This is a genomic window from Streptomyces sp. NPDC093546 (assembly GCF_044765045.1).
In the GTDB taxonomy this organism is placed as follows: domain Bacteria; phylum Actinomycetota; class Actinomycetes; order Streptomycetales; family Streptomycetaceae; genus Streptomyces.
In genome coordinates, this window is the sequence record NZ_JBIWJG010000001.1 from 571613 (window position 1) to 628803 (window position 57191).

Annotated in this window: 48 protein-coding genes, 4 pseudogenes and 1 riboswitch (2 of these 53 running past the window's edge); of the genes and pseudogenes, 30 read left to right on the forward strand and 22 right to left on the reverse strand. The window is 72.1% G+C overall.

The annotated features are described in order from the left end of the window. Nucleotides 1–305: the 3' portion of a TetR/AcrR family transcriptional regulator gene (locus tag ACIRNI_RS02510; RefSeq protein ID WP_403547798.1), read on the forward strand. It extends 265 nt beyond the left edge of the window; 305 of the gene's 570 nt are visible here — the last part of the coding sequence; its start codon lies beyond the left edge, outside the window; it ends in the stop codon at nt 303–305. A 23-nt stretch (nt 306–328) separates the two neighbouring features. On the opposite strand, the gene ACIRNI_RS02515 is transcribed toward ACIRNI_RS02510, so the two are convergent. Beyond that, nucleotides 329–799: a murein hydrolase activator EnvC family protein gene (locus ACIRNI_RS02515; protein WP_403547597.1), complete on the reverse strand. Its 471-nt coding sequence runs from the start codon at nt 797–799 to the stop codon at nt 329–331. A 242-nt stretch (nt 800–1041) separates the two neighbouring features. Here ACIRNI_RS02515 and rpsB point away from each other — a divergent pair, with 242 nt between their 5' ends. From rpsB to ACIRNI_RS02565, 10 genes are all read left to right on the forward strand, one after another. Continuing rightward, nucleotides 1042–1947: a 30S ribosomal protein S2 gene (gene rpsB / locus ACIRNI_RS02520; protein WP_355356229.1), complete on the forward strand. Its 906-nt coding sequence runs from the start codon at nt 1042–1044 to the stop codon at nt 1945–1947. A gap of 99 nt (nt 1948–2046) precedes the next feature. Continuing rightward, nucleotides 2047–2883, forward strand: coding sequence for a translation elongation factor Ts (tsf, locus tag ACIRNI_RS02525; RefSeq protein WP_403547599.1), 837 nt, complete (start codon nt 2047–2049; stop codon nt 2881–2883). A gap of 160 nt (nt 2884–3043) precedes the next feature. Further along, nucleotides 3044–3808 carry a UMP kinase gene (gene pyrH / locus ACIRNI_RS02530; RefSeq protein WP_403547601.1) on the forward strand — a complete coding sequence of 255 codons (765 nt, stop codon included), beginning with the start codon at nt 3044–3046 and terminating at the stop codon, nt 3806–3808. A gap of 105 nt (nt 3809–3913) precedes the next feature. After that, the gene (gene frr, locus ACIRNI_RS02535) at nt 3914–4471 is read left to right on the forward strand and encodes a ribosome recycling factor (protein WP_355356223.1); all 558 of its coding nucleotides are present in this window, start codon (nt 3914–3916) and stop codon (nt 4469–4471) included. Then, on the forward strand, nt 4471–5640 hold the full coding sequence (locus tag ACIRNI_RS02540) for a phosphatidate cytidylyltransferase (protein WP_403547603.1): 1170 nt from the start codon (nt 4471–4473) through the stop codon (nt 5638–5640). Before frr ends, ACIRNI_RS02540 begins: the two co-directional genes overlap by 1 nt. 155 nt (nt 5641–5795) lie before the next feature. Then, nucleotides 5796–6908, forward strand: a complete 1113-nt coding sequence (gene rlmN, locus ACIRNI_RS02545) for a 23S rRNA (adenine(2503)-C(2))-methyltransferase RlmN (protein WP_355356219.1) — start codon at nt 5796–5798, stop codon at nt 6906–6908. Between the two features lie 29 nt (nt 6909–6937). Then, nucleotides 6938–7049, forward strand: a riboswitch (TPP riboswitch). A gap of 76 nt (nt 7050–7125) precedes the next feature. Next, nucleotides 7126–8223: a thiamine ABC transporter substrate binding subunit gene (locus ACIRNI_RS02550; protein WP_403547605.1), complete on the forward strand. Its 1098-nt coding sequence runs from the start codon at nt 7126–7128 to the stop codon at nt 8221–8223. A gap of 32 nt (nt 8224–8255) precedes the next feature. Further along, a complete protein-coding gene (locus ACIRNI_RS02555) occupies nt 8256–9875 on the forward strand; it encodes an ABC transporter permease (RefSeq protein WP_403547800.1) in 1620 nt (539 codons plus the stop codon). Between the two features lie 2 nt (nt 9876–9877). Then, a complete protein-coding gene (locus ACIRNI_RS02560; RefSeq protein WP_403547607.1) occupies nt 9878–10894 on the forward strand; it encodes an ABC transporter ATP-binding protein in 1017 nt (338 codons plus the stop codon). A gap of 87 nt (nt 10895–10981) precedes the next feature. Beyond that, complete coding sequence (locus ACIRNI_RS02565; RefSeq protein ID WP_403547609.1) at nt 10982–12121, forward strand: glutamate--cysteine ligase; 1140 nt, start codon at nt 10982–10984, stop codon at nt 12119–12121. 416 nt (nt 12122–12537) lie between these two features. Here the strand turns inward: ACIRNI_RS02565 and fusA are convergent, their stop codons facing one another. The 11 genes from fusA to ACIRNI_RS02620 form a co-directional block, all read right to left on the reverse strand. After that, a complete protein-coding gene (gene fusA / locus ACIRNI_RS02570) occupies nt 12538–14580 on the reverse strand; it encodes an elongation factor G (RefSeq protein ID WP_403547610.1) in 2043 nt (680 codons plus the stop codon). A 347-nt stretch (nt 14581–14927) separates the two neighbouring features. Beyond that, a complete protein-coding gene (locus tag ACIRNI_RS02575; RefSeq protein ID WP_403547612.1) occupies nt 14928–15512 on the reverse strand; it encodes a restriction endonuclease in 585 nt (194 codons plus the stop codon). Between the two features lie 133 nt (nt 15513–15645). Next, the gene (locus ACIRNI_RS02580) at nt 15646–16101 is read right to left on the reverse strand and encodes a hypothetical protein (RefSeq protein ID WP_403547613.1); all 456 of its coding nucleotides are present in this window, start codon (nt 16099–16101) and stop codon (nt 15646–15648) included. Further along, on the reverse strand, nt 16101–16760 hold the full coding sequence (locus tag ACIRNI_RS02585; protein WP_403547615.1) for a hypothetical protein: 660 nt from the start codon (nt 16758–16760) through the stop codon (nt 16101–16103). The genes ACIRNI_RS02580 and ACIRNI_RS02585 overlap by 1 nt, the downstream gene beginning before the upstream one ends. A gap of 83 nt (nt 16761–16843) precedes the next feature. Next, entirely contained in the window at nt 16844–18136 is a 1293-nt protein-coding gene (locus ACIRNI_RS02590) for a PP2C family protein-serine/threonine phosphatase (protein WP_403547617.1), read from the reverse strand. Nucleotides 18137–18315: 179 nt separating this feature from the next. Next, a complete protein-coding gene (locus ACIRNI_RS02595; protein ID WP_403547619.1) occupies nt 18316–19437 on the reverse strand; it encodes an LOG family protein in 1122 nt (373 codons plus the stop codon). Nucleotides 19438–19465: 28 nt separating this feature from the next. Next, nucleotides 19466–20632: an alpha/beta hydrolase family protein gene (locus tag ACIRNI_RS02600; protein ID WP_403547620.1), complete on the reverse strand. Its 1167-nt coding sequence runs from the start codon at nt 20630–20632 to the stop codon at nt 19466–19468. A 154-nt stretch (nt 20633–20786) separates the two neighbouring features. Further along, complete coding sequence (locus ACIRNI_RS02605) at nt 20787–21947, reverse strand: hypothetical protein (protein WP_403547622.1); 1161 nt, start codon at nt 21945–21947, stop codon at nt 20787–20789. Continuing rightward, complete coding sequence (locus ACIRNI_RS02610; protein ID WP_403547624.1) at nt 21929–22663, reverse strand: ABC transporter ATP-binding protein; 735 nt, start codon at nt 22661–22663, stop codon at nt 21929–21931. Before ACIRNI_RS02610 ends, ACIRNI_RS02605 begins: the two co-directional genes overlap by 19 nt. 221 nt (nt 22664–22884) lie before the next feature. Beyond that, on the reverse strand, nt 22885–24264 hold the full coding sequence (locus ACIRNI_RS02615) for an aspartate aminotransferase family protein (RefSeq protein ID WP_403547626.1): 1380 nt from the start codon (nt 24262–24264) through the stop codon (nt 22885–22887). Next, complete coding sequence (locus ACIRNI_RS02620; protein WP_355356189.1) at nt 24249–24755, reverse strand: Lrp/AsnC family transcriptional regulator; 507 nt, start codon at nt 24753–24755, stop codon at nt 24249–24251. Before ACIRNI_RS02620 ends, ACIRNI_RS02615 begins: the two co-directional genes overlap by 16 nt. Before the next feature lie 193 nt (nt 24756–24948). On the opposite strand from ACIRNI_RS02620, the gene ACIRNI_RS02625 reads away from it, so the two are divergent. Further along, complete coding sequence (locus ACIRNI_RS02625) at nt 24949–26385, forward strand: gamma-aminobutyraldehyde dehydrogenase (protein ID WP_355356187.1); 1437 nt, start codon at nt 24949–24951, stop codon at nt 26383–26385. A gap of 98 nt (nt 26386–26483) precedes the next feature. After that, complete coding sequence (locus tag ACIRNI_RS02630) at nt 26484–26705, forward strand: hypothetical protein (RefSeq protein WP_403547628.1); 222 nt, start codon at nt 26484–26486, stop codon at nt 26703–26705. 81 nt (nt 26706–26786) lie between these two features. On the opposite strand, the gene ACIRNI_RS02635 is transcribed toward ACIRNI_RS02630, so the two are convergent. Further along, the gene (locus ACIRNI_RS02635; RefSeq protein WP_403547630.1) at nt 26787–28742 is read right to left on the reverse strand and encodes a protein kinase; all 1956 of its coding nucleotides are present in this window, start codon (nt 28740–28742) and stop codon (nt 26787–26789) included. 116 nt (nt 28743–28858) lie between these two features. Between ACIRNI_RS02635 and ACIRNI_RS02640 the strand changes: the two genes are divergently transcribed. Further along, the gene (locus ACIRNI_RS02640) at nt 28859–29395 is read left to right on the forward strand and encodes a hypothetical protein (protein ID WP_403547632.1); all 537 of its coding nucleotides are present in this window, start codon (nt 28859–28861) and stop codon (nt 29393–29395) included. A gap of 16 nt (nt 29396–29411) precedes the next feature. On the opposite strand, the gene ACIRNI_RS02645 is transcribed toward ACIRNI_RS02640, so the two are convergent. Together ACIRNI_RS02645 and ACIRNI_RS02650 are read right to left on the reverse strand one after the other, a co-directional pair. Next, complete coding sequence (locus ACIRNI_RS02645; protein WP_403547634.1) at nt 29412–30122, reverse strand: glycerophosphodiester phosphodiesterase; 711 nt, start codon at nt 30120–30122, stop codon at nt 29412–29414. Beyond that, a complete protein-coding gene (locus ACIRNI_RS02650; protein WP_403547636.1) occupies nt 30107–31132 on the reverse strand; it encodes an adenosine deaminase in 1026 nt (341 codons plus the stop codon). The genes ACIRNI_RS02645 and ACIRNI_RS02650 overlap by 16 nt, the downstream gene beginning before the upstream one ends. 84 nt (nt 31133–31216) lie before the next feature. Here ACIRNI_RS02650 and ACIRNI_RS02655 point away from each other — a divergent pair, with 84 nt between their 5' ends. Further along, nucleotides 31217–31849 (forward strand): DUF4190 domain-containing protein, encoded by a 633-nt coding sequence (locus tag ACIRNI_RS02655; protein ID WP_403547637.1) that lies wholly within the window; start codon nt 31217–31219, stop codon nt 31847–31849. Nucleotides 31850–31914: 65 nt separating this feature from the next. On the opposite strand, the gene ACIRNI_RS02660 is transcribed toward ACIRNI_RS02655, so the two are convergent. Further along, nucleotides 31915–32457: an NADAR family protein gene (locus tag ACIRNI_RS02660; RefSeq protein WP_403547639.1), complete on the reverse strand. Its 543-nt coding sequence runs from the start codon at nt 32455–32457 to the stop codon at nt 31915–31917. A 175-nt stretch (nt 32458–32632) separates the two neighbouring features. Here ACIRNI_RS02660 and ACIRNI_RS02665 point away from each other — a divergent pair, with 175 nt between their 5' ends. The 9 genes and pseudogenes from ACIRNI_RS02665 to ACIRNI_RS02705 all read left to right on the forward strand — a co-directional run bounded on the left by ACIRNI_RS02665 (nt 32633) and on the right by ACIRNI_RS02705 (nt 41863). Beyond that, nucleotides 32633–34147, forward strand: coding sequence for a gamma-aminobutyraldehyde dehydrogenase (locus tag ACIRNI_RS02665; protein ID WP_403547640.1), 1515 nt, complete (start codon nt 32633–32635; stop codon nt 34145–34147). Nucleotides 34148–34180: 33 nt separating this feature from the next. Continuing rightward, entirely contained in the window at nt 34181–35428 is a 1248-nt protein-coding gene (locus ACIRNI_RS02670; RefSeq protein WP_355356169.1) for a spermidine/putrescine ABC transporter substrate-binding protein, read from the forward strand. A gap of 41 nt (nt 35429–35469) precedes the next feature. Next, on the forward strand, nt 35470–36639 hold the full coding sequence (locus ACIRNI_RS02675; RefSeq protein ID WP_403547642.1) for an ABC transporter ATP-binding protein: 1170 nt from the start codon (nt 35470–35472) through the stop codon (nt 36637–36639). Next, the gene (locus ACIRNI_RS02680) at nt 36636–37562 is read left to right on the forward strand and encodes an ABC transporter permease (protein WP_403547643.1); all 927 of its coding nucleotides are present in this window, start codon (nt 36636–36638) and stop codon (nt 37560–37562) included. Before ACIRNI_RS02675 ends, ACIRNI_RS02680 begins: the two co-directional genes overlap by 4 nt. Next, on the forward strand, nt 37562–38356 hold the full coding sequence (locus ACIRNI_RS02685) for an ABC transporter permease (protein ID WP_403547645.1): 795 nt from the start codon (nt 37562–37564) through the stop codon (nt 38354–38356). Before ACIRNI_RS02680 ends, ACIRNI_RS02685 begins: the two co-directional genes overlap by 1 nt. Nucleotides 38357–38377: 21 nt before the next feature. Continuing rightward, nucleotides 38378–39796, forward strand: a complete 1419-nt coding sequence (locus ACIRNI_RS02690) for an NAD(P)/FAD-dependent oxidoreductase (RefSeq protein WP_403547647.1) — start codon at nt 38378–38380, stop codon at nt 39794–39796. Between the two features lie 125 nt (nt 39797–39921). Next, nucleotides 39922–40407 carry a hypothetical protein gene (locus ACIRNI_RS02695; protein ID WP_403547649.1) on the forward strand — a complete coding sequence of 162 codons (486 nt, stop codon included), beginning with the start codon at nt 39922–39924 and terminating at the stop codon, nt 40405–40407. Between the two features lie 148 nt (nt 40408–40555). Beyond that, a pseudogene (locus tag ACIRNI_RS02700) lies at nt 40556–41159 on the forward strand (HD domain-containing protein); the annotation flags it as partial. Between the two features lie 9 nt (nt 41160–41168). Continuing rightward, a pseudogene (locus ACIRNI_RS02705) lies at nt 41169–41863 on the forward strand (aminoglycoside N(3)-acetyltransferase). A gap of 55 nt (nt 41864–41918) precedes the next feature. On the opposite strand, the gene ACIRNI_RS02710 reads toward ACIRNI_RS02705, so the two are convergent. From ACIRNI_RS02710 to gabT, 5 genes and pseudogenes are all read right to left on the reverse strand, one after another. After that, nucleotides 41919–42458 (reverse strand): phosphatase PAP2 family protein, encoded by a 540-nt coding sequence (locus ACIRNI_RS02710; RefSeq protein ID WP_403547651.1) that lies wholly within the window; start codon nt 42456–42458, stop codon nt 41919–41921. A gap of 133 nt (nt 42459–42591) precedes the next feature. After that, the gene (locus tag ACIRNI_RS02715) at nt 42592–44376 is read right to left on the reverse strand and encodes a DUF262 domain-containing protein (RefSeq protein WP_403547653.1); all 1785 of its coding nucleotides are present in this window, start codon (nt 44374–44376) and stop codon (nt 42592–42594) included. 234 nt (nt 44377–44610) lie between these two features. Beyond that, nucleotides 44611–44830: pseudogene (locus ACIRNI_RS02720) on the reverse strand (IS5/IS1182 family transposase); the annotation flags it as partial. A gap of 72 nt (nt 44831–44902) precedes the next feature. Then, nucleotides 44903–45166 (reverse strand): annotated as a pseudogene (locus ACIRNI_RS02725) (phosphoesterase); the annotation flags it as partial. A 102-nt stretch (nt 45167–45268) separates the two neighbouring features. Further along, nucleotides 45269–46603, reverse strand: a complete 1335-nt coding sequence (gene gabT / locus ACIRNI_RS02730; RefSeq protein ID WP_403547654.1) for a 4-aminobutyrate--2-oxoglutarate transaminase — start codon at nt 46601–46603, stop codon at nt 45269–45271. 272 nt (nt 46604–46875) lie between these two features. Between gabT and ACIRNI_RS02735 the strand changes: the two genes are divergently transcribed. Beyond that, a complete protein-coding gene (locus ACIRNI_RS02735) occupies nt 46876–48984 on the forward strand; it encodes an ATP-binding protein (RefSeq protein ID WP_403547801.1) in 2109 nt (702 codons plus the stop codon). 109 nt (nt 48985–49093) lie between these two features. Further along, complete coding sequence (locus tag ACIRNI_RS02740; RefSeq protein WP_403547656.1) at nt 49094–50656, forward strand: PucR family transcriptional regulator; 1563 nt, start codon at nt 49094–49096, stop codon at nt 50654–50656. A 4-nt stretch (nt 50657–50660) separates the two neighbouring features. Here ACIRNI_RS02740 and ACIRNI_RS02745 read toward each other — a convergent pair whose 3' ends face one another. Next, a complete protein-coding gene (locus ACIRNI_RS02745; protein WP_403547658.1) occupies nt 50661–52127 on the reverse strand; it encodes an MFS transporter in 1467 nt (488 codons plus the stop codon). A gap of 134 nt (nt 52128–52261) precedes the next feature. On the opposite strand from ACIRNI_RS02745, the gene ACIRNI_RS02750 reads away from it, so the two are divergent. The 4 genes from ACIRNI_RS02750 to ACIRNI_RS02765 all read left to right on the forward strand — a co-directional run. After that, nucleotides 52262–53239, forward strand: coding sequence for a LysR family transcriptional regulator (locus ACIRNI_RS02750; protein WP_403547660.1), 978 nt, complete (start codon nt 52262–52264; stop codon nt 53237–53239). Between the two features lie 10 nt (nt 53240–53249). Further along, entirely contained in the window at nt 53250–54296 is a 1047-nt protein-coding gene (locus ACIRNI_RS02755) for an EamA family transporter (protein WP_403547662.1), read from the forward strand. Nucleotides 54297–54412: 116 nt separating this feature from the next. Continuing rightward, nucleotides 54413–55855 carry an aldehyde dehydrogenase family protein gene (locus tag ACIRNI_RS02760; RefSeq protein WP_403547664.1) on the forward strand — a complete coding sequence of 481 codons (1443 nt, stop codon included), beginning with the start codon at nt 54413–54415 and terminating at the stop codon, nt 55853–55855. A 152-nt stretch (nt 55856–56007) separates the two neighbouring features. After that, nucleotides 56008–57191 carry the 5' portion of an acyl-CoA dehydrogenase family protein gene (locus ACIRNI_RS02765; protein ID WP_403547665.1) on the forward strand. Its footprint extends 754 nt past the window's final position, so the window shows 1184 of its 1938 coding nt (coding positions 1–1184); its start codon is at nt 56008–56010; its stop codon lies beyond the right edge, outside the window.

Sequence of the window (57191 nt, forward strand, 5' to 3'; positions counted from 1 at the left end):
GCAAGCAGCTGGAGCTGGTCGGGGACCGCCGCCACCGGGCGGTCGTCGCGATCTCGGCCGGCGAGCTGGACGACGGCGCGCGCGAGAAGATCCGCGCCGCGCACGGCGGGCTCATCGCCATGATCGTCGAGGCGCTCGCGGAGCTGGGCCAGGAGCATCCCCGGCTGACGGCGATGCTGCTGCAGGGCATGGTCGACGCGGCGGTCCGCCGCATCGAGCTCGGTGCGGCGGAGGAGCCCTCGTCCATCGCGAATGCGGCGGTGGCGCTGGCGCTGCGGGGTGTGCGCGGCCTCGCCGCGGGCTGACCGCTCCGACCCCTCCGACCCCCTCACGGGCCGTTCAGTGGCAGCAGCCGGGACGGCCGGCGCGGCAGCAGCGCCAGGGGGTTGAGGTAGGTGTCGCCCCGGCGCAGGCTCCAGTGGAGGCAGGTCGGGGCGCAGTGGGGGCGCGCGCCGGTCAGGACCGCCACCACCTGGCCCTCCGCGACCTCGGCGCCCGCGCGCACCAGGGGCCGGACCGGTTCGTACGACGTCCGCAGGGGCGGGCCCGTGCTCGGACTCGGGTGGGTGATCGTCAGGACGCCCCGGCCCGCCACCGGGCCCGCGAACGTGACCCGGCCCGCGGCCGCCGCGCGGACCGGGGTGCCCGGCGCGGCCGCCAGGTCCACTCCCCGGTGCCCCGGGCCGTACGGGGAGGCGGGCGGCTCCCAGCCGCGGACGACCGGGGGCCGCGGCGGCCCCACCGGCCAGGTGCCGGTCAGGGCGGTCGCGAGCGTGAGCAGCAGGGTGATCAGGCGCATGGGGCCAATGTGGGGCATTGGGGCAGCGCGCGTCGGGGGCTGTGGATTGACGAGCTCTTGTGGACAGCGCCGTCACCCGGCGGCGCCCGGGTCCCGTACACTTCTTCTGGCGACCCGGGCCACCGGGTCGACTTCGCACGCCCCGCCACCGCCCTCAAAAGTCGTGGTAGCGCTCTTCGGTCCCTTGTGGCAGCAGCGCGTCGGGGCGTCAGGACACAACCGAGATCCAAGGAGATACGGCCATGGCCGTCGTCACGATGCGGGAGCTGCTGGAGAGCGGCGTCCACTTCGGTCACCAGACCCGTCGCTGGAACCCGAAGATGAAGCGCTTCATCTTCACCGAGCGCAACGGCATCTACATCATCGACCTGCTCCAGTCGCTGTCGTACATCGACCGCGCCTACGAGTTCGTCAAGGAGACCGTCGCGCACGGCGGCTCCATCATGTTCGTGGGTACCAAGAAGCAGGCCCAGGAGGCCATCGCCGAGCAGGCGACCCGCGTCGGCATGCCGTACGTCAACCAGCGTTGGCTCGGTGGCATGCTCACCAACTTCTCCACCGTCTACAAGCGCCTTCAGCGTCTGAAGGAGCTCGAGGCGATTGACTTCGAGGACGTCGCCGCGTCCGGTCTGACCAAGAAGGAGCTTCTCGTGCTGTCGCGCGAGAAGGCCAAGCTGGAGAAGACCCTCGGCGGTATCCGCGAGATGCAGAAGGTGCCGAGCGCCGTCTGGATCGTCGACACCAAGAAGGAGCACATCGCCGTCGGTGAGGCGCGCAAGCTCCACATCCCGGTCGTCGCGATCCTCGACACCAACTGCGACCCCGACGAGGTCGACTACAAGATCCCGGGCAACGACGACGCGATCCGCTCCGTCACCCTGCTCACCCGCGTGATCGCCGACGCCGTCGCCGAGGGCCTCATCGCCCGCTCCGGCGCCGCCACCGGCGACCAGAAGCCGGGCGACAAGGCCGCCGGCGAGCCGCTGGCCGAGTGGGAGCGCGACCTGCTCGAGGGCGAGAAGAAGGAAGCCTCCGACGAGGCTCCCGAGGCCGCCGAGAAGCCGGCCGAGGCTGCCGCCGAGGCTCCGGCCGCCGAGGCCCCCGAGGCCGCTGCCGAGGCTCCGGCCGCGGACGCCGAGCAGGCCTGACCTTTCAAGGTTCGGATGACGGCGGGGGCCCACAAAGCCCCCGCCGTCCACCCGTAGATCTTCGTAGATCTTCCAGACTTCGAGAGAGATTCACAGATCATGGCGAACTACACCGCCGCTGACGTCAAGAAGCTCCGCGAGCTCACCGGCGCCGGCATGATGGACTGCAAGAAGGCGCTGGACGAGTCCGACGGCAACGTCGACAAGGCCGTCGAGGCCCTGCGCATCAAGGGCCAGAAGGGCGTCGCCAAGCGCGAGGGCCGCTCCGCCGAGAACGGCGCCGTCGTCTCCCTCATCGCCGACGACAACACCTCCGGTGTCCTCGTCGAGCTGAAGTGCGAGACGGACTTCGTCGCCAAGGGTGACAAGTTCCAGGCCGTCGCCCACGCCATCGCCGAGCACATCGCCAAGACCTCCCCGGCCGACATCGAGGCGCTCCTCGCGTCCGAGATCGAGGCCGGCAAGACCGTCCAGGCGTACGTCGACGAGGCCAACGCCAACCTCGGCGAGAAGATCGTCCTGGACCGCTTCGCGCAGTTCAGCGACGGCTTCGTCACCGCGTACATGCACCGCACCATGCCCGACCTGCCCCCGCAGATCGGCGTCCTCGTCGAGCTCGACAAGGAGAACGCCGCGGTCGCGAAGGGTGTCGCGCAGCACATCGCCGCGTTCGCCCCGAAGTACCTCTCCAAGGACGACGTCCCGGCCGAGGTCGTCGAGGCCGAGCGCCGCGTCGCCGAGGAGACCACCCGCGCCGAGGGCAAGCCGGAGGCCGCGCTCCCGAAGATCGTCGAGGGTCGCCTCAACGGCTTCTTCAAGGACGCCACCCTCCTGGGCCAGCCGTACGCGCTGGACAACAAGAAGTCCGTCCAGCAGATCCTGGACGAGGCCGGTGTCACCCTGAAGCGCTTCACCCGCATCAAGGTCGGCATCTGAGCCGGTACGCGATCGACCGGGCAGCCCAGTAGGGTGGCCCACGTGGACGTCGGCGCGTAAGCGCACCGGACGCCCGCAGATCTGACGAGGAGGCCATTGCCGCTAGGGAGAGCAGTTACCCCGGCAATGGCCTTCTTCGTATGTGCACGAGGAGATCTCCATGAATCAGGGCGCCGCACAAGGCGACGACAACCACGGCAAAAAGGCCGGACGCTTCATGCTGAAGCTGTCCGGTGAGGCGTTCGCCGGCGGGGGCGGCCTCGGCGTCGACCCCGACGTCGTACACGCCATCGCACGCGAGATCGCCGCGGTCGTACGCGACGGCGCGGAGATCGCCGTAGTGATCGGCGGCGGCAACTTCTTCCGCGGTGCCGAGCTCCAGCAGCGCGGCATGGACCGGGCCCGCTCCGACTACATGGGCATGCTCGGTACGGTCATGAACTGCCTCGCCCTCCAGGACTTCCTGGAGAAGGAGGGCATCGACTCCCGCGTCCAGACCGCCATCACCATGGGCCAGGTCGCGGAGCCGTACATCCCGCTCCGCGCCGTCCGCCACCTGGAGAAGGGCCGCGTCGTCATCTTCGGCGCCGGTATGGGCATGCCCTACTTCTCCACCGACACCACCGCCGCGCAGCGCGCCCTGGAGATCGACGCCGAGGCGCTCCTCATGGGCAAGAACGGCGTGGACGGCGTCTACGACTCCGACCCGAAGACCAACCGGGACGCGGTGAAGTTCGACGCGCTGGAGTACGGCGAGGTGCTCTCGCGCGACCTGAAGGTCGCCGACGCCACCGCCATCACCCTCTGCCGCGACAACAACCTCCCGATCCTGGTCTTCGAACTGCTCGCGGCGGGCAATATCGCCCGTGCCGTGAAGGGTGAGAAGATCGGCACTCTCGTGAGCGACCAGGGCACCAGGAACTGACCCACCCTCCCCGGTGCCCTGATCCCGGGGATGGACAAAGCCCTGCCGGTCGGACACCGTGCAGAGCGTAAAGACGCGCCTACTCAAGACACGCAGGAGCAAGTGGTGATCGAAGAGACCCTCCTCGAGGCAGAGGAGAAGATGGAGAAGGCCGTCCTGGTCGCCAAGGATGACTTCGCCGCGATCCGTACCGGCCGCGCGCACCCCGCCATGTTCAACAAGATCGTGGCCGACTACTACGGTGCCCTCACGCCGATCAACCAGCTGGCGTCGTTCTCCGTGCCGGAGGCGCGCATGGCCGTGGTGACGCCGTTCGACAAGAGCGCGCTGCGCAACATCGAGCAGGCCATCCGCGACTCGGACCTCGGCGTCAACCCGAGCAACGACGGCAACATCATCCGGGTGGTGTTCCCCGAGCTCACCGAGGACCGCCGCCGCGAGTACATCAAGGTCGCCAAGACCAAGGCCGAGGACTCGAAGGTGTCGATCCGCTCCGTGCGCCGCAAGGCCAAGGACGCCTTCGACAAGGCGGTCAAGGACGGCGACATCGGTGAGGACGAGGGCCGTCGCGCCGAGAAGGACCTCGAGGACCTCACCCACAAGTACGTCGCGCAGGTGGACGAGCTGCTCAAGCACAAGGAAGCCGAGCTGCTCGAGGTCTGATGAACGACTCTTCCTGGGGGACCCCGCCGAAAGGCGGCCACTGGGGTCCGCCCGACCAGGGGTACGCTCCGGGGGCACACGCCCCGGGGACCCCGGCGGGCCCCGCATATGAGGGGCATGAAGCGGGCCGGACGCGCCCCATGCCCGTCGTACCCGCCGATGTTCCCCCTGGCGGACACGCCGGAGGACACGTCGGCGGAGACCAGGACGACGACCACCGTGACCGGGGGACCGCTCGGCTGAGCGGTCCCCTGTTCCGTGACGAGATGCCGCAGGAGCCCATGCCCACGCCGCCGTCGGGAGCGACGCAGCCTCCGGAGCAGCCGGGTCCGCCCCACCGGCCCCAGCAGAAGAAGCGGGCCGGGCGCGACCTGAGGGCCGCCATAGGGGTCGGCGTCGGCCTCGGCGCGGTCATCATCGCGTCGCTCTTCATCCTCAAGGACGTGTTCGTCGGCGTCATCGCGGTCGCCGTCGTGGTCGGGCTGTGGGAGCTGACCTCGCGCCTTCAGGAGCGCAAGTCCATCAAGGCCCCGCTCGTGCCGCTCGCGCTGGGCGGCGTGGCGATGGTCGTCGCCGGGTACGTACGCGGCGCCGAGGGCGCGTGGGTGGCGATGGCGCTCACCGCGCTCGCCGTGCTGGTGTGGCGGATGACGGAACCGCCCGAGGGCTACCTCAAGGACGTCACGGCCGGCCTCTTCGCCGCCTTCTACGTGCCGTTCCTGGCGACCTTCGTGGCGCTGATGCTCACCGCCGACGACGGGTCGTGGCGGGTGCTGACCTTCCTGCTGCTCACCGTGGTCAGTGACACCGGCGCGTACGCGGTCGGCTGGCGCTTCGGCAGGCGGAAGCTCGCGCCGCGCATCAGCCCCGGCAAGACGCGCGAGGGCCTGGTCGGCGCGGTGGCGTTCGCCATGGCGGCGGGCGCCCTGTGCATGGAGTTCGCCATCGACGGCGGCACCTGGTGGCAGGGCCTGCTGCTGGGCCTCGCGGTCGCGGTGAGCGCCACGCTCGGCGACCTCGGCGAGTCGATGATCAAGCGGGACCTGGGCATCAAGGACATGGGCACCCTGCTCCCGGGCCACGGCGGCATCATGGACCGGCTGGACTCGCTGCTGCCGACGGCGCCGGTGGTGTGGCTGCTGCTGGTGCTGTTCGTCGGCGCCGGCTGACAGGAACAGGCCGAACCGCCGTCCGGTTACCCTGGAAGGGCTCGTCGCATCGAGGCGGCGGGCCCTTTCGGCCCCGTACCCACAGGCGGGGATCATCCGGTGAGGTCCCCCGGCTCAGCTCCCGCGGCCTCGTCTTTACTGAGGAGTACCAGGTCATGCCACGCCCCGCCCCGGGAGAGCTCACCTTCGTCGCGCCCCGCGGAGCCGTGAAGCCGCCGCGGCACCTCGCCGACCTCACGCCCGCCGAGCGCAAGGAAGCGGTGGCCGCGATCGGCGAGAAGCCGTTCCGCGCCAAGCAGCTGTCCCAGCACTACTTCGCGCGGTACGCGCACGACCCCGCCGAGTGGACCGACATCCCGGCCGCCTCGCGCGAGAAGCTCGCCGCCGAGCTGCTGCCGGACCTCATGAGCGTCGTACGGCACATCTCGTGCGACGACGACACCACCCGCAAGACCCTGTGGCGGCTGCACGACGGCACGCTCGTCGAGTCGGTCCTCATGCGCTACCCGGACCGCGTGACGATGTGTATCTCGTCGCAGGCGGGCTGCGGCATGAACTGCCCGTTCTGCGCCACCGGCCAGGCCGGCCTCGACCGGAACCTGTCGACCGCCGAGATCGTGCACCAGATCGTCGACGGCATGCGGGCGCTCAGGGACGGCGAGGTGCCGGGAGGCCCCGCCCGCCTCTCCAACATCGTCTTCATGGGCATGGGTGAGCCGCTCGCCAACTACAAGCGGGTCGTGGGCGCCATCCGGCGGCTGACCGACCCCGAGCCCGACGGCCTCGGACTGTCGCAGCGCGGCATCACCGTCTCCACCGTCGGCCTCGTGCCCGCGATGCTGCGCTTCGCCGACGAGGGCTTCAAGTGCCGCCTCGCCGTCTCGCTGCACGCCCCCGACGACGAGCTGCGCGACACCCTGGTCCCCGTCAACACCCGCTGGAAGGTCCGCGAGGTGCTGGACGCCGCCTGGGAGTACGCCGAGAAGTCCGGCCGCCGCGTCTCCATCGAGTACGCCCTCATCCGCGACATCAACGACCAGGCCTGGCGCGGCGACCTGCTGGGCCGCCTCCTCAAGGGCAAGCGCGTCCACGTCAACCTCATCCCGCTGAACCCGACCCCCGGCTCGAAGTGGACCGCCTCGCGCCCCGAGGACGAGAAGGCGTTCGTCGAGGCGATCGCCGCCCACGGCGTACCGGTCACCGTCCGTGACACCCGCGGGCAGGAGATCGACGGCGCCTGTGGACAGCTCGCGGCCGCCGAACGCTGAGCTTGTACTCTGAGCTCGAACACACCTGCATATTCCGACAGGGGAGCGCCACAGCGCTGAGAGTGCGGCAGCCGTCCAGGCCGCAGACCCTCTGAACCTCGCCCAGGTCATTCTGGGTAGGAAGTTCGGTCGTTACTCGAGCTGTTGCGCCCTGCCCATCCCTCCGAGGGGTGGGCGGGGCCGCGTCTCTTCCTGGACACCCCCAGGAGGAATCTCAGTGAGCACCACCAAGAAGATCACGGTCGGCGCCCTCGCCGCCGCGCTGGGCGTCACGACGCTCACCGCCTGCGGCGACGGCGGCTCGGACAAGGCGTCCGACGGCGGCGGTACGAAGTCGAAGACCGTGACGCTCGTCAGCCACGACTCCTTCAACGCCTCCAAGGAGGTCCTGAAGGAGTTCACCAAGGAGACCGGCTACACCGTCAAGGTGCTGAAGAGCGGCGACGCCGGCGAGGCCGTCAACAAGGCGATCCTCACCAAGGGCGCCCCGCAGGGCGACGTCTTCTTCGGCGTCGACAACACCCTGCTGTCGCGCGCCCTCGACAACGGCCTCTTCGAGCCGTACGAGGCCAAGGGCCTGGACCGGGTCCCCGCAGACGTACAGCTCGACAAGGACAAGCACCGCGTCACGCCCGTCGACACCGGCGACATCTGCGTCAACTACGACAAGAAGTACTTCGCGGACAAGAAGCTCGCGCCGCCGCAGACCTTCGACGACCTCGCCAGGCCGCAGTACAAGGACCTCCTCGTGGTCGAGAACCCGGAGCGCTCCTCGCCCGGCCTCGGCTTCCTGCTCGGCACGGCCGCCCAGTACGGCGACGAGGGCTGGCAGGACTACTGGAAGAAGCTGAAGGCCAACGGCGTCAAGGTCGTCGACAGCTGGGAGCTCGCCTACAACCAGGAGTTCTCCGGCTCGGCCGGCGGCAAGCAGGCCAAGGGCGACCGGCCGCTCGTCGTGTCGTACGCCTCCAGCCCGCCGGTCGAGGTGCTCTACGCCGACCCGCAGCCGGCCGAGGCGCCGACCGGGGTCTCCACCGGCACCTGCTTCCGCCAGACCGAGTTCGTCGGCCTGCTGACGGGCGCGAAGAACCCGGAGGGCGGCAAGGCCCTGATCGACTTCATGATCGGCAAGAAGTTCCAGGACGACATGCCGCTCCAGATGTTCGTGAACCCGGTCGCCAAGGACGCGGCGCTGCCGGAGCTGTTCACCAAGCACGGCGTGACGGTCGACAAGCCGCACACCGTCGCCCCCGAGAAGATCGCCGAGAAGCGTGACGGGTGGATCCGGTCGTGGTCCTCGCTCGTCCTGAAGTAGGCGTCTCCCGCGGCACCCTCAGGCGCGGCGCGCTGCGGGCGGGGCTCATGGTCCTGCCCGTGGCGTTCCTCGCCCTCTTCTTCGCCTACCCCGTCGCCGCGATCGTCGGCCGGGGCCTGCGGACGGGGGAGGGCACCTGGGAGTTCGGGCGGCTCGGCGAGGTGCTGGGCCGCCCGGACATCCTGGACGTGCTCTGGTTCACCACCTGGCAGGCGCTCGCCTCCACCGCGCTGACCCTGCTGGTCGCGCTGCCCGGCGCGTACGTCTTCGCCCGCTTCGACTTCCGCGGCAAGGGCGTGCTGCGGGCGGTCGTCACCGTGCCGTTCGTGCTGCCGACCGTCGTCGTCGGCACGGCGTTCCTCGCGCTCGTCGGGCGGGGCGGGCTCCTGGACGAGCTGTGGGGCGTGCGGCTGGACACCACCGTGTGGGCGATCCTGCTGGCGCACGTCTTCTTCAACTACGCCGTCGTCGTCCGCACGGTCGGCGGCCTGTGGGCGCAGCTCGACCCGCGCCAGGAGGAGGCCGCGCGGGTGCTCGGCGCCTCCCGTTTCGGGGCGTGGCGGCGGGTGACCCTGCCCGCGCTCGCGCCCGCCGTGGCCGCCGCCGCCCTGATGGTCTTCCTCTTCACGTACACCTCCTTCGGCGTCGTACAGATCCTCGGCGGGCCCGCGTACGCCACGCTGGAGGCGGAGATCTACCGGCAGACCGCGCAGCTGCTCGACCTGGAGACGGCGGCCGTGCTCACGCTGGTGCAGTTCGCGGCCGTCGGCGCCGTCCTCGCCGTGCACGCCTGGACGGTACGCAGGCGGGAGACCGCGCTGAAGCTGGTGGACGCCGCCATGACCGCGCGGCGGCCGCGCGGGGCCGGGCAGTGGACGCTGCTGGGCACCGTCCTCGTGACGATCGCGCTGCTGCTCGTGCTGCCGCTCGCCGTGCTGGTGCAGCGCTCCTTCGACGGGGGGCTCGGTTACTACCGGACGCTCGGGGACGCCGACGCGGGCGGCGGGACCTTCCTCGTGCCGCCGGTCGAGGCGATCGGGAACTCGCTGGAGTACGCGCTCGCCGCCACCGCGATCGCGCTGGCCGTCGGGGGGCTCGCGGCCGCGGCGCTCACCCGGCGGGCCGGGCGGCTGGTGTGCGGCTTCGACGCGCTGCTGATGCTGCCCCTCGGCGTGTCCGCCGTCACCGTCGGCTTCGGCTTCCTCATCACGCTGGACGAGCCGCCGCTCGACCTGCGCTCGTCGTGGATCCTGGTGCCGCTGGCCCAGGCCCTCGTCGGCGTGCCCTTCGTCGTACGGACCATGCTGCCGGTGCTGCGGGCCGTGGACGAGCGGCTGCGGGAGGCGGCGGCCGTGCTCGGGGCGTCGCCGTGGCGCGTGTGGCGCGAGGTCGACCTGCCGCTGGTGCGGCGGGCGCTGCTGGTGGCGGCCGGGTTCGCGTTCGCCGTGTCGCTGGGCGAGTTCGGCGCGACCGTCTTCATCGCGCGGCCCGACAACCCGACGCTGCCGGTGGCCGTCGCCCGGCTCCTCGGCCGGCCCGGGGAGCTCAACTACGGCCAGGCCATGGCCCTGTCGACGATCCTGATGGTGGTGTGCGCGGTGGCGCTGCTGCTGCTCGAACGTATCCGTGTCAACCGCTCCGGGGAGTTCTGACCATGCTGCGCCTTGACGGCGTGACCGTACGCTTCGGGGCCCGCGCCGCCCTCGACGCGGTGGACCTGGCGGTCGCCGACCACGAGATCGTGTGCGTGCTCGGCCCGAGCGGCAGCGGCAAGTCGACCCTGCTGCGGGTCGTCGCCGGGCTCCAGCCCGTGGACGGCGGCCGGGTGCTGCTGGACGGCGCGGACCAGGCGGGCGTGCCGGTCCACCGGCGCGGCGTCGGGCTGATGTTCCAGGACCACCAGCTCTTCCCGCAGCGGGACGTCGCCGGAAACGTCGCCTTCGGGCTGCGCATGCGCGGCGCCGCCAGGCCGGAACAGGCCGCGCGCGTGACCGAGCTGCTGGAGCTGGTGGGCCTGCCGGGCGCCGGGCGCCGGGCGGTGGCCGCGCTCTCCGGCGGCGAGCAGCAGCGCGTGGCCCTCGCCCGGGCGCTGGCGCCCAGCCCGCGGCTGCTCATGCTCGACGAGCCGCTCGGGCAGCTGGACCGGGGGCTGCGGGAGCGGCTCGTGGTGGAGCTGCGGCACCTGTTCGGGCGGCTCGGGACGACGGTGCTCGCCGTCACGCACGACCAGGGCGAGGCGTTCGCGCTCGCCGACCGGGTCGTGGTGATGCGCGACGGGCGCGTCGAGCAGAGCGGTACGCCGCTGGAGGTGTGGCGCCGCCCGGCCTCCGAGTTCGTCGCCCGCTTCCTGGGCTTCGACAACGTGGTGGCGGCGACGGTCGCCGGCGAGGCGGCCGACACCGCCTGGGGCAAGGTCCCGGTGCCCGCCGGTGCCCCGCAGGGCGCCACCCGCCTACTGGTCCGCCCCGCCGGCGTCCGGCTCGGCGACCCGGCGGACGGCCTGCGCTGCGAGGTCGACGCCCGCACCTTCCGCGGCCACCACGTCGCCGTCCGGCTCCGCCCGGAGTCCGGCCCGCCGCTGGAGGCGGAGTGCGCGCTGCGCGACGCGCCCGAGGAGGGCGCGGTGGTCGGGGTGACGTTCGCGGCGGACGAGGTCGTGGTGCTGGACTGAGGCGGCGGGCACGTCGTTGACGGTCCGTCAGGCCCCTGTCATGGTGGGCACGTTCCGCACGGCACCCGGCTCACGGCTGGAGGGTCCATGGACGGGTACGGCACGTTGGCGATGGGCGTCGAGGAGGAGCTCCTCCTCGTCGACGCCGCGACCCTGGCCGCCGCACCCGGCGCCCCGGACGTCCTGAAGCACTGCGCGAGCGACGCGGACGGAGCGGCCGGCCGGTTCTCCGCCGAGATCACCACGCTCCAGGTGGAGACCAAGAGCGCCCCGCACCTCCACGCCCGCGACCTGGGCCAGGAGTTGCTCGCCCTGCGGCGCACGGTCGCGCGCGCCGCCGAGCGGGAGGGCCTGCGGGCCGTCGCCTCCGGACTGCCCGTGCTCGGCGACGTCGTCCCGCCGCCCGTCACCGAGGGGCAGCGGTTCGCCGAGGGCACGGCGACCTACCGCGCCCTCCACGACGAGATGTCGATGTGCGCCTTCCAGGTGCACATCGACATCCCCGACCTGCCCCGCGCCCTCGACGTCGGCAACCGCCTCCGCCCCTGGCTGCCGGTGCTGCTCGCGCTGGCGGCCAACTCCCCGTACTTCGCGGGCCGCGACACCGGCTACGCCGCTTGGCGCGCGCTCGCCTGGGCACGCTGGCCGGTGGCCGGGCCGCCGCCGTACTTCCACTCGCCCGCGCATTACGAGGACGTCCTCGGCGCCCTGGAGGAGGCGGGCGCACTGATCGATCGCGGGACCGTCTTCTGGGACGTGCGCCCCTCGTCCCGGCTGCCCACCCTGGAGGTGCGCGTCGCCGACACGACCGGCACCGCGGCCGAGTCGGCGTTCCTCGCGGCGCTGGTACGCGCCCTGGTCGCGGTGGCGCTGCGGGAGGGCGAGCGCGGCGAGCCCACGCCCGCGCCGTCGGCGGAGCTGCTGCGCGCCGCCTACTGGCGGGCGGCCCGGGACGGGCTGGGCGGCATGGGGCTCGACGTGGCCACCGGGAAGGCCGTCGCCGCGCCGCTGCTGGCCGAGCGGATGGTCGCGTACGCCCGTCCGGCGCTCACGGACCACGGGGACGCCGACCTGGTGGACGCGGGGCTGCGGTGGCTCCTGCGCCACGGCTGCGGGGCCGCCCGGCAGCGCGCCGCGGCCGCCGCGGCGGGTTCGCTCGCCGGCGCCGTGCGGTGGCTGGTCGAGCAGACGCGGGCGGAGGGGTTCCCCGATCCGGGCGGGCGTTGACGGGACCTGCGCACCGGGCGGTCCCCGGCGCGAGACGGGACGGCGTAGGCGTGGCGCAGTGGCCGGCGACCGTCCCGCGCGGCGGCCGCCGCGCGGGCGATGACGGCGGCACCGATCGATCCCGAGCGCGGCGGAGGGGGCAGGCACCGATGGTGACACCGGAGAAGGACGCGGCGACGGGGGAGCACCACCGCCATGTGGTGCTCGGGGCCGGGCCGGCGGGGCTCCAGCTCGGATGCTTCCTGACGGCGGCCGGCGCCGACCACGTCGTACTGGAGAGGGAGGACACCCCCGGCGGCTTCTTCCGGCGCTACCCCCGCCACCGGCGCACGTGGAACCGCTGCGGGCGTTCCTCCGGGAGCGGTAGCCCGTACGGAGGCGGCCCCGCCCGCCACGAGCGGGGCCACCCCGGTGGATCACCCTGTCAGCACCTGCTCCGACACCGCCGCCGGGACGGGCGCGTACCCGGCCGGACGGGTGGTGAAGGTGCCGCGGCCCTGGGTGCGCCCGCGCAGCCGGGACGCGTAACCGAACAGCTCCGCCAGCGGAACGGTCGCCGTGACCACGGCCGTGCCGGACCGGGCGGTGGAGCCCGAGACCCGGCCGCGGCGTGCCGCGAGGTCGCCGAGCACACCGCCCACGGCGTCGTCGGGCACGGTCACCGTGACCTCGACGACCGGTTCGAGCAGCGTCATCTCGCTCGCGCGCAGCGCCTCACGCAGCGCCAGCCGGCCCGCGGTGCGGAAGGCCATCTCCGACGAGTCCTTGACGTGGGTCGACCCGTCGGTCAGGGTCACCCGCACCCCGGTCACCGGGTGGCCGCCCAGCGGCCCCTCGGCCAGGGCGTCCCGGCAGCCGGCCTCCACCGCCCGGACGTACTCCTGCGGTACGCGCCCGCCCACGACGGCCGACCCGAAGACCAGGTCGTCCGGCGTGTCGTCCTGGGCCGCGACGTCCAGGACGACATGGGCGAACTGCCCCGCGCCGCCGTCCTGCTTGACGTGCCGGTACGTCAGCCCGGACACCCCGCGCACGACCGTCTCCCGATAGGCCACGTGCGGCCGGCCGACCCGGACCTCCAGCCCGTGGGCCCGCCGGACCTTCTCCACCGCCACCTCCAGATGCAGTTCGCCCATCCCCGACAGCACCGTCTGACCCGTCTCCGGGTCGGTCCGCACGGTCAGGGAGGGGTCCTCCTCGACGAGCCGGGCCAACGCCGTCGCCAGCCGGTCGGTGTCGAGGCTCCGGCGGGGCTCCACCGCCACCGAGACCACCGGGTCCGCCACCGTGGGCGGCTCCAGGACCAGCGGGGCCCCGGGCGCGCACAGGGTGGTCCCGGCGCGGGCGCCCTTCAGCCCCACCACCGCGACGATGTCCCCGGCCGACGCCCGGTCCACCTCCGCGTGCCGGTCGGCCTGGACCCGCAGGATCCGGCCGATCCGCTCCGTACGGCCCGTGCCCATGTCCAGCACCGCGTCCCCCTTCCGTACCGTGCCCGCGTACACCCGCAGACAGGACAGCCGGCCGGTGGCGGTCGCCTGCACCTTGAAGACCAGCGCGGCGAAGGGCGCCCCGGGATCGGCGGGCCGCTCCTGCACCGTGCCGTCCAGCGTGCCGCGCACCGGCGGGACGTCCACGGGTGACGGGAGGTACGCCACGACGGCGTCCAGCAGCGGCTCGACCCCGCGGTCGCGGTACGCCGCGCCGCACAGCACCACCACACCCTCGCCGCCGCGGGTCAGGTCGCGCAGCGCCGCCGCCAGCGTCCCGTCGGAGACCCCGGAGCCGGTGCAGAACTCCTCCAGCGCCGCCGGGTGGAGCTCCGCCACGGCCTCCTCCAGCAGCCGCCGGCGCCGGTGCGCCTCGTCGCGCAGCGCCTCGGGGACCGGGGTTTGCGTGTACGAGCCGCCGCCGGCTCCCCACAGCAGCGCGCGCATGCGGACCAGGTCCACCACGCCGGTGAAGCCGCCCTCGCGCCCGATCGGCAGCTGGACCACCAGCGGGACCGTGCCCAGCCGCTGCCGTAGGGAGTCGACCGCCGTGTCGAGGTCGGCGCCGGCGCGGTCCAGCTTGTTGACGAAGGCGATCCGCGGCACGCCGTGCCGGTCGGCCTGGCGCCACACCGCCTCGCTCTGCGGCTCGACGCCCGCGACGGCGTCGAACACCACGACCGCTCCGTCCAGGACCCGCAGCGATCTCGCCACCTCGTCGGAGAAGTCGACGTGACCGGGCGTGTCGATGAGGTTGATCCGGTGGCCGTCCCAGTCGCAGCTGACCGCCGCGGCGAAGATGGTGATCCCCCGGTCGCGCTCCTGCGGGTCGAAGTCGGTGACGGTCGTCCCGTCGTGGACCTCGCCGCGCTTGTGGGTGGCGCCGGTGGCGTACAGGATCCGTTCGGTGAGGGTGGTCTTGCCGGCGTCGACGTGGGCGAGGATGCCGAGGTTTCGTACGGTACGCATGCGCATGGCCTGAGGCCTTTCGGTGATCGCGAGCAGGGCGGCGCGATTCCCGGGACGAGGCGGGCGTACGACGGCACGCCGACGCGCCCCTCCGTGAGGGCGCGTCGAGCGTGGGTGCCGAGGTGTCAGACGCTCGTCACGGGCATCCGGTGGCGGCCGCGCAGCCGGCACCGGGCCGACGAGGACACCGGGATCACGTCGTACCGCGAGCGGGGAACGGCGACGGCGGTGTGGTCACGCACGTCGGGCTCCCTTCGATGGCCGGATGGCGCGCCGCGGTGTCGTGACGGCGCGTCAGCGAGCGTAGCGAGCGGGCCCGGCCAGGGCACCTTGATTTTCCGTGCGGCTCACCGGCCGGGGGACCACGGAGCGGGGCCCGTGCCGTCCGTCCAGGCGTCGAGCGCGGCGCGGTCGCAGCAGACGATGCCGCACTGGGCGGCGTACTCCATGGCCGGTTCGGTGAAGTCGCTGCTCGTCACGACGGCGGCCACCTCCGCCTCGTGCACGGCGAAGCAGGTGCCGCCGAAGCGCTGCAGGTCCTGGGAACCGACCTTGTTGCCCGGGCCGTAGTGCTTGCACTGGAGCACCACGCGCCGCCCGTCGGGGGCGGTGGCGACGACGTCGGCGCCGAGGTCTCCGGCGCCGCCGACGACGTCGACGTCGACGCAGCCGTCCCGGACGCAGAGCTCCGCCACGGCCCGCTCGAAGGCGTCCGCGTCCATGGCGTCGTAGTCGACGGGGGCCGCGGGAGCCGTCGCGGCGGCGGCCCGGCGGCGGCTGCGTGCCGCCGCCCGGACCAGGACCGCGGCGACCGCCACCAGGCCGAGGGCCGCGAGGAGGGCGCCCGGCACGTCCGAGGCGTCACCGGCGGCCGCGCGGACGGTGGTCGCGGCGCCGCAGACGACGATGCCCACGAGCCCGACGGCCAGCACGACGTCACGCAGCCGGAGGCGCGGCCGCCGGGCAGCGGCACCGGGACCGGCACCGGGACCCGGGCCGGGACCGGCTCCGGTGCGTGCGGGGGTCCGCGGGCGCGTGGGGGAGGTCGTCACAGCGGCCTCTCGCTCACAGGCGCAGCAATCGGTCCGTCAGATCCCGGTACGTCCGCAGCGTGACGCGCAGCTGCTCCGTGTCGACCGTGCCTGCCGGGCTGCCCGCACCGGTCGTACCTGCCATGCCTGCCGCGCCCGCCGGGCCGGTTGCACCGCCGTCGCCGTCGCCGTCCCATGTCGTACGGAGCCGGTTGCGCTGTTCGGTCAGGGCCCTGGTGAGGTGCTCGGCCGCTTCCTCCATGGCTCCCGCGGCCTCCTCCACGGCGCGCCGCGGATCGTCGACGAAGCCGTTCACGGCGTGCTGGACGCGCCGCGCCAGCGCGTCGCGTTCGGAGTCGTCCAGCAGCGTCCGCTCGTCCGGGCGGGGGCCCTGCGCGGTCGGCTTGGCGTGCACCGGGACCACCACCGGTGCGTGGGGGCCCGGCCGGGCGTCCGTGTGCTGCGGTATCCGGGTGGGGTCGACGCTCATCAGATTCCACTTCCCTTCGGCTTCAGCGAGTGGCGCGCACGCGGCAGATGGCGGTCACCGTGCGCCGCCGCGCGGTCGTCGTGGCGCCGGTGCGCCCGGTGCCCCCGCCGCCCTTCGGTGATCAGCTCGTCGAAGAGCCCGCGGGCCTCGAGCAGGGCCGTGCGCAGTTCCTCGGTGCTGGTACCGGCCCCTTCGGGGCGGGCCGCACGGCGTATGCGGCGGTAGGCGTCGACGTTCTCGGGGTGGTGCACCGACAGCGCCGCCGCCTGGTCTTGGTCCTCGTACGCGGTCGCGGCCGGGAAGCCGCGCTCCTGCGCCAGACCGGCCAGCAACTCGCCCGCCTCCGTGACCGCTTCGCGCGGCGCGTCGACGAACCGCTTCTGCAGCGCCTCCCAGCGCTCGGCGTACCGCGCCCGCGTCTCGGGGACGAGCGGCCGCGACCGCAGGTGCCCGAACCGCTCGACCCGCCCGGCGAGCTCCCGCTCGGCGGCCTCGGTGTCACCGCCGTGACGGGCGACGGTCAGGTCGTACTCGGGCCCGAACCGCCGCTGCAGCGCGGGGCCGCCGAGCCCGCGCGACCGGCTCCTCCAGAAGTACAGCGCCGCGCCCATGACGGCGACCAACACGATCAGGGCGACGACGATCAGGACAGTGGACATGACTGCCTTCCTCGATCCGCTTGTGCCCAAAGGCTGTTGGGATCGCAGGTTGCCCCGATTCGTCGCGCGAAACGGTGAAACGGTCACATCGCAGGCAGGGCACGTGTGGACTCACATGGCGGGCAGGAGCCGCGGGACGCCAGGCCGGTCCGGTCGGCTGCCTCGTCGGGGGGTTCCAGGTGGGGGCCGATCCATTCGCACATGAGGACGGTGGCGTCGTCCTCGAGGTGCCCGTCGTGGTACTCGAGAACGGCATGGACGAGACGGCGCAGCGTCTCGGGGACGGGAAGGCCGTCGGCGTGGTGGCGGATGAGGAAATCGGTGAAGCGGTCCAGGCCGAACTGGGGGCCGCCGGGGCGGCGGGCCTCGGTGATGCCGTCGGTGTACAGGACGATGCGGTCGCCGGGTTGCAGCTGCTCCTGGCACACGGTGGTGGGCAACCCGAGATCCGTGCCCATGGGGTGGGCCGGTCGGCAGGAGAGGTTGGCGGTCCAGCGGTTGTCGCGGATGATGATCGGCGGCTGGTGCCCGCGGTTGACCCACTGCAGCAGGCCGGTGCGGGTGTCGAGGGTGGCCAGGATGCCGGTGACGTAACGCTTGCGGTCGTACTGCTCGATGAGGGCGGCTTCGACGGCCTCGCCCCTGCCGATGAGGTCGGCGCCCTGGCGGCGCGAGTTGCGGCAGGCTCCCAGGGCGAGCGTCGCGGAGAGGCCGGCGGCGGTGTCATGGCCCATGGCATCGAAGATCGCCAGGTTGACCAGCGGGCCGTCGATGGCGTACTCGAACATGTCGCCGCTGATCTGGTAGGCGGGCTCCAGGGAGGCGGAGATCGCCACGCGTCCGTCCGCGTACGTACGGGGGGACATCAGGTGCCACTGCATCTCCGCGGCGAGACTGACCGGTTGGGCGCGGACCAGCTTGGCCAGCGCGTCACTCGTCCCGCGCTTGCTGATGACGATCAGTGCGACGAGCCCTGCCAGCGCCTCCATGTCCTCGCGGACGTGTGCGTCGTCGCGGCCGGTGGCGATCCGCATCAGCCCGATGCGCTCGGTCCCGTCCAGCAGCGGCACCCACCATGAGGGCACGCCGTCCTCCGCCGGGCCGGCGGGCAGGATGTCACCGTGCTGAAAGGCGCGCCCGGCGATCGTGCCCTCGATCGGCAGCGCGCGTTGCCCGCCCGTGTCCTGCGCTCCCTCTCCCGTGAGCGGGCACAGAAGCGTGCGCTGCAAGTCCGCCAGGTAGATCGACGCGTGGGGGAAACCGGCGTCACGCGCACACTCGGACACCTTGGCCGGCAGCAACTCGACCGGCATCAGGTGGCTGGCCGCCAGCAATCCCGCGAGCATCACCCGTCCGCCCTCACCGCTCCCCTCCATCAGAGCGCACCCCCAATCATCGCCACCACGCTCCCTTCGGTTCAGAAACCCCGCTTGCCCCGGACCGCTGCCTTTGATCCCTCTGTTCGCGCGAACGAGGGGGCGTGCGGGGTGCTGGACCGGGAACGGGCCGGACATGCCGGCCACCGGCGCGGGGACGCTCGACGAGGCCCCTGTCGCTAGGCGGCCGACAGCCGCGCCAGCGCCTCCGGGGCCTCGTCCACGGTGTCGACCAGCGCGATCCGCGCCTCCATCGCGCGGTCGGCCGCCAGCGCCCGCAGCAGGGGCCAGGCCGGCAGGTGCTCCGTCCAGTGCGCGCGGTTCACCAGGACCATGGGGATCGGCTCCCCGCGCGACTCGTAGTAGTTGGGCGTCGTGGTGTCGAAGACCTCCTGCACGGTGCCGGCCGCGCCGGGCAGGAAGACGACGCCCGCGGTGCAGCGGGCCAACAGCCCGTCCTCGCGGGTGGCGTTGGAGAAGTACTTGGCGATGTGCTGGGCGAACGCGTTCGGCGGCTCGTGCCCGTAGAACCACGTCGGGATGCCCACCGAGTCACCGCCTCCCGGCCAACGGGAGCGCACCTCGAACGCCGCGCGCGCCCAGTCGCCCACCGACGCGCCGTACGACGGCTCCTTGCCGAGGAGCAGCAGCGCCTCGTCCAGCATCGCGTCCTCGAACGGGGCGGCGTACGCGCCCAGGTTGGCCGCCTCCATCGCGCCGGGCCCGCCGCCGGTCGCGACCGTCAGCCCGGTACGGGCGAGGGTACGGCCGAGGCGCGCGGCGCCGGCGTACGCGTCGGTGCCGCGCGCCATGGCGTGGCCGCCCATCACGCCGACGACCCGCGCCCCGGCGAGGTGCTCGTCGAGCGCGTCGGAGACCGAGTCGTCGTGGACGGCGCGCAGCATCGACGCGAAGACGTCCCCGTCCGCCTTGGTCCGCTGGAACCACGCGTACGCGCGGGCGTCGGCCGTCGCCTCGTACCCGTGTCCGTCGCCGTCGAGGCCGGCGTACAGCTCGTCGGGGGAGTACAGCAGCCCCCGGTACGGGTCGAACGGCAGGTCCGGTACGGGCGGGAAGACGAGCGCCCCGTCGGCGCGCACCTTCGCCGCCGCGTCCGGCTCCATCGGGCAGCCGAGGAATATCGCGCCGGTCGTCGGTGCGGCGAGCAGCGCCGACGTACGGTCCGTCAGGTCGACGGACTGGACGCGGTGTCCGACGAGGCTGCCGCGCGCGACGACCTCGTCGAACTCCCGCAGCGTCTCGATCTCGCGGTCGTGGCCGTGCCGTGGAGTGTGTGCCATGCGGCCACGATAGGCGTAGCCGGCTTCCTCAGCCGGACCTGTGGAAAACCACCTCCGGGTGCTCCGCCGACGGGCCGTCCAGCAGGGGTTGGGCCGCGCCCTTGAGGTGCAGGTCGAAGAAGGCGGCCACATAGCGGCGGGTGATGGCCTGCGACCGGTCGCCCGACAGCGGCTCGTCCGGCGGGAGGAGCCCCAGCTGATCGGCGAGCACCGGTACGTCGGTGAAGGTGAAGTGCCCGGAGCCGGTCACCTTCAGCCAGCGCTTCCAGCCGTCGAGGCGCGGCCAGCTCTCCACCCAGGAGCTCTGGTCCTCCTCGGTGCCCATCGCCAGGAAGGGGCGGCCGCCGAGGCCGCCGGCCGGCACGGTGTCGAAGAAGCCGCCGTCCAGGTTGGCCCCCGCGCGCAGGCGCGGGTCGCGCGCCATGGTGGCGGCGGCGGAGGCGCCGCCGACGGAGTGGCCCGCCATGCCGATCCTCGTGCGGTCGATCACGCGCGCGTGCCGCCAGGCCGGGTGGCGGCCGGTCAGCCGGTCGATCAGGAAGGAGACGTCCTGGGCACGGACGCGGGGCACGGCGCCGTAGCCGGCCTCCCGAACCTTGTCGCAGGCGGCACAGGTGAGGAGCCGCCCGCCCGGGAACGCGGTGCCCACCGACTCGTGGGCGTGGTCGACGGCGGCGACGACGTACCCCCGACTGGCCAGGTCCTCGGCGAGCAGCGTGAGGGTCGCGCGGTTGACGGTGAAGCCGGGCGACAGGACGACGAGCGGGAACGTGCCGCGTACGGGGGCCGCCCCCGGGCGGGCGTGGGTGCGGGTGCCGCCGAGGGTCTCGGCGGGCACCGTGGCGGCCAGGTCCCGGTCCTCCAGGAAGGCCCGCGCCTCCGCGGTGGTCATGTACGGCGCGGTCCGGCCGCGCCCGGGGCGGGCCGGGTAGTACAGCGAGACCATCAGCTCCCGGGCCCCGGCCTGCGGGACCCACGGGTCGGGGCGGCCCGGGTCCACCAGGTGGAGGGTGTCGCGCCCCACGGGCAGGGGTCCGGTGGGGCGGGGCAGTGCGAGGCGTACGTGGTGGCCCTCGGCGGAGGCGGAGGCGGCAGGGGCGGAGGCGGCGGGTAAGGCCTGGGCCGGTCCCGCACCGAAGGCGAGGAGGGACAGGCCGATCAGGGTGGTGGTGGCACCGCGTGGCAGTCGGTTCATGGGGATCACGCTAGGGAGCGGGCGCTGCGGCCACCTCCTCCCGCGAGCCCGTCCCTCGATCCGACCTGGGACGGACCGGCGGCTCGCCGTCGTTCCGGGGACGGACGGCCCGCCTACGACCGGGGTGCGGATGGAGGTACCGGCCCCGGTGGCCTCATCGGCGCAGCGGCAGCACCACGAGCTCCGCGACCGCCCACGTCAGCGGCGCGAAGACCACCAGCAGCACCAGCGCGCGCAGGGCCGCCGCCATGCGCAGCAGGGCGCGCGAGGCACCCAGGCGCAGCAGCGCGTCCTTGGTGTCGACGCGGGTCTGGCGCGACTCCAGCGCCGCCGTGAGCAGGGTGGCCGCCGTGCAGCCGAGGACCAGGCTCGCGCCGAGCCCGGTCAACGGGCCGAAGGGGCGCACGCCCCCGTCGCCGTACAGCAGCGTCGCGGTGAGGGTCGCGGACGCCACCGCGCAGGCCACGCCCAGCGGCCGCCCGATGCGCCGCGCCTCCGCCATCAGCCCCCGACCGGCCAGCAGCCGGGTGGCGCCCGGACGCAGCGCCTGGAGGGCCCGCCCACACAGGTGGGTGACGCCCGGCCCGGTGAGGGCGAGGCCCACGGCCGTGAGCACCCAGCCGGCCAGCACGCCCCGGGGTGGCACCGCCGCCTCGGCGGAGGCGCCGCGCGCCGCGTACGTCCCGAGGGCGAGGCCCACCGCCATCAGGGCCACGCCCCATGGCAGGTCGGCCGGTGTGGACAGGGGGCTGCGCGCCGGTTCCTCGTGCTGCTGCGGGGCGGCCCCGTCCCGCGGGAGCGGCGTGCGGCGCGGGCGCAGCGCCAGGGCCGCCGCCACCGACGCGGTCAGCGGGACGACGGCCAGCAGGGTGAGGGCGCCCGCCAGGGGCAGCGGCTGCCCGGCGGCCAGCAGCTCGGACGCCGCCCCGTCGAACGGCAGGCCCGTGAGGTCGCCGCGCAGGTGCAGGAAGACCAGCAGCGCGACCGCCGAGCCGAGCGCGCTGGAGACGGCGGTCGACGCGGCGGCGAGCGCGGTCAGCCGCGCCGGGCCGAGCCCGATCGCCGACAGCCCCGGGCGCGGCCGCGTACCGGGGTCCGTACGGGCCACGGCGACGGCGAGGTGCACGGTCGCCGCCAGTGGCAGCGCGCACCACAGCAGGCGGCGCAGGGCCGCGGCGGAGTCGCCGGGGTGGCCGACGGCGTACCCCAGCGCGCACAGCAGCAGGAAGCCGACCCCGGCCGAGGCGGCCGCGACGAGCAGCCGGCGGAGCAGGACCAGGGGGTGGGCGCCCAGGGCTAGACGGAGAGCGAGCACGCGTCGCGCCCCTCCGCGTCGTGGAGCCGTACGGCGTCGGCGTTGACGCGCCGCCCGTCGAGGAGGTGGAGGGTGCGGTCGGCGACGGCGGCCACGTCCGCGTCGTGCGTGGCGAGGATCACGGTGATGCGGTGCGAGCGGGCCGCGGCGGTCAGCGTGCGCAGCACCTGCGCCCGGTCGGCGCGGTGCAGGGGCGCGGTGGGCTCGTCGGCGAAGAGCACCGCCGGCATGGGCACCAGGGCGCGGGCGATGGCGACGCGCTGGCGCTGTGCCTGGAGCAGCGCGGCGGGGCGCTTGCGGGCGCAGTCGCCGATGTCGAGCCGCTCCAGCCACTCCATCGCGGCGGCCTTGGCGGCGCGGTGCGAGGAGCCGCGCAGCAGCAGCGGCAGGGCGGCGTTCTCCCAGGCGCGCAGCTCGGGGACGAGGGTGGGGTGCGGGTCGATCCAGCCGAGCCGGTCGCGGCGCAGTCGCTCGCGCTGGAGGGCGTTCATGGTGTGGACGGGGGAGCTGTTGAACCAGACCTCGCCGTCCTGGGGGACGAGCTGCCCGGACAGGCAGTGCAGCAGTGTCGTTTTGCCGCACCCCCGGGGACCCGTCACGGCGAGGATCTCGCCCTCGCGCACACCGAGCGAGACGCCGCTGAGGGCGGGGGAGCCGCTGTGGGTGTGGTGGAGGGAACGCGCCCAGAGCACGTCGTTGTCCGGCGGGGCCACCATGGCGTACACCTCGGTCTCAGCTCGGTATCGGATTCCCCCGGATGGGGGAACGAAGGTCAGGGCCGATCGGTCACTGCGCACCGTAGGAATACATGACCGGGTGTATGAAAAGCACGCGGCCCGGGCCGCCCACATCACTCGGATGGGGCAGACCCGGGCCGCGTTCAGCCTACGATCGGACGATCAGGGACCGTGAGGGCGGGCCCGGAACGTTTCTGCGATCAGAGCTTCGTCCAGGCCTCGGTGAGGGTGGCCCGGAGGATCTGCTCGATCTCGTCGAACGTGGACTGGTTCGAGATCAGCGGCGGAGCCAGCTGGATGACCGGGTCGCCACGGTCGTCGGCACGGCAGTACAGACCGTTGTCGAACAGCGCCTTGGACAGGAAGCCGTACAGGACGCGCTCGGTCTCGTCGTCGTTGAACGACTCCTTGGTGACCTTGTCCTTGACGAGCTCGATGCCGTAGAAGAAGCCGTTGCCGCGGACGTCGCCGACGATCGGCAGGTCGTGCAGCTTCTGCAGCGTCGACAGGAAGTTGCCCTCGTTGTCGAGCACGTGCTGGTTGAGCTTCTCGTTCTCGAAGATGTCGAGGTTGGCGAGACCGACGGCCGCGGAGACCGGGTGGCCGCCGAAGGTGTAGCCGTGCAGGAAGGTGTTGTCGCCCTTGTAGAACGGCTCGGCGAGCTTGTCCGAGATGATGCAGGCACCGATCGGGGAGTAACCCGAGGTCATGCCCTTGGCGCAGGTGATCATGTCCGGCACGTAGCCGAACTTGTCACAGGCGAAGGTCGTGCCCAGGCGGCCGAAGGCGCAGATGACCTCGTCGGAGACGAGCAGCACGTCGTACTGGTCGCAGATCTCGCGCACACGCTGGAAGTACCCGGGCGGCGGCGGGAAGCAGCCACCGGCGTTCTGCACCGGCTCCAGGAAGACGGCCGCGACGGTGTCGGGGCCCTCGAAGAGGATCTGCTGCTCGATCTGGTCGGCGGCCCAGCGGCCGAAGGCCTCCGGGTCGTCGCCGAAGAGCGGCGCGCGGTAGATGTTGGTGTTCGGCACCTTGTGCGCGCCGGGGACCAGCGGCTCGAAGGGGGCCTTCAGGGCCGGCAGGCCGGTGATCGACAGGGCGCCCTGCGGGGTGCCGTGGTAGGCGACCGCGCGGGAGATGACCTTGTACTTGGTGGGCTTGCCGACCAGCTTGAAGTACTGCTTGGCGAGCTTCCAGGCGGTCTCGACCGCCTCGCCGCCACCGGTGGTGAAGAAGACCTTGTTGAGGTCGCCCGGGGCTTCGTTGGCGAGGCGCTCGGCCAGCTCGACGGCCTTCGGGTGGGCGTAGGACCACACCGGGAAGAAGGCGAGCTCCTGGGCCTGCTTGGCGGCGACCTCGGCGAGCTCCTTGCGGCCGTGGCCGGCCTGGACCACGAACAGGCCGGCGAGGCCGTCGAGGTAGCGCTTGCCCTTGTCGTCGTAGATGTAGGTGCCCTCACCGCGGACGATGGTGGGGACGGGGCTGTTCTCGTACGACGACATGCGGGTGAAGTGCATCCACAGGTGGTCGTAGGCGGTCTTGGAGAGGTCCTTGCTCACGGCTATCGGGTTCCCCACATATAGGTCTGCTTCTTGAGCTTGAGGTAGACGAAGCTCTCGGTGGAGCGCACGCCGGGGAGTGTGCGGATGCGCCTGTTGATCACATCCAGCAGGTGGTCGTCGTCCTCGCAGACGATCTCCACCATGAGGTCGAACGAGCCCGCGGTCATCACCACGTACTCGCACTCGGCCATGGCCGTCACGGCGTCCGCGACCTGCTCCACATCGCCTTCGACGTTGATGCCGACCATCGCCTGCCGCCGGAAGCCCACGGTGAGCGGGTCGGTGACGGCGACGATCTGCATGACGCCTTGGTCGAGGAGCTTCTGGACGCGCTGGCGCACGGCCGCCTCGGACAGGCCGACGGCCTTGCCGATGGCGGCGTACGGACGGCGTCCGTCCTCCTGGAGCTGTTCGATGATCGCCAGGGACACGGCATCGATCGCGGGGGACGATCCATTCCCGGTCCTGGTCTCTGCGCTTCGACTGGCCACGCATCCACTGTGCACCGAGTCTCGTCACTCGCGCAAGCCGAGAACGAGGAAATTCGTTGTCCAGGTGATCGAATACCACTGAATCCGAAGTTATGGAGCGCCGGGCCTGTCGAAAACGTCACCGCAGCGACTAGGGTGGGCCTGTCCACTACTTGGACTTCGGACATTGAGTCACCGAGCACCACGAGATCGACAGGAGGGGTGGCAAGTGACCACCGAGCTGCGTCGTCTGCGCAACTACATCAACGGGGAGTTCCGGGACGCCGCCGACGGACGGACCATCGACGTGGTCAACCCGGCCACCGGCGAGGTGTACGCCACTTCCCCGCTGTCCGGGCAGGCCGACGTCGACGCCGCCATGGAAGCCGCCGCGGCCGCCTTCCCCGCCTGGCGGGACACCACGCCGGCGGAGCGCCAGAAGGTCCTCCTCAAGATCGCGGACGCCTTCGAGGAGCGCGCCGAGGACCTCATCGCCGCCGAGTCCGAGAACACGGGCAAGCCCCTCGCGCTCACCCGCACCGAAGAGGTCCCCCCGATGGTGGACCAGATCCGGTTCTTCGCCGGTGCCGCCCGCCTGTTGGAGGGCAAGTCCGCCGGTGAGTACATGGAGGGCATGACCTCGATCATCCGGCGCGAGCCGGTCGGCGTCTGCGCCCAGGTCGCGCCGTGGAACTACCCGATGATGATGGCCGTCTGGAAGTTCGCCCCGGCCCTCGCCGCGGGCAACACCGTCGTCCTCAAGCCGTCGGACACCACCCCGGCGTCCACCGTGCTCATGGCCGAGATCATCGGCTCGATCGTCCCCAAGGGCGTCTTCAACGTCATCTGCGGCGACCGCGACACCGGCCGCGCCATGGTCGAGCACCCGACCCCCGCGATGGCCTCCATCACCGGCTCCGTGCGCGCCGGCATGCAGGTCGCCGAGTCCGCCGCCAAGGACGTCAAGCGCGTCCACCTGGAGCTGGGCGGCAAGGCGCCGGTCGTCGTCTTCGAGGACACCGACATCGCCAAGGCCGTCGAGGACATCTCCGTCGCGGGCTTCTTCAACGCCGGCCAGGACTGCACCGCGGCCACCCGCGTGCTCGTCCAGGAGTCCATCCACGACGAGTTCGTCGCCGCGCTCGCCAAGGCCGCCGCCGAGACGAAGACCGGCCGGCCGGACGACGAGGACGTGCTGTACGGCCCGCTCAACAACGCCAACCAGCTCAAGCAGGTCAGCGGCTTCATCGAGCGCCTCCCCGCGCACGCCAAGGTCGAGGCGGGCGGCCACCGGGTCGGCGACAAGGGCTACTTCTACGCCCCGACCGTCGTCTCCGGCCTCCAGCAGGACGACGAGATCATCCAGAACGAGGTCTTCGGCCCGGTCATCACCGTCCAGTCCTTCACGGACGAGGACCAGGCCCTCGAGTACGCGAACGGCGTCGAGTACGCCCTCGCCTCCTCCGTCTGGACCAAGGACCACGCCCGCGCCATGCGCCTGTCGAAGAACCTGGACTTCGGCTGCGTCTGGATCAACACCCACATCCCGCTGGTCGCGGAGATGCCGCACGGCGGCTTCAAGAAGTCGGGTTACGGCAAGGACCTGTCGGCGTACGGCTTCGAGGACTACACGCGCATCAAGCACGTGATGACCTCGCTGGGCTGATCCCCACAGCGTCCCGACGCGGGCGGGCCGGGCTTCCCGGTCCGCCCGCTCGTCGTTTTCCGGCGTATGGCCGACCGGCCCCCGGGTACTCGCGGGCCATGAACGACAAGAAGCCACAGTCCCCGCAGGAACGCGCCCGCGAGCGGGCCGAGAACGAGCCCGGAGCCCACTCCGGCGCCGAGCGCCAGGCGGGCCGGCGCACCGTCCCCGGTACGGCGAGCGCCGCCGAGGGGTACCGCCCCGGCGAGGGAACGGGCGGCGGCGAACCGCTCAAGGGAGTCGAGGCGGACGAGGACGACGCCCACGCCCACGGTCAGTAGGCGATCTCCGGGCCGCCGCCGACGACGCCCACGCCCACGGTCAGTAGGCGATCTCCGGGCCGCCGCCGACGACGCCCACGGTCACCGCGCGACCCCCGGGCCGCCGGTCGCGGTCGCGACCCGGACGAGCTCCTCCTTGCCGCCGGCACCCCCCGGCGCCTCCGCCCGGCTCGCGTAGAGCTTCCCGTCACCCGCCGGCGTGATCACCATCGAGCCCAGGGCGCGGCAGGTGCCCTTGACCGAGACGAGCGGACCGAGGACGATCCGGTCGCTCTGCGCACCCGACAGCTCGGCCCGCCACTGGCAGTCCTTGAAGGCACCCGAGTCCGTACCGGTCGCCGAGGCGACCTGGACGCCCATGGCGCCCTGCTCGATCGTCAGCCGCAGGCTGTTGGCGGCGGGCGTGGTCCGCAGGTCCCAGGTGCCCACGAACTTCGGGTGCACGGCGGTCTCGCTCTCCTCGGCCCGGCGCAGCGTCGCCGACTCGGCCCCCGCCTGCCACAGCAGAGTGCCGTCCGGCTGCGCCGTGAGGGTGGTCTGCTCCGGGGACGGCTCGTCGCAGCCCTTCGTGTCCTCCGGTACGTGCTTGGTCCTGGTCCCCGCGCCCAGGACGATCTTCTCGCGCCCGGCGGAGACCAGCGGGACGCGGTCCTGGCAGAGCGCGGAGGGCAGGGTGTACGTGACCGTGGCGACCACCTCGTCCTTCTGCCCCTGCACGATGTCGAAGCGCCCCGTGAACTCGTTCTCGGGCCCCGACCCCATCACGCCCTCCCAGGCGCCGAGGTACGTGCTCGGCACGGCGCCCACCGGGTCCTTGGCCGCGGGGTCCTCGTCCTCGCCGACGAGCACGCCGATGATGATCAGCAGCACGATCACCGCCAGCGGCAGTCCGAACACGATGCCGAGGACGAGCAGCGTGATCTTCCCGCCGCTCATGCCCGGCCGGGTGCCCGGGGGCGGCGTGGGCCGGTGCGTGTACGGGTACGGGCCGCCGGGCCCCGGAGGCGGCGTCGGGAACGCCGTGGGCCCGTACGGCGACCCGCTGTGCGGCGGCGGCGTCGGCCGCTGCGGTAGCGGCTGAAGCGCCGGTCCGGGGGCGGGCCGGGGCACGGCGGTGGCGGCCGCCGACGCGGGCGCCTCCGCGTCCAGCAGCCGCGCGGCCCGCTGTCCGAGCTGGGCGAGCAGCGCGCCCGGCAGCCAGGCCCCGGCGGGCTCGGCGTCCCGCGTGGCCTCGATCAGCTCCGCGACCGACGGCCGGCCGGCCGGATCCTTGATCAGACAGGCCCGGACGAGCCCGGCGAGCTTCGGCGGCACGCCCGTCAGGTCCGGTTCCTCCTGCACGATCCGGTACATCACGCTGTGCACGCCGCTGTCGAGGCTGCCGAACGGCGTGCGCCCGGTCGCCGCGTACGCGAGCACCGCGCCCAGGCAGAACACGTCCGACGCGGGGGTGATGGACTCGCCGCGCACCTGCTCCGGCGACATGAACCCGGGGGAGCCGACGACCGCGCCCGTGCGGGTTTTCACGTCGCCGGCGGTGCCGGCCGCGTCCAGCGCGCGGGCGATACCGAAGTCGATCACCCGCGGACCGTCCACGGTCACCAGCACGTTGGACGGCTTCAGGTCGCGGTGCACCAGGCCCACGGAGTGGATGGACTCCAGCGCCTGGGACAGCCCGCTCGCCAGGGCGCGCACCGACGCCTCCGGCAGGGGCCCGTGGTCCTTGCCGACGACCTCCGAGAGGGAGGGGCCCGGGATGTACCCGGTCGCCACCCACGGCATCGCTGCCCCGGTGTCGGCGTCGAGCACCGGCGCCGTCCACCGCCCGCCGACCCGCCGCGCCGCGGCCACCTCCTGGGCGAACCGCTGGCGGAACTCGCCGTCCTGCGCCAGCTGGCGGAGGACCAGTTTCACGGCGACGGTCCGGCCGCCCTCACTGCGCGCGAGGTACACACGCCCCATCCCGCCTTCTCCCAGGCGTCCGAGAAGGCGGTACGGGCCTATCCAGGCGGGGTCTTCAGCGGTGATCGGTTGCACGCTCGGATCTTCGCACACGGGGACGCCGGACGACCGGCGCGGACGGTGGACGGACGCGCGGGCGCGATACCGGGGGCGGGGTAAAGGCCGCGTAAACCCCGGCGTACGCTGCGGACATGAGCGAGACCCGCGCCCTTCTGCGGCGTATACGCGTGTGGTTGGTGTTTTTCATCGTCTGTCTGGTGCTGAGCGGCCTGACGGCCTTTCCGCTCGTCACCGAACTGCACCTCGCCGAGAGCGCCCTGCACGGCTGGGCGTCCCCCGTCGCCGACGCCTTCCCCGGCCTGGCGGAGTGGATCGGGCGCGTCCGCGCCGGCCTCGACACCGCCGACCAGCGCTACCCCTTCCTCCTCTACGGCACCGACTGGCTCGCCTTCGCACACCTCGTCATCGCGGTCGCCTTCTACGGCCCGTACCGCGACCCCGTACGCAACATCTGGGTCATCGAGTTCGGCATGATCGCCTGCGCCGGGATCATCCCGCTCGCGCTGATCTGCGGACCCATCCGCGACATCCCCTTCTGGTGGTCGGCGATCGACATGTCCTTCGGGGTCTTCGGCGTCATCCCGCTGCTGATCGTCCACCGCATGATCAAGCGCCTGGAGTCGCTCACCGCCCCCGTCGGCGGGGTGCGGCCCATGCTGCCCGTCTGATCCGCTCAGCGGCCGCTCAGCGGCCGCGCAGCACCGAGACGAGCGTGTCCACGCGGTTGGTGGTGATCGAGTCCACCCCGCACGCCACCAGCCGTCGCATGGTCCTGCGGGTGTCGGCGGTCCACGCCGAGACCAGCAGCCCGTCGCGGTGGACGCGCTCGGTCAGCGCGCGGCCGACCAGTCCGAAGCGGTAGTTGAGCCAGCGCGGCGCCACCGCGTCGAGCAGGACGGGGCGCGGCGGGGCCAGCGTCGTCCACGTCAGCGCGATCTCGGCGGCCGGGTCGGCCGCCCGCACCGGCAGCATCGCGGCGGCACCGGCGCAGTAGTACACGCGCTCCGCCGCGCCGCAGTCGTGCACGGTGCCCACGATGGTCCGCACCGCCGCCTCCGTGGCGCCGGGCAGGTCGATCATCACCCGGTGCCCGCCGCCGATCGCCTCCAGCGCCTCCGCCAGCGTCGGCACGCCCTCCGCGCCGGTCAGCTCCCGAACCTCGGCGAGGGTGAGCCGGTCCAGCGGCCGGTCCACGCCCCACAGCCGCTTCAGCGTGTCGTCGTGGAGCAGGACCGGAACGCCGTCGCGGGTGAGCCGTACGTCGATCTCGACGGCGTCCGCGCCCCGCGCGAGCGCCGAACGGATCGACGCCGCCGTGTTCTCGCGGACGCGGTACGGGTCGCCCCGGTGCGCGACGACGGTGACGGGACGCACCGCGCCTACCGGGCGAGCCACGCGGCGGTGTACTCGTCGATCTCGGCGGCGATCCGCGCCTTGCCGGCCGCGTCCAGGAACGACGCCTCGACGGCGTTCTTGGCGAGCTCCGCGATGCCGCGCTCGTCCAGCTCCAGCAGCCGGGCGGCGACCGCGTACTCCTGGTTGAGGTCCGTGCCGAACATCGGCGGGTCGTCGGAGTTGACGGTGACCAGCACCCCGGCGGCGACCATCTCCCTGATCGGGTGCCGGTCGATGTCGGTGACCGCGCGGGTGGCGATGTTGGACGTCGGGCACACCTCCAGCGGGATGCGGTGCTCGGCCAGGTACGCCAGCAGCTCCGGGTCCTGCGGCGCGCTGGTGCCGTGGCCGATGCGCTCGGCGCGCAGCTCCCGCAGCGCGTCCCAGATGGTCTGCGGCCCGGTCGTCTCGCCCGCGTGCGGCACCGAGTGCAGGCCGGCCGCGATGGCCCGGTCGAAGTACGGCTTGAACTGCGCGCGCCCCACCCCGATCTCCGGGCCGCCCAGCCCGAACGACACCAGGCCCTCCGGGCGCAGGTCGACCGCGAGCCGCGCGGTCTCCTCGGCGGCCTCCAGGCCGGCCTCACCGGGGATGTCGAAGCACCAGCGCAGAATGACCCCGAGCTCGCTCTCGGCCGCGAGGCGGGCGTCCTCGATGGCCGCCATGAACGCCTTCTCGTCGATGCCGCGCCGCGTCGAGCTGAACGGAGTGACCGTCAACTCGGCGTACCGGATGTTCTGCCGGGCCATGTCGCGGGCGACCTCGTAGGTGAGCAGCCGGACGTCCTCCGGGGTCCTGATCAGGTCCACCACCGACAGGTACACCTCGATGAAGTGCGCGAAGTCGGTGAAGACGAAGTAGTCGACGAGCGCCTCGGGGTCCGTGGGCACCTTGGAGTCGGGGTGGCGGGCCGCCAGTTCGGCGACGATACGGGGGGAGGCGGAGCCGACGTGGTGGACGTGGAGCTCGGCCTTGGGGAGCCCCGCGATGAAGGGGAGCGGATCGGTCATCGGGGCCTCCTGGGTGCGGGCCGGGCTGGTCAGGGATCATCGTAGGGCGGTCGTTAGCATGGCGGGACACGATGGGGGAGGCCTATGCCAGAGAACAGCGAAGCGAACGATCCCTGGGCTCCGCCGGACAGCAGGCCGCCCCAGGACCGGGTCGAGCCGGTCAAGCCGCCGGCGGTCCACGAGCAGCCGACGGTGACGTCCATGCCGACGGGCGGGGACGTACCGCCGCCGCCCATAGCCCCCGGCGGGCCCGCCCAGCCGGCCCCGGGGCCGTACGGCTACCCGGCGCCCGCCTCGGCCCCGACGCACGCCGGGGGGTACGGCTACGGCTACCCCACCCAGCCCTATCCCGCCCCGGCGACCCCCGCCTACCCGGCCTACGGCCGCCACACCGGCTGGGCGCCCGGCCCCTCCAACGGCCTGGGCATCGCGGCGATGGTCCTCGGCATCATCGCCGTCGTCGGCTTCTGCTTCTACGGGCTCGGCATCATCCCGGGCATCCTGGCCCTGATCTTCGGCATCGTCGGCCGCAAGCGCGTCCAGCGCGGCGAGGCCACGAACAGCGAGATGGCGACGGCGGGCATCATCCTCGGCACGATCGGCACGGTGATCAGCGCGGCGTTCCTGGCGTTCATCGTCTGGGCGATCGTCCAGAGCGAGAACTCCGAGGACGACAGCGACCCGTTCGCGACGTCGCTGGTGGTCTCCCGCGACTAGCCCGGCGGGCGGCGGCGGCTTGCGGTGCGGCGGCTTGGCCCCTGCGGGGCCTGACGCCGTGCCCCTCAAGCCAGCCGCGCCCGCGCCTGCATCAGGGCGAAGCCCAGGAGGTTGAGGCCCCGCCACTGGGCGGGGTTCGAGGCGCCGGGGTCCGTGGCGGCGAGGCCGATGCCCCAGACGCGGTCCACGGGGCTGGCCTCGACCAGGACGCGGTTTCCGGTGGCGAGCAGGTACTCCCGCAGCTCGGGGTGTCCGCCGAACTTGTGGACGCTGCCCTCGACCACGATGGCGAACCGCTCGCGGACCCAGATCGCCTCGTCGAAGCCCCGCACCAGCCGCCCCGCCTTCTTCGCGGCCGCGGGGCTCCGCGCCTCGATGGCCTGGCGCTCGGCGTCCGCGTCGCCGAAGAGCCTCGCCTTCTCGGCCATCATCCAGTGCTCGGCCGTCGCGTACCGCACGCCGTCGACGGTGAACGGCGCCGGCCACCACTGACTCAGGCAGCTCGCGCCGATCGTGCCGTCCGGCCTGGGGCGGTGGCCCCAGAAGTGCAGGTACTTCACTCGCTTACCCCGGTTGACCTGCGCCAACAGGTCCTCGATCTTCTCCATGCACGGGAGTCTGACAGCCGCCACGGACACTCCGTAGCGGGTTTCCCGCGCCCGCGCGACACATGGTCGACCGATTCCGTCGCGTAACCAAAAGGCAACAACGGAATCCCTTGTTGGGCAGTCGTGCCTCTGTCAGGATCGGCACTCAATTCGAGCCGGGACAACGGAGAGCGTCATGGGCAACCGCTTCCAGGTGAAGGACGTACGGGACCGCTTCGCGGCCGGTGCGCAGTACATCGGAGGACGATCGCAGGCAGGCACCTCCGGGCGTACGCACACCGTCGTGGACCCCGCCACCGGCGAGGACGTCCTCACCTACGAGCTCGCCGGAACGGCCGACGTGGACGTGGCGGTCGCCGCCGCCCGCGACGCGCTGCCCGGCTGGGCGGGGGCGACCCCGGGCGAGCGGTCCGAGGCGATGCACCGCTTCGCGGGCGTACTCGCCGAGCGGGCCGAGGAGCTCGCGCAGGCGGAGTCGCTCCAGTGCGGCAAGCCGATCAAGCTGACGCGCGAGTTCGACGTGCCCGGCACCGTCGACAACACCGCCTTCTTCGCGGGCGCGGCCCGCCACCTCCAGGGCCAGTCGGCGGGGGAGTACAGCGGCGACCACACCTCGTACGTCCGCCGCGAGCCCATCGGCGTCGTCGGCTCCATCGCGCCCTGGAACTACCCGCTCCAGATGGCCGCCTGGAAGATCCTGCCGGCCATCGCCGCGGGCAACACCATCGTGCTGAAACCCGCCGAGCTCACCCCCCTGACCTCGCTGATGTTCGCGCAGGCGGCCACGGACGCGGGCATCCCGGACGGCGTCGTCAACATCGTGACCGGCGCGGGGCGGGAGGCGGGCGAGCATCTGGTGGGGCACCCGGACGTCGCGATGACGTCGTTCACCGGGTCCACCGCCGTCGGCAGGCGCGTCGCCGAGATCGCCACCGCCACCGTCAAGCGCCTCCACCTCGAGCTCGGCGGCAAGGCGCCCTTCGTCGTCTTCGACGACGCCGACCTGGAGGCCGCCGTCCACGGCGCGGTCGCCGGCGCGCTCATCAACACCGGCCAGGACTGCACCGCCGCCACCCGCGCCTACGTGCAGCGACCGCTGTACGACGCCTTCGTGGAGCAGGTCGCCGACCTGATGGCGAGCGTGCGGCTGGGCGACCCGTTCGAGGAGAGCACCGACCTCGGGCCGCTCATCAGCCACGCCCAGCGCGACCGCGTCGCCGCCTTCGTGGACCGCGCCCGCGCGTACGCCACCGTCGTCACCGGCGGCGTGGCGCCCCACAACGACGGCGCCTACTACCGGCCGACGCTGATCACGGGCGCCGCGCAGGACAGCGAGATCGTCCAGGCCGAGATCTTCGGCCCGGTGCTCGTCGTACTGCCCTTCGACAGCGACGAGGAGGGCATCCGGCTGGCCAACGACACTCCGTACGGCCTGGCGGCGTCGGCGTGGACGCGGGACGTCTACCGCGCCGGGCGGGCGACCCGCGACATCAAGGCGGGCTGCGTCTGGGTCAACGACCACATCCCGATCATCAGCGAGATGCCGCACGGGGGCTACAAGGCATCCGGCTTCGGAAAGGACATGTCAACCTACTCCTTCGAGGAGTACACGCAGGTCAAGCATGTGATGTACGACAACACGGCGGTCGCCCGGAAGGACTGGCACCGCACGATCTTCGGGGACCGATAGCCCGTAACGGCCCGCACCGAAAGGCAACAGCGCATGGAGCAGTACGAGCCCGACAGCCTGTCCGCGGCACAACTCGCCGCGATGCGGCGCAGTCTGACGAACGGCAGAGGAGCCCTCACCCGCCGTTCGATGCTGCGCGCCTCGGGCGTCGGCGCGCTCACGCTCGGCGGACTCACCGGCCTGACCGCCTGTGGCATTCCCCCCGCCAAGCGCGAGGGCGAGGGCCCCGCCTCCACCGACTTCTCGGCGAAGGAGAAGCAGCTCGCCTTCTCCAACTGGACGCAGTACATCGACATCAGCGAGGACGAGAAGCACCGCCCCACCCTGGAGGCGTTCACCAAGCGCACCGGGATCACGGTCAAGTACACCGAGGACATCAACGACAACGTCGAGTTCTTCGGCAAGGTCAAGCCGCAGCTCGCCGCCGGCCAGGACACCGGCCGCGACCTGATCTGCGTCACCGACTGGCTCGCCGCCCGCATCATCCGCCTCGGCTGGGCCCAGAAGCTCGACCCGGCGAACCTGCCGAACGCCTACGCGAACCTGTCGAACCAGTTCCGCCGGCCCGACTGGGACCCGGGGCGCTCCCACTCGTACCCCTGGACCGGCATCTCCACGGTCATCGCGTACAACAAGAAGGCCACCGGCGGCCGGAAGGTCGACTCCGTCACCCAGCTGCTCGACGACCCCAAGCTCAAGGGGCGGGTGGCGTTCCTGTCCGAGATGCGCGACTCGATCGGCATGACGCTCCTCGACATGGGCAAGGACCCCGGGACGTTCACCGACGCCGACTTCGACGCCGCCGCCGGGCGCCTCCAGAAGGCCGTCGACACCCAGCAGATCCGCCGCTTCACGGGCAACGACTACACCGGCGACCTCAACAAGGGCGACATCGCCGCCTGCCTCGCCTGGGCCGGCGACGTCATCCAGCTCCAGGCCGACAACCCCGACATCGCCTTCGCGATCCCTGCGGCCGGCTACATGACCTCCACCGACAACCTCCTGGTCCCGGCGAACGCCCGGCACAAGACCAACGCCGAGAAGCTCATCGACTACTACTACGAGCTTCCGAACGCCGCGCAGCTCGCCGCGTACATCAACTACGTCTGCCCGGTCGAGGGCGTACGCGACGAGCTGGCCAAGATCGACCCCGCCCTGGCGGCGAACACCCTGATCGTCCCGGACAAGGCGATGGCCGCGAAGTCGCGCGCCTTCCGCTCCCTCAGCGGCGAGGAAGAGACGGCGTACGAGGAGAAGTTCGCCAAGCTCATCGGTGCCTGAGCACGCCGTCCACACCTTCAGAGAACCTGGGACCGCAACCCATGACTGACAGCACGAACACCGGCGGCGACGTCCGCCTCTCCGGGATCAGCAAGACGTACGGCTCCTTCACCGCCGTCCACCCCCTCGACCTCACCGTCCCACAGGGCTCCTTCTTCGCCCTCCTCGGCGCCTCCGGCTGCGGCAAGACCACCACCCTGCGCATGATCGCCGGCCTGGAGGAGCCCACCACGGGCACCGTCCACCTCGGCGACACGGACGTCACCGACCTGCCCCCCTACAAGCGGCCGGTCAACACCGTCTTCCAGAGCTACGCGCTCTTCCCGCACCTGAGCATCTACGAGAACGTGGCCTTCGGGCTGCGCCGCCGCGGCGTGAAGTCCGTGAAGAAGCAGGTCGACGAGATGCTGGAGCTCGTCCAGCTCGGCGACAAGGCCAGGCACAAGCCGCACCAGCTCTCCGGCGGCCAGCAGCAGCGCGTCGCCGTCGCCCGCGCGCTCATCAACCACCCGCAGGTGCTCCTCCTCGACGAGCCGCTCGGCGCCCTCGACCTCAAGCTGCGCCGCCAGATGCAGCTGGAGCTCAAGCGCATCCAGACCGAGGTCGGCATCACCTTCGTCCACGTCACCCACGACCAGGAGGAGGCCATGACCATGGCCGACACGGTCGCGGTGATGAACGGCGGCCGCGTCGAGCAGCTCGGCGCCCCCGCCGACCTCTACGAGAACCCGCGCACCACCTTCGTCGCCAACTTCCTCGGCACCTCCAACCTCATCCAGGCCGAGGTGGCCGAGGCCGGTACCGACCTCACCGTCACCGCCGGCGGCGCCACGCTGCGGCTGCCCGCCGACCGGTGCTCCGCCCCCACCACGACCGGCGGGAAACTGCTCGTCGGCATCCGCCCGGAGAAGATCTCGCTCGCTCACGCCGACGACGCGAGCGCGATCGCCACCGGACGCAACCGGGTCACCGGCCGGATCGTCGCCACCTCCTTCATCGGCGTCTCCACGCAGTACGTCGTGGACGGCCCGGCCGGCCGGGGCCTGCAGGTGTACGAGCAGAACATCGAGCGCGACTCCCGGCTGGCGCCGGGCGCCGAGGTCGTCCTGCACTGGAACCCGGCCCACACCTTCGGCCTGGACGCGGCACAGTCCATGCTTGCAGGGACAGTGGGCGACGCGGGCGTGGAAAAGGTGGAGGACGCCGCGTGACGACCACGGAAGCACCACCCGCCGCCGCCGTGGGCAAGCCGGCCGTACGGAAGCCGGCCGCCCGCAAGCGGCTCGTCCCGTACTGGCTGCTCCTGCCCGGCATCCTCTGGCTGCTCGTCTTCTTCGCGCTGCCGATGGTCTACCAGGCCTCCACCTCCGTGCAGACCGGCTCCCTGGAGAAGGGCTTCGAGGTCACCTGGCACTTCCCGACGTACTGGGAGGCCTTCACGGAGTACTGGCCGCAGTTCACGCGGTCCCTGCTGTACGCCGGTACCGCGACCTTCCTGTGCCTGCTCCTCGGCTACCCGCTCGCGTACCTCATCGCCTTCAAGGCGGGCCGCTGGCGCCACCTGCTGCTCGTCCTCGTCATCGCGCCGTTCTTCACCAGCTTCCTCATCCGGACGCTGGCGTGGAAGACGATCCTCGCGGACGGCGGCGCGGTCGTCGGCGCGCTCGACGCGCTGCACGTCCTGGACGTGACGAACTGGCTGGGCTGGACCCAGGGCGACCGGGTGCTCGCCACGCCCATGGCGGTCGTGTGCGGCCTCACGTACAACTTCCTGCCCTTCATGATCCTGCCGCTCTACACCTCGCTGGAGCGGATCGACGGGCGGCTGCACGAGGCGGCGAAGGACCTGTACGCGTCGCCTGCCACCACCTTCCGCAAGGTGACCTTCCCGCTGTCCATGCCGGGCGTCGTCTCCGGCACGCTGCTCACCTTCATCCCGGCCAGCGGCGACTACGTCAACGCCGAGCTGCTCGGCTCGACCGACACCAAGATGGTCGGCAACGTCATCCAGTCGCAGTTCCTGCGGGTGCTCGACTACCCGACGGCGGCCGCGCTGTCCTTCATCCTGATGGCGATCGTGCTGATCATGGTCACCGTCTACATCCGCCGGGCCGGAACGGAGGACCTGGTCTGATGCGCTGGCTCCGCAAGAACCTCGTCGTCATCGCGGGTCTGCTGACCCTCGCCTACATGATCCTGCCGAACGTCGTCGTGATGGTCTTCTCCTTCAACGACCCGGCCGGGCGCTTCAACTACACCTGGCGGGAGTTCTCCACGCACGCGTGGCGCGACCCCTGCGGCGTCGCCGACCTGTGCGGCTCGCTCGCGCTCTCCCTCCAGATCGCCGCCTGGGCCATGCTCGGCGCCACCGTCCTCGGCACGATGATCGCCTTCGCGCTGGTCCGCTACCGCTTCCGGGCGCGCGGCGCGATCAACTCGCTGATCTTCCTGCCGATGGCGATGCCCGAGGTCGTCATGGCCGCGTCGCTGCTCACGCTCTTCCTCAACATGGGCGCGCAGCTGGGCTTCTGGACGGTGCTCATCGCGCACGTCATGTTCTGCCTGAGCTTCGTCGTGACGGCGGTCAAGGCGCGCGTGATGTCGATGGACCCGCGCCTGGAGGAGGCCGCCCGCGACCTGTACGCCGGTCCCGTGCAGACCTTCCTGCGGGTCACGCTGCCGATCGCCGCGCCCGGCATCGGCGCCGGAGCGCTGCTCGCCTTCGCGCTGTCGTTCGACGACTTCATCATCACCAACTTCAACGCGGGCTCGACCGTGACCTTCCCCATGTTCGTGTGGGGCTCGGCACAGCGCGGCACGCCCGTACAGATCAACGTCATCGGCACGGCGATGTTCGTCATCGCGGTGCTGGTGGTCCTCGTCGGCCAGGTCACGGCCGCCCGGCGAAAGCGCACCGCACAACCCTAGAAACTGAGGGAGTTGGAAACCATGGCCCCAGCTGCCATGCGTACCGCTGCACAATCACTCTCGGACGCCCAGCCCGTCCCCTTCTGGCTGGAAGACCCCGGCAAGCCCGCCCCGCAGCCCGCGCTCACCCGCACCGACCACTGCGACCTGCTGGTCGTGGGCGGCGGCTACAGCGGCCTGTGGACCGCGCTCCTCGCCAAGGAGCGCGACCCCAAGCGGGATGTCGTCCTCATCGAGGGCCGGGAGGCGGGCTGGGCCGCCTCCGGCCGCAACGGCGGCTTCTGCGCCGCCTCCCTCACCCACGGCTTCGGCAACGGACTGGCCCGCTGGCCGGACGAGCTGGTCACACTCGAGCAGCTGGGCGAGAGGAACCTGGACGCGATCGAGGCCGCCGTCGCCGCGTACGGCATCGACTGCGACTTCGAGCGCAGCGGCGAGATCGACGTCGCCACCGAGCCGCACCAGCTCGCCGAGCTGACGGAGACGTACGAGACGGCCGCCCGCCTCGGCCTCGCCGACGAGCTGGAGATCCTCGACCGCGACGCCGTCCGCGCCCAGGTGAACTCCCCGACCTTCCTCGGCGGCCTGTGGGACCGGCGCGGCGTCGCCATGCTCAACCCGGCGAAGCTCGCGTGGGGCCTCAAGCAGGCCTGCCTGGAGCAGGGCGTCCGCGTCTACGAGAACACCCGGGGCCTCGACCTGGTCCGCGCGGGCGGCGGCATGGCCGTCCGCACACCGTACGGCAAGGTCCTCGCGCGGCAGGTCGCGCTCGGCACCAACGTCTTCCCGTCGCTCGTCAAGCGTGTGCGCGCGTACACCGTCCCCGTCTACGACTACGCCCTGATGTCCGAGCCGCTCAGCGACGAGCAGCTGGAGTCCATCGGCTGGAAGAACCGCCAGGGGCTGGGGGACAGCGCCAACCAGTTCCACTACTTCCGGCTCAGCGCCGACAACCGCGTCCTGTGGGGCGGCTACGACGCCGTCTACCCCTTCGGCGGGCGGCTGCGCACCGAGCTGGACCACCGCCCCGAGACGTACCTGACCCTCGCCGAGCACTTCTTCCGCTGCTTCCCGCAGCTGGAGGGCGTCCGCTTCACCCACGCGTGGGGCGGCGCCATCGACACCTGCTCGCGCTTCTCCGCCTTCTTCGGCACGGCCCACGCCGGTCGCGTCGCCTACGCGGCGGGCTTCACGGGCCTGGGCGTGGGCGCGACGCGCTTCGGCGCGGAGGTCATGCTCGACCTGCTCTCGGGCGAGCGCACCGAGCGCACGGAGCTGGAGATGGTCCGCTCCAAGCCACTGCCCTTCCCGCCGGAGCCGATCGCCTGGGCGGGCATCGGCCTGACCAAGTGGTCCCTGGCCCGGGCCGACGCGAACGGCGGCCGGCGCAACCTGTGGCTGCGGACGATGGACCGGCTGGGGCTGGGCTTCGACAGCTGAGGGCACGATCCCTGCTGCGAGCAACCCGCCCAACCCGCGTAATGATCCGGGTGCACCCGCCTCTCTGACGTGTGAACGCACTGCCCGGCAGGGCAGTCACAGGCACGACAGGGAGGCTGGGGACGATGACCGGTTCGGGGGCTTCGGGGGCTTCGGGTGGCAAGGGCGCGGTGGAGTGGCTGGTGTCGGCGGCGCCGGACCCCGCCGCGTGCAGGTGGGAGTGGGAGCGCAGCCCCGCGGGGGTGGTGCTGCTCCCGGCCGGGCGGCGCTGGGACGTTCTGATCGTCCCCGGTGAACTCGGCTACCCGACCCTCGACGTGCTCTCCCGGCTCGTCGACCGCCCCGGCCCGGTCCTCACCGACTTCGGCGACGCCCGCATGGGCTTCTTCGTCCCGCCGGGCACGGCCGCCCGCTGGGTCGGCACCGGCATGCGCGTCGCCGGGCGCGGCACCTGGCTCGTCGTCCCGTACCCCTGCCCGGGCCGGGCGACCGGCGGCACGCGCTGGCTGGTCCGGCCCGACGGCGCGGGGACCCTGACGGACCCGGCCCTGCTGGAGCTGGCGCTGCACGAGGCGGCGGGGCAGCTGGCGAGGCAACGGCACGGGACGTGACCGCGGGACGGTACGACACCGGCGGAGCGCGGCGACCTGACGAAGTGGTGTTCCGGGGCGGCGGCGCCGTACGCGCCGCCCCGACTGTCCTCGCTGCGCGGGCCGAACCGCAGCCGCGGCCCGTCCTCTTCTCTTCAGGGAGCCCCGCATGACCATCGCCGACATCGCGATTCCCGACAGTGCCCTGGCCAAGGAGGCCACGGAGCTCGTAAGCGACACCGCCGACGAGCTGATCTACCACCACTCGCGCCGCGTCTACCTCTTCGGCGCGCTCCAGGGCCGCACCGCGGACTGGTCTTCGACCCGGAGCTGCTCTACGTGGGCGCCATGTTCCACGACCTCGGCCTCACCGAGGCGCACCGCGGATCCACCCGCCGCTTCGAGATCGACGGCGCCGAGGATAGCCGGGCGTTCCTGCTCTCGCACGGAGTGCCCGAGGAGAGCGCCCGCGTGGTGTGGGAGGCCATCGCCCTGCACACCACGCCGGAGATCCCCGCGTACATGGCCCCCGAGATCGCCCTGGTGACGGCGGGCGTCGAGCTCGACGTCCTGGGCATCGGCTACGACGACGTCTCCGACGAGCAGCGGGCCGCGGTCGTCGCCGCGCACCCGCGGCCCGATTCAAGCGCCGCATCCTCGAGGCCTGCAACGACGGCATCGCGCACCGCCCCCACACCACCTTCGGCAACGTCAAGGCCGATGTGCTGGAGCGCTACACCGAGGGCTACGTCTGCCCCGACTTCGTCGAGGTGCCTCTCGACATGGCCCGGCTGCGGGCGGAGTTCCAGGCCCTGGGCCTTCCCAGGGGAGCCGTCGTGATCGTGCACTCGTCCCTGTCGGCGTTCGGCAGGGTGGAGGGCGGGGCGCGGACCGTGCTCGACGCGCTGCGCGGCTGCGTCGGCGACTCCGGCACCGTCGTCGTGCCCGCCCTTCACGCCCCAGGTCGCCGACCCCGCACCGCACGCTCCCGACCCGTTCGCCCCCGAGGTCGAGGACGCCCGACGCGCAGTGCCGGACTTCCACGACGCGCTGCCCACCCCGATGGACGCCCTCCCCAACGCGCTACTGCCCCACCCCGACCGGCTGCGCGGCGCCCACCCCCAGGCCTCCGTGGCCGCCATCGGGCCGCACGCCCGTACCCTCACAGAGGGCCTGCCCCTCGCGTACGCCCTCGGCGAGGGCTCCTCCTTCGCCCGGCTGTACGAACGCGGGTCACATCCTCCTCCTCGGCGTCGGCCACAACCGGAACACGTTCCTGCACTACGCCGAGTCGCTGGTCCCGCACCACCGGCGCAAGTTGCGCCGCTTCCCGTACGCGCTCGGCGGGCAGCGGGTCTGGGTCGAGGCGCCGGACGTGGGCGGCGGCAACGGCACCTTCTTCCTCCGCCTGGGCGCCGAGGCCCGCGCCGCCGGGCTGATCCGCCCCGCACGATCGGGGCGGCGCACTGCGAGCTGATGGAGCGCGTGCCGTTCGTCGACCACACGGCCAAGCGCCTGGCGCAGCTGCTGGCTCAGCGGCGGGCGGCGTAGCCCACGCTCAGCAGCACCGGCCCGAACAGGCACGCACTGCCCAGTACGTCCAGCGGCCAGTGGTAGCCGCGCAGCACCAGCCCGATGCCCGTCGCCATGGTCAGCAGGACGGCGACGGGCATCAGCCGCCGCCGGTGCAGCACCAGCGCCGCGCCGCCGTACGCCACCAGCGCCGTCGCCGTGTGTCCGGACGGGTAGTACCCGGTCTCGGCGGTCAGCGGCCCCACCCGGTCGACGAGCACCTTCAGCGGCACCACCACGGCGGGTACCAGCCCCATCGCGAGCCCCGCGTACAGCGCCGCGCACCGACGGCCGCGCCACACCGCGTACGCGAGGGCGGCGGCGAGGACGGGCAGGGCGACCTGGAGGTTGCCGAGGTCCGCGAGCAACTCGGCGAGCGGCGCGGGCCCGCGCCCGGCGAGGGCCCGCCCGGCGCGCTCGTCCAGCCGGGCGAGCGTCCCGTGGACGGCGACCTGCCAGGTGACGACCGCGAACAGCGCCACGGGGACGACTCCGATCAAAACGGCAAGTTGCCGACCCGGTGACGTAGACATGAGCCACAGCCTGACAGGTACGGATGCCCGCGAGCACCCGAAGGGTCCCGACGTCGGTGACCGCTCGTATCCAGGCTCGGCCCAGCCGTCAATTGGCGCGTTATCGCGCAAACCTCTTGGACGCTGCCAGGGCCTCGCTGGTGGTCATTTTCCTCAGATCCTCGCCGTCGCGAGTGAAGTAATCATTGTCGTAGCTGGACAGATCTCTCTGCGCGGGAATGCGGACCACGATGTAGGACCGGCCAGAGAATGAGATCGTGTCGACATTTGCCACGATGGAACTTTTGAGTGGCTCACTGATGGGTGCGGTCTGAATCGCCCTGATGATGTGACGTGCGTAGTCGCTGAGCTCCAATCCCAGCGCTGTGCATTCACGGTCTACGCCGACCAGCATCTGTTTGGCGATTTTAAGAGGAGCCACACCATCTAGTTCCTGGATGCGCTTTGCGTCCTTCTCCGAGTCGGCGATCCCAAAAATCACATAACCGTCGGATTCGGGGCCTGTGTTCGCGATGGCCGACATGATCTTCGGGACCTTCTGAAGGAGGGACTGGTTGATGGTCCGCCTTTCTCCCAGCGAGGCGATTCCCTGCTTGAACTCGTATCGAGCACTCTCGATGGGGGCACGCCTGATCAGGTTGGGGAACTCGATCTCCATGGCGGGTCCATGGGTAAGTGTGCCCTTTGGTGACGTGGTGAAGTGCTTCTCGATCAACCCCCGGACGATATCGATGTTGGCCTGCCGTTGTTCCTCTGTTGTGGTGTTTCGGCTGGGGGTGAGCTTTTCGGAAACCTTTCGGATTGCTGCGAAGGCAGAGCGCGGATCCGTGAGTTCCTTACCGTGTCGAACCATGAGGTCGAAGAAAGCCATAAAGACCGCGTAAAACGGTGTCTTGGCAGACGTGAAGCCACTCGTGCTGACATGCGATCGAAATGACCCGGTGACGCCCGGCTTGGTGGAGTCAACCATTGTCTTCATCGCGCCCAGCACGATCTTAACGTCCTCCGCCAGCTTGTCAGCGCCATATGCGCTGAGATCGATGGCCAGGGACTTGCTTTCCGGTGTGTCGAGGTCGAAATACTTGTCGAGCACGTCTGAACTGACACTGAAAGTGTTGCCGCGAACCACAGAGATGCAGATGTCCGCCAGAAGCTGCTCGTCTTCGCTCTGCTGAAGCTGGCGAGTGCTCAGGATGCCAAGGCTGCACCAAAAGGTTTCCTCTGCTGCAATTCCATAGCCAAGTCTCTCCCGAGCCGAATCGATTGATACAACCGGCATTTTGGTCAACGGGAGAATGTCGGGCGATCCATCGTAACGAAAATCGGAGGCGAGCTTCCTGACCATGCGCACGAAGTCGCTTACGACACCCGCCTGCCGCTTCTCCTGGGCGCTGAGCTGTCGTCCGCCAGAGTTGATGCGGCGAAATACCTCCGTGACCTGAGTTTCCTCCCGTGAGCCAAAAATCGTAACGGCGAGCTGATAGTCCAGTAGATCGGCACACTCGGCGGCAGAAATTAGGGTTGGGTGGCCCGGTTCTTTGTCGAATGCCCCGGATTCGGCAAGTTGGCGCGCCCGTGAGAACTCGGCCAGGTCAAAATACGCTCTGTTGCCATCGCTTGAGCGGATGCCGTAACGCTGCTCAATGAAGCCGAAAATGGCATCGAGGCGCTGCATTCCGTCGATAATCTCGTAATTCTGGTCGGCGGTCTCGGCCAGCAAGAAGAGAGGAATGGGGAATCCTCGAAGAATGCTGTCGATGAGGTGAACCTTCTCTTCGACGCCCCAGACAAGTTTACGCTGATAGTTGCGGTTAACCGTAAGCTTTTCGCTTCGATACAGGCTGTATGCCTCTTGAATCGACATTCCGCGGGGTGTGATGGACATGGCACCTCAGATGATCGGGTGTACGGGGAACTCGGATCTTCGCGCCTGTTCGCCGCCCCGGCTCGCCAATGGTTGGATCTGGGGGGATCTGTTTGACTTTGCTTGGCAAGAGGAGGCGGGCAAGTGCCCGCTGGTCAGTATGTCCAGTGGCGAGGGGTAGCCGCGCACCAAGCAGCGCAATGACCCTGGCCGCCATCGGCAGGAGGGCGACAGGCGGCAGCCATCTCCGTTACCGAGGTGGTGGGGGCGGACGATGCCGAGCATGGCGTGGTGGATGCCGTCGCCTTTCAGGCGGCAGTCGCGGAGGATCTTGCAGCCTTTCCAGGCGGGCGGCTCGGCCTGGCCGCGTTGGCGGCGGTGCGGGATGATCAGGCCGGTTCCCCGGTTAGCCGCCGTCGGCGATCACCGTGGTCCGTCCGGCGGCTGCCTTGGCTCCGGACAGTTCCCATGCCTTGAGATGTACGGCAAGGACGGCACACGGTTCGACTGGTACATCCGGGACCTACGCGTCGCCACCCGATGACGACCAGGTAGTTACGGGACGCCCCTTGGAGAGGACGACCGCGAACAGCACCAGGGCCGCCGCGGGGAGAAAAGCCGGCCGCCCCGGAACAGGGGGGGTTGTTCCGGGGCGGCCGCCGTGACCGGTGCGCCGCACGCCCCGGGGGGTATGGGGCGGGCGACTGTCCGATCGGTGAGGAGTTCCGGAGCCGAAGGCTCCGGGGGTGTGCGCGAAGGCACGACCAGGACGGGGCTGGGGAGGCTCCGGCCTGGAAGGTGTCTCTCTCATCTGCGAAAACCGTACGGCAGACAAGCGGGGGGCCGACAGCGGGATCTCCATCCCGCCATCGGCCCCCCACAACCTCTTCACACGTGCGTCCGCACGCGTGCGTCAGACGCGCGCGAACGCGGCCTCGATGACGTCCAGGCCCTCGTTCAGCAGGTCCTCGCCGATGACCAGCGGCGGCAGGAAGCGCAGCACGTTGCCGTAGGTGCCGCAGGTCAGGACCAGCACGCCCTCGGCGTGGCAGGCCTTCGCCAGCGCGCCGGCGGCCTCCGGGTTCGGCTCCTTGGTCGCCGGGTCCTTGACGAGCTCGATGGCGATCATGGCGCCGCGGCCACGGATGTCGCCGATGATCTCGTACTTCTCCTGCATGGCGGAGAGGCGGCCCTTCATGACCTCCTCGATGCGCTTCGCCTTGCCGTTGAGGTCAAGCTCCTTCATCGTCTCGATGGCGCCGAGCGCACCGGCGCAGGCCACCGGGTTGCCGCCGTAGGTGCCGCCGAGGCCGCCGCCGTGGACGGAGTCCATGATCTCGGCGCGGCCGGTGACGGCGGCGAGCGGCAGACCGCCCGCGATGCCCTTGGCGGTCGTGATCAGGTCCGGGACGATGCCCTCGTCCTCACACGCGAACCACTGGCCGGTGCGGCAGAAGCCGGACTGGATCTCGTCCGCGACGAAGACGATGCCGTTGTCGTTGGCGAACTTCACGATCGCCGGGAGGAAGCCCTTGGCCGGCTCGATGAAGCCGCCCTCGCCGAGCACCGGCTCGATGATGATCGCGGCGACGTTCTCGGCGCCGATCTGCTTGGTGATCTGGTCGATCGCCTGCGCGGCGGCCTCGGGGCCGCAGTTCTCAGGCCCGGTCGGCCAGCGGTAGCCGTACGCCACCGGCACGCGGTAGACCTCGGGGGCGAACGGGCCGAAGCCGTGCTTGTACGGCATGTTCTTGGCGGTCAGCGCCATCGTCAGGTTCGTGCGGCCGTGGTAGCCGTGGTCGAAGACGACGACGGCCTGGCGCTTGGTGTACGAACGGGCGATCTTGACCGCGTTCTCGACGGCCTCGGCACCGCTGTTGAACAGCGCGGACTTCTTGGCGTGGTCGCCCGGGGTCAGCTCGGCGAGCGCCTCGCAGACCTCGACGTAGCCCTCGTACGGCGTGACCATGAAGCAGGTGTGCGTGAACTGCTCCAGCTGGGCGCTCGCACGCCGCACGACCGCCTCGGCGGAGGCGCCGACGGACGTCACGGCGATGCCGGAACCGAAGTCGATCAGGCTGTTGCCGTCGACGTCCTCGATGACGCCGCCACCGGCGCGGGTGGTGAACACCGGCAGCACGGAGCCCACGCCGCCCGCGACCGCGGACAGACGGCGGGCCTGAAGCTCCTGCGACTTCGGGCCGGGGATGGCGGTGACGACGCGGCGCTCCTGCGGGATTTCGGTCATGCGGGGCTCCTGGGATGGGGTCTTTCGGACGCTATTGCTCTTTCTTCCGCAGGCTAGGCGTGGAGGAAGGGTGGAGGCATGCGCCGTTAGGGAGTGATGAAGGGCGTGTCCTTGTCCGCGGCGGACATAGAACCGTCGATCCACGTCCCGGGAGGGGCCCGCGCACTAGATTGACGGGTGCACAGACGCGCGCGACCCGGCTGGTCAGGGGGCAGGGGCTCATGGACACCGACGGTACGTACGGCACGTACGGAACGCAGGGGGCGGAGGGGATGCAGGGGACACGGGGTACGCAAGGGGCGCAGGGCGCGCACGGGACGTACAGCGCACCAGGCAGGGACGGCGCACCCGGCCGGGACGGCGCACCCGCCGTGCCCCCGCCGGCGCACCCGCCGCGGCCCGCGCACCCGCCCGCCGCGCCCACCGGCGGCGGCACGGGCGGCATCGTCCCGTGGCTGCGCACCCCTCGGCCCGACGCCGAGCCCGGAGTGTGGCGGTTCGGACACCGGCCCCGGCCGCAGGAGGAGCCCGAGGCCGTACCGGCCCGGCGCCTCTTCGCCGGCGCGCTCATCGCGCTGCTCAGCGGCTGGCTCCTGTGGTCGCTGCTGTGGAACAACTACCTCGGCGACTACTGGCTCTGGCCCCTGTACCTGCTCACCCCCGACGCCTGGCGCGGCACCATGGCCTTCGTGGTGGCCTGGTACGTCTACGTGGGCGTCGTCGCCGCCGGCCTCCTCGTCTTCTTCGCGCGCGTCGGCCACGTCCCCGAGATCTGGCGCCGGTACGTCCGCAAGAAGGACACCCCGCCGCCGCCCCCGCCCCCCGAGGCCGACCCCGCCGACTGGCCCGAGCTGCGGGCCGCCGGGCTCGCCGACGTCGCCGCGCGGCTCGCCGACGCCACCCGCTCGGGCGCCCTCGGCGACGTGGACTACGCCCGCATCCGGCGCGCCTGGCAGGGCGTACGGACGCGTCCGGAGCGGCTCGCCGCCTTCGCCGACGCGGTACGGGCCCAGGGCGCCGCCGCCTGCGCGCACCCCTCGGGCGTGCGGGACCTGCCCGTCCGGACCGCCGTGCACGACCTGGCCACCGGGCAGGTGCGGATCGGCACCGCCGCCGACCACCCGCGCAACCCCTACGCGCGGCGGACGACCGGGGTCGCGCTGGAGCCCGAGGTGCTCGGCACCTCGCTGATCGCGGTCGGGCCCGCCGGGTCCGGCAAGACCGTCCGGGTGATCCGGCCGGTGGTGGAGTCCCTGTGCCTCCAGGCCCTCGCCAACCGCGCCGCCGTCGTCGCCGTCACCGCCCAGGGCGCCGCGCTGGCGCCGGACGCGGCCTTCGACGTCGTCGTACGCGTCGGGCGCCCGGACTCCACGCACGACCTGGACCTGTACGGCGGCGCCGACGACCCCGACGAGGCCGCCCGCATGCTCGCCGAGGCGCTCGTCGGCGACCTCGTACCGGACAGCCGCCGGGCGGCGACGGCGCTCGCCCAGCTCATCGGGCCGTACCGCGCCGCGTACGGCCACTTCCCGGCGGTGCCGGAGCTGCGCGAGCTGCTCGGCGGATCGCCCGAGGCGCTGGCCGGGCTGCGCGCGGCCGTCGCCGGCGACCCGGCGCAGCTGCGGGAGCTCGACGCCCGCGCGCGCCAGGCGGAGCGGGGCGACGACATCGGGGTGCTGCTCGCGGAGCGGATCGCGTTCCTGGACCGGCCCGCGTTCGCCCGGTTCTTCGGCGGGGGCGGCAACCCGGCCTTCTCCCTGCGGGCGATCGAGCACCCGCTGCGCGTCCGCGTCGACCTGCCCGAGCGCGGGCACGCCGAGGCCTCCCGGATCGTGGCGCGGCTGCTGCTCGCGCAGTTCACGGACGCGGCGCTCGCGCGTGGCGACCGGTCGCTCTTCGCCTGCCTGGTGCTGGACGACGCCACGTACACCGTCACCGCCGACTCCGTACGCGCCGTCCAGCGGCTGCGCTCGGCCCACGCCGGTGTCGTCCTGGCGCTGCGCACCCTGGAGGACGTGCCGGAGGCGCTGCGCGGCCCGCTGCTGGGCGCGGTGGGGTGCCGGATGGCGTTCGCGGGGCTCGCCGCCTGGGACGGAGGGCGGTTCGCGGAGACCTGGGGCACCGAGTGGGTGCAGACCCGGGACGTGACCAACCGGCAGATCATCGCCGAGGAACCGCTCACCAAGGCGCTGCACTTCCTGCGCCGCCTGGTGACCGGCAAGGCCGCGACGGCCGAGGCGATCACGGTGCGCGAGGTGGAGCGGCAGCGCTGGTCCGCCTCGGACCTCGCCCACGGGGTGCCGCCCGGGCATGCCGTACTGTCCCTGACGGGCGTCCGAGGGGAGTACACCCCTCCGCTTCTGGTCGATCTGCGCACGTAAGACGCTTGTCATACGTGCTGGCAGAATTGAAGGGAGCCGTTCATACGGGACGGCGAAATTCTCTCCTCGTCCCCCCCTCCTCCCTCCCCGAAAGTCCGACGGTTCCGCCATGCCGCTCACGCTCGCCTCGCTCGTCCAGCACTCGGCGCTGAAGCTCACCGTCCGCGCCGGGGAGGACCGCCTCGACACGCCCGTCCGCTGGGCGCACGTCAGCGAGCTCGCCGACCCCGTCCCGTACATGGAGGGCGGCGAGCTGCTCCTGGTCACCGCGATGAAGCTGGACGCCGAGAACCGCGAGGCCATGGGCCGCTACGTGAAGCGGCTGGCCGACGCGGGTGTGGTGGGCCTCGGCTTCGCGGTCGGCGTCAACTACGACCAGATCCCCGACGCGCTGCTGGAAGCGGCGCACGAGGCCGACCTGCCCCTGCTGGAGGTGCCGCGCCGCACGCCGTTCCTCGCCATCTCCAAGGCGGTGTCGGCGGCCCTCGCGGCCGACCAGTACCGGGCCGTGACGGCCGGCTTCGAGGCCCAGCGCGAGATGACGCGGGCCGCGCTCGCGGAGGGCCCCGGGGCGGTCGTGGCGCGGCTCGCCTCGCACGTCGACGGCTGGGCCGCGCTGTACGACGCCTCCGGCCAGGTCCTCGCGGCGGCGCCCGACTGGGCCGCGCGCCGCGCGGCCCGCCTGACCTCCGACGTCGAGCGGCTGCGGGAGCGGGCGGCCCCGGCGAGCGCGGTCGTCGGCGGCACCGACGACCGGGTGGAGCTCCAGTCGCTCGGGTCGGGGCGGCGCGTACGCGGCGCCCTGGCCGTCGGCACGGGCGCGCCGCTCGGTACGGCGGAGCGGTACGCCGTCCACTCCGCCATCGCCCTGCTCACCCTCACCACGGAACGGTCCCGCTCCCTCCAGGCCGCCGAGCAGCGGCTCGGCGCCGCCGTGCTGCGGATGATGCTCGCGGGGCAGCCGGACCACGCCCGGGCGGTGGCGGGCGACCTGTACGGCGGGCTGCTCGACGCCCCCTTCCGGCTGCTGATCGCCGAGCCGGCCGGCGACCGCGACCCGGGCGCGGAGCCCGCGCTCACCACCCTCGCCGAGACCCTGGAGACGGCCGCCGCCCGCACCGGCGAGACGGTGCTGACGGTGCCGGAGGGCGAGGAGCGGCTCGTGGTGCTCGCGGCCGACGGAGGAGCGGTGGCCGCGGCGTGCGACGGGTACACCGAGAAGGAGGCGGAGGAGGCCGGGCTCGTGATCGGCCTGTCCGCCCCGACGGGCCCGACCGCCGCCGCCTCCGCCTACAAGCAGTCCGAGCAGGCCCTCTCGGTGGCCCGCCGCCGCGGCCGGGCGCTCGTCGAGCACGAGGAGCTCGCCGCCGGCTCGGTGCTGCCGCTGCTGGCCGACGACGCCGTACGCGCCTTCGCCGACGGCCTGCTCCGCGCGCTGCACGACCACGACGCGACCGGCCGCGGCGACCTGGTCGCCTCGCTGCGCGCCTGGCTCTCCCGCCACGGCCAGTGGGACGCGGCGGCGGCGGACCTCGGCGTCCACCGCCACACGCTGCGCTACCGCATGCGCCGCGTCGAGGAGATCCTGGGCCGCTCCCTGGACGACCCGGACGCGCGCATGGAGCTGTGGCTCGCCCTCAAGGCGACGGGCGAGACGCCGTCGCCCCGCTGACGCCTCACCGAACCGCAGTCGGCTCTGCGACGTCCGCCCGGGCCTCGGCCTCCCGCGCGTCCCGCGCCCGGGTGCGCAGCCCGAACGCGCCGACCACCACCGCCGCGAGCGCCGCGGCGAGCGGCACCCACAGCGCCGCCCGGTAGCCGTCGAGCAGGGCCCCCGGCGTACCCGCGTCCCCGGTCGCGGCGTCGTTGACCGCGGCCGCGGCGGACAGTCCGAGCGCCGCGCCGAACTGGAACGACGTGTACAGCAGCCCCCCGGCCAGGCCCTGCTCCTCCTCGTCGACCCCTTCGGTGGCGACGATGGTCAGGGGACCGTACGCCAGCGAGAACGCGAGCCCGAGGACGATCATGCTCGGGAACATCGCGAGGTACGTCCAGTCCGCGCCGACCGGCAGGAACAGGGCGTACGACAGCGCGGCCAGCAGCAGCCCGCCGAAGATGACCCGGCCGTTGCCGAAGCGGTTCACCAGCCGCGGCGTGAGCGTGGGCGACAGGATCGCGTCGATCCCGATGGCGATCATCGCGAAGCTCGTCTGGAGCGTCGACCAGCCGCGCAGCTCCTGGAGGTAGAGCACCACCAGGAACTGGAAGCCGAAGAAACCGGCGGCGAAGAGCAGCCCGGCGAGGTTCGCCCGCACCAGCGGCCCGGACCGCAGGATGCCCAGCCGCACCAGTGGCGCCGAGGAGCGGCGTTCCACGGCCACGAAGACCGCCAGGCAGGCGAGGCCCGCGCCCAGGATCGCCGGCGTCCCGCCGAGCCCGCCGTGCGCGGCCCGCTCCACGCCCAGCACCAGCAGCACGATCGCGGCGGTGATGCTGACCGCCCCCGCCAGGTCCACGCCCTGTCCGGCCCGGTCGGGGCGCGGTGACTTCGGTACGAAGAGGAGGGCGCCGAGCAGGATGACGGCACTCAGGGCGACGGGCGCGAAGAACACCCACCGCCAGCCGGCCGCCGTGAGCAGGCCGCCGGCCACCAGCCCGAGGGAGAAGCCGCCGGCCGCCGTACCGGAGTAGACGAGCAGCGCCTTGTTGCGGCGCGGCCCCTCCTCGAAGTGGGTGGTGATGATCGACAGGCCCGCCGGGGTCATGAACGCGGCGGCCACCCCGGTGACGAACCGCGCGGTGACCAGCGTCCAGCCCTCGGTGGCGAAGCCGCCGAGCCCGGAGAAGAGGAGGAAGACGGTCAGCCAGAAGACGAACATCCGGCGGCGGCCGAAGAGGTCCGCGGCCCGGCCGCCCAGCAGCATGAAGCCGCCGTAGCCGAGGACGTACGCGCTCATGACCCACTGCAACGCGCCGGTGGACAGGTCCAGATCGGCGCGGATGGCGGGCAGGGCCACGTTGAGCATGGCCACGTCGATGCCTTCGAGGAAGATCGCGCCGCACAGGACGAGGAGCATGCCCCGCTCGCGTGGCCGCAGCCTCGGCGTACTCGTCTCCGTCGCCTGCGTCATCTGCGTATTCATGGAAGTCCCTTGGAGAAGTGGGGAGTTGGTTGCCCCACCACCCTCGGCGGGCCGGTCCGGGGGAACAACGGCGAAGAACGCGACGTTCGTTCAGTCACGCTTACCGATCGAGGCTCACGCCAGGGGAGAGGTCCGTGGAACGCGACGAGTTGGAGTGCTTCCTGATCCTGGCCGAGGAGCTGCACTTCGGCCGTACGGCGGACCGCATGCGGCTGTCCCGGGCCCGGATCAGCCAGCTCGTGCAGCGGCTGGAGCGCCGCGTCGGCGCGCCGCTCTTCGTCCGCACCAGCCGCCGCGTCGCCCTCACCGAGCTCGGCCGGCGGCTGCGCGACGACATCGCGCCCCACCACCACGCCATCGAGGAGGCCATGGCCCGCGCCACCGCCGAGGCGCGCGGCGTCACGGGAGTGCTGTACGCCGGGTTCTCCACGCCGCTGGCGGGGGAGTTGGTGATGCGCACGGTCGAGGCCCTGCGCGTGCGCCACCCCCGGCTGGCCGTCGAGATCTGCGAGGTGCCGCTCGCCGACCCGTACGGCAAGCTGCGCGGCGGGGAGTTCGACGTCCAGCTCACCGAACTCCCCGTGCGCGAGGACGACCTGGCCGCGAGCCCCGCCCTGCTGTCGGACGCGCGGGTGCTGGCCGTCCCCTCCGGCCACCCGCTCGCGGCGCGCGCGTCGGTGGCGTACGAGGACCTGGCCGGCCTGCCGCTGCTCACCATCGACGGCGATCTCCCGCCCTACCGCCGGGAGCTCCACAGCCCGGCGCGCACGCCCGGCGGCCGCCCGATCGGCCGGGGCCCCGCCGTGACCAACCTCCAGGAGGCGCTGACGATGGTCGCCGGCGGCAGGGGCGGCCTGCTCGCCGCCGCGCACCTCGCCACGTACCACGCGTGGCCCGGCGTCACCTATGTGCCGCTCGCGGGGGCCGCTCCCCTCGGCTACGGCCTGGTGTGGCGTGCCGCGCACGCGACCGCCGCGGTGCGTGAGTTCGTCCGTACCGCCCGTGAGCTGGTGACCGTGCGGCAGCCCGCAAGCCGCGAGAAGGTGGCCAATTCTCGTTCTGCTGCCCGGAATCGGGCAGATTTCTTGATGTCGGGTGCCGGAAATCCATAATCTCCAGTGCATGACAAGCCCCGCCGTCGACCCGGCCGCCGCAGGCACCACCACACCCCCACCCCCGCCCGCGACCCCTTCCCCCGCCCGCCGCCGCATCAGCGGCGCCGTCTGGGCAGCGCTCGGGATCGTGTACGTCGTGTGGGGGTCGACCTACCTCGGCATCCGGGTCGTCGTCGAGACCATGCCCCCGTTCCTCTCCGCCGGCGCCCGGTTCGTCGTCGCCGGAGCGCTGCTCGCCGCGCTGCTCGCCTGGCGGCACGGCATCGGCGTACTGAAGGTGACCCGCGCGCAGCTCGCCTCCACCGCCGTCGTCGGACTGCTGCTGATCCTCGGCGGCAACGGCCTCGTCGTCCTCGCCGAGACCTCCGTGCCCTCCGGCCTCGCCGCGCTCCTCATCGCCGTCGTCCCCGCCTGGGTCGTCGTGCTGCGTACCGCGGCCGGCGAGCGGCCCGGCCTCGGCGCGTACGCGGGGGTGCTCCTCGGCCTCGCCGGGCTCGCGATCCTCACGCTCCCCGGCCTCAGCGGCGACGTGCGCATCGCCGGCGTGCTCACGGTGATCGTGGCCACCGTCATGTGGTCCGTCGGCTCCTTCTCGTCGTCGCGCCTGCCCATGCCGAAGAACCCCTTCGCCACCAGCGCGTACGAGATGGTCGTCGGCGGCCTCGGCTGCCTCGCGCTCGGGCTCGTCCGCGGCGAGCAGCGGGGCCTGGACGTGACCGCCTTCTCGGCACGCTCCTGGACCGCGCTCGCCTACCTCGTCCTCTTCGGGTCGCTGCTGGCGTTCACCGCGTACGCCTGGCTCCTGCACACCGCCCCGCTGTCGCTCGTCGCGACGTACGCGTACGTCAACCCCGTCGTGGCCGTCGCCCTCGGCGCACTGCTCCTCGACGAGGCGGTGACCTGGCCCATCGCCCTGGGCGGCGCCATCGTCGTGGCGGGTGTGTGCCTGATCGTCAGCACGGAGCGACGCTCGGAAGCCAGCCCGGAAAGCAGCCCGGAAAGCCCCGAGAGTCGCCCCGAGATCCGGTCGGAACATACGGAACGGCGAAACTGACGTCCCGCACCACTCCACCCCGGACAAACCACCGCCCGCCCGCCCGGCCCTACCGTGTGAACAGAACAGCAGGACCCCCCATCCTCCGCACAGCTTCGAAAGGGCCGGGATCGCACATGACTGCCACCGCCTTCTGGCTCGCCGGCCGCCAGGCCACCGGCGAGACGACCTTCGACGTCACCTCCCCGTGGGACGGCCGCCTCGTCGGCCAGGTCAGCGTTCCCACCGAGGCCCAGGTCGAAGAGGCCGTGGCCGCCGCGCACGCGGTCGTCGACGAGTTCGCCGCGACCCCCGCCCACGTCCGCGCCGCTGCCCTGGACCACGTGTCCAAGCGCCTCGCCGAGCGCACCGAGGAGATCGCCCAGCTGATCTCCGCCGAGAACGGCAAGCCGATCAAGTGGGCCCGCGGCGAGGTCGGCCGCGCCGTGTCCGTGTTCCGCTTCGCCGCGGAGGAGGCTCGCCGCTTCAACGGCGGCGAGGCCCAGCGCCTCGACACCGACGGCGGTGGCGTCGGCCGCCTGGCGCTCACCCGCCGCTTCCCCAAGGGCGTCGTCCTCGGCATCGCGCCGTTCAACTTCCCGCTGAACCTGTGCGCCCACAAGGTCGCCCCGGCCATCGCCGTCGGCGCCCCCATCATCCTCAAGCCCGCCCCGGCCACCCCGCTCTCCGGCCTCATCCTGGGCGAGCTGCTCGCCGAGACGGACCTGCCGGCCGGCTCCTGGTCGGTCCTGCCCGTCCTGAACGAGGCGATGCCCGCCCTGGTCAAGGACGAGCGCCTGCCGGTGATCTCCTTCACCGGCTCCGACAAGGTCGGTTACGCCATCCAGGAGTCGGTGCCGCACAAGCACTGCACCCTGGAGCTCGGCGGCAACGCCGCGGCCGTCGTTCTCGCCGACTGGGCCTCCGAGGAGGACCTGGACTGGGCGGCGACCCGCATCGCCACCTTCTCGAACTACCAGGGCGGCCAGTCCTGCATCTCCGTGCAGCGCGTGATCGCCGACGCGTCGGTCTACGACCGGCTCGTCCCGAAGATCGTCGCCGCCGTCGAGGCGCAGGGCACCGGCGACCCGTCCGACGACACCACCGACGTCGGCCCGCTGGTCAGCGAGGACGCCGCCAAGCGCGTCGAGTCCTGGGTCGACGAGGCCGTCAAGGGCGGCGCCACGCTGCTCACCGGCGGCAAGCGCGAGGGCGCGACCTACGCCCCGACCGTCCTCGCCGACCTGCCCGCCGATGCCACCCTCGCCTGCGAGGAGGTCTTCGGCCCGGTCCTGACCCTGCACAAGGTCGACGGCGAGGCCGCCGCCTTCGCCGAGGTCAACAACTCCAAGTTCGGCCTCCAGACCGGCGTCTTCACGCACGACCTGCAGACCGCCTTCCGCGCCCACCGCGCGCTGGAGGTCGGCGGCGTGGTCGTCGGCGACGTCCCGTCCTACCGCGCCGACCAGATGCCGTACGGCGGCGTCAAGCAGTCGGGTGTCGGCCGCGAGGGTGTGCGGTACGCGATGGACGACTACACGTACGAGCGCGTCCTGGTCCTCACGGGCCTGGCGCTGTAACCCGTACGGCCCAGACCGGCGGCCGGAGCCCACTGTGCGGGGGCTCCGGCCGCCTTTTCGTATGTGCCGGAATCGGGTAGATACGGTCGAGTAACCGGTCGGCCTGAGCACCGGCCGGCCGCCCCCGACGGAAGCGGCGAGGTGAGCCCACCATGTCCGGCCCCCACCACCAGCCCAAGGTCTCCGAACGCGAAGCCCGCGAGGTCGCCGAGGCAGCCCGCGAACAGGACTGGCGCAAGCCCAGCTTCGCCAAGGAGCTGTTCCTCGGCCGCTTCCGGCTCGACCTCATCCATCCGCACCCGCTCCCGCCGGACGAGGACGTGCAGCGCGGCGAGCAGTTCCTCGCCAAGCTGCGCGACTTCTGCGAGACGAAGATCGACGGCGCGCTGATCGAGCGCGAGGCCCGCATCCCCGACGCCGTGATCGACGGGCTCAAGGAGCTCGGCGCCCTCGGCATGAAGATCGACCCCAAGTACGGCGGCCTCGGCCTCACCCAGGTGTACTACAACAAGGCCCTGGCCCTGGTCGGCTCCGTGAGCCCCGCCGTCGGCGCCCTGCTCTCCGCCCATCAGTCGATCGGCGTACCGCAGCCGCTGAAGATCTTCGGCACGACCGAGCAGAAGGAGACCTTCCTCCCGAGGCTCGCCCGCACCGACATCTCCGCCTTCCTCCTCACCGAGCCAGACGTCGGCTCCGACCCCGCCCGCCTGGCCACCACCGCCGTCCCCGACGGCGACGAGTACGTCCTGGACGGCGTGAAGCTGTGGACCACGAACGGCGTCGTCGCCGACCTGCTCGTGGTCATGGCCCGCGTACCGAAGTCCGAGGGCCACAAGGGCGGCATCACCGCCTTCGTCGTCGAGGCCCAGTCGCCCGGCATCACCGTCGAGAACCGCAACGCCTTCATGGGCCTGCGCGGCCTGGAGAACGGCGTCACCCGCTTCCACCAGGTCCGCGTCCCCGCCGCCAACCGCATCGGCCCCGAGGGTGCCGGCCTCAAGATCGCGCTGACCACCCTCAACACCGGGCGCCTCTCGCTGCCCGCGATGTGCGTGGGCGCCGGCAAGTGGTGCCTGAAGATCGCCCGCGAGTGGTCGGGCGTCCGCGAGCAGTGGGGCAAGCCCGTCGCCCTCCACGAAGCGGTCGGCTCGAAGATCTCCTTCATCGCCGCCACCACCTTCGCCCTCGAAGCCGTCGTCGACCTCTCCAGCCAGATGGCCGACGAGGACCGCAACGACATCCGCATCGAGGCGGCCCTCGCCAAGCTGTACGGCTCCGAGATGGCCTGGCTCATGGCCGACGAACTGGTCCAGATCCGCGGCGGCCGCGGCTTCGA

What these genes read in the sequence shown, in the direction of transcription:
- tsf (WP_403547599.1), top strand. Translation starts at nt 2,047, where the DNA reads ATGGCGAACTACACCGCCGCTGACGTCAAGAAGCTCCGCGAGCTCACC.
- ACIRNI_RS02665 (WP_403547640.1), top strand. Translation starts at nt 32,633, where the DNA reads ATGGGCAACCGCTTCCAGGTGAAGGACGTACGGGACCGCTTCGCGGCC.
- ACIRNI_RS02675 (WP_403547642.1), top strand. Translation starts at nt 35,470, where the DNA reads ATGACTGACAGCACGAACACCGGCGGCGACGTCCGCCTCTCCGGGATC.
- ACIRNI_RS02515 (WP_403547597.1), bottom strand. Translation starts at nt 799, where the DNA reads ATGCGCCTGATCACCCTGCTGCTCACGCTCGCGACCGCCCTGACCGGC.
- ACIRNI_RS02650 (WP_403547636.1), bottom strand. Translation starts at nt 31,132, where the DNA reads ATGACCGATCCGCTCCCCTTCATCGCGGGGCTCCCCAAGGCCGAGCTC.
- rpsB (WP_355356229.1), top strand. Translation starts at nt 1,042, where the DNA reads ATGGCCGTCGTCACGATGCGGGAGCTGCTGGAGAGCGGCGTCCACTTC.
- fusA (WP_403547610.1), bottom strand. Translation starts at nt 14,580, where the DNA reads ATGCGTACCGTACGAAACCTCGGCATCCTCGCCCACGTCGACGCCGGC.
- ACIRNI_RS02760 (WP_403547664.1), top strand. Translation starts at nt 54,413, where the DNA reads ATGACTGCCACCGCCTTCTGGCTCGCCGGCCGCCAGGCCACCGGCGAG.
- ACIRNI_RS02695 (WP_403547649.1), top strand. Translation starts at nt 39,922, where the DNA reads ATGACCGGTTCGGGGGCTTCGGGGGCTTCGGGTGGCAAGGGCGCGGTG.
- ACIRNI_RS02655 (WP_403547637.1), top strand. Translation starts at nt 31,217, where the DNA reads ATGCCAGAGAACAGCGAAGCGAACGATCCCTGGGCTCCGCCGGACAGC.
- ACIRNI_RS02690 (WP_403547647.1), top strand. Translation starts at nt 38,378, where the DNA reads ATGGCCCCAGCTGCCATGCGTACCGCTGCACAATCACTCTCGGACGCC.
- ACIRNI_RS02715 (WP_403547653.1), bottom strand. Translation starts at nt 44,376, where the DNA reads ATGTCCATCACACCCCGCGGAATGTCGATTCAAGAGGCATACAGCCTG.
- pyrH (WP_403547601.1), top strand. Translation starts at nt 3,044, where the DNA reads ATGAATCAGGGCGCCGCACAAGGCGACGACAACCACGGCAAAAAGGCC.
- ACIRNI_RS02595 (WP_403547619.1), bottom strand. Translation starts at nt 19,437, where the DNA reads ATGGCACACACTCCACGGCACGGCCACGACCGCGAGATCGAGACGCTG.
- ACIRNI_RS02540 (WP_403547603.1), top strand. Translation starts at nt 4,471, where the DNA reads ATGAACGACTCTTCCTGGGGGACCCCGCCGAAAGGCGGCCACTGGGGT.
- rlmN (WP_355356219.1), top strand. Translation starts at nt 5,796, where the DNA reads ATGCCACGCCCCGCCCCGGGAGAGCTCACCTTCGTCGCGCCCCGCGGA.
- ACIRNI_RS02610 (WP_403547624.1), bottom strand. Translation starts at nt 22,663, where the DNA reads ATGGTGGCCCCGCCGGACAACGACGTGCTCTGGGCGCGTTCCCTCCAC.
- ACIRNI_RS02560 (WP_403547607.1), top strand. Translation starts at nt 9,878, where the DNA reads ATGCTGCGCCTTGACGGCGTGACCGTACGCTTCGGGGCCCGCGCCGCC.
- ACIRNI_RS02660 (WP_403547639.1), bottom strand. Translation starts at nt 32,457, where the DNA reads ATGGAGAAGATCGAGGACCTGTTGGCGCAGGTCAACCGGGGTAAGCGA.
- ACIRNI_RS02755 (WP_403547662.1), top strand. Translation starts at nt 53,250, where the DNA reads ATGACAAGCCCCGCCGTCGACCCGGCCGCCGCAGGCACCACCACACCC.
- ACIRNI_RS02685 (WP_403547645.1), top strand. Translation starts at nt 37,562, where the DNA reads ATGCGCTGGCTCCGCAAGAACCTCGTCGTCATCGCGGGTCTGCTGACC.
- ACIRNI_RS02565 (WP_403547609.1), top strand. Translation starts at nt 10,982, where the DNA reads ATGGACGGGTACGGCACGTTGGCGATGGGCGTCGAGGAGGAGCTCCTC.
- ACIRNI_RS02670 (WP_355356169.1), top strand. Translation starts at nt 34,181, where the DNA reads ATGGAGCAGTACGAGCCCGACAGCCTGTCCGCGGCACAACTCGCCGCG.
- ACIRNI_RS02600 (WP_403547620.1), bottom strand. Translation starts at nt 20,632, where the DNA reads ATGAACCGACTGCCACGCGGTGCCACCACCACCCTGATCGGCCTGTCC.
- ACIRNI_RS02640 (WP_403547632.1), top strand. Translation starts at nt 28,859, where the DNA reads ATGAGCGAGACCCGCGCCCTTCTGCGGCGTATACGCGTGTGGTTGGTG.
- ACIRNI_RS02745 (WP_403547658.1), bottom strand. Translation starts at nt 52,127, where the DNA reads ATGAATACGCAGATGACGCAGGCGACGGAGACGAGTACGCCGAGGCTG.
- gabT (WP_403547654.1), bottom strand. Translation starts at nt 46,603, where the DNA reads ATGACCGAAATCCCGCAGGAGCGCCGCGTCGTCACCGCCATCCCCGGC.
- ACIRNI_RS02735 (WP_403547801.1), top strand. Translation starts at nt 46,876, where the DNA reads ATGCAGGGGACACGGGGTACGCAAGGGGCGCAGGGCGCGCACGGGACG.
- ACIRNI_RS02740 (WP_403547656.1), top strand. Translation starts at nt 49,094, where the DNA reads ATGCCGCTCACGCTCGCCTCGCTCGTCCAGCACTCGGCGCTGAAGCTC.
- ACIRNI_RS02630 (WP_403547628.1), top strand. Translation starts at nt 26,484, where the DNA reads ATGAACGACAAGAAGCCACAGTCCCCGCAGGAACGCGCCCGCGAGCGG.
- ACIRNI_RS02580 (WP_403547613.1), bottom strand. Translation starts at nt 16,101, where the DNA reads ATGAGCGTCGACCCCACCCGGATACCGCAGCACACGGACGCCCGGCCG.
- ACIRNI_RS02590 (WP_403547617.1), bottom strand. Translation starts at nt 18,136, where the DNA reads ATGGAGGGGAGCGGTGAGGGCGGACGGGTGATGCTCGCGGGATTGCTG.
- ACIRNI_RS02585 (WP_403547615.1), bottom strand. Translation starts at nt 16,760, where the DNA reads ATGTCCACTGTCCTGATCGTCGTCGCCCTGATCGTGTTGGTCGCCGTC.